We start from the raw sequence: 57,671 nt of genomic DNA, 5'->3' as shown, positions 1-57,671 counted from the left end.
GCAAAGGCCGGCATCGTGCCTCCCGACGCGGAGACCGCGCGTTATCTCGCCGGCCTCGACGTGAAGAACGGCCGGCGCGGCGAGATCGAGCGCAACATGACGCTGAAAAGCGACGAGGGGGCGACCTTCAGGAGCGATCTCCAGTTTGACCTCGACTCTTTGGAACCGCAAGTCGCCCTCCCCTCAAGCCCCGAGAACGTGAAGGCCGTGAAGGACGTCGAGACCGGCCAGGTCGACCAGGTCTTCATAGGGTCTTGCACGAACGCAAGGTTGGAGGATCTCCGCATCGTCGCGAATATCCTGCGTGGAAGCAAAGTGAAGCGCGGGACGCGCCTCGTCGTCTTCCCGGCCTCGACATCGATCTACAACCAGTGCCTTCGCGAAGGCATCATCGACATCATAGTCGATGCCGGCGGGATATTCAATGCGGCATCCTGCGGCGCTTGCTTTGGCGGGATGGGCGGGGTCCTCGCCGGCGGCGAGACATGCATCTCCACTTCTAACCGCAACTACGTGGGGCGCATGGGCCACGCGCAATCGAAGTCCTACCTCGTCTCGCCGGCGACGGCCGCGGCGAGTGCCATCGATGGAAAGCTCATCGACCCCCGCGAATACGTCACGGAAGGCGACGCGAAACGCATCCTCGCAGCGCCCATGGCGCGAAGGTGACACGTGGTCGTCGATCCAGTCTGCAATATGGACCTCGGCGAGCCGGAGCGGGCGAAGGCGTTGGGAGCGATTGTGGTAAACCATGGCGGACACGAACATTTCTTTTGTAGTCCATCCTGCCAAGCCGCGTTCGAGAGGGATCGGAAGCATATCCATTGAGATCGTCGAGAAGGTCCGCGGGGCGTGCGTGCCGGTTTCGCATCCATCACAGGAACATGCTTGATGCGTGGCGCCCGGCTTCGGACCCCTGTCATTCCAAACGATTGCTCGAACGGTACGCCTTGATTCCCAAGACCATGCCGCACGCCAGGAGTAGAATCTCGGCGAGAAGTGCCACGAAAAGCAGGTTCTGCGTGGTCCGGAACGTGCCGAGACGTAGGACGGCCAATGCGAGTGATATCGTTGCAAGTCCGAAGAGAGGAAGGGAGGTCCGTCGTCGCTTGTGGTCGTGTGCTGCTGCGGCCACGATCAATATTCCGATAAGGAGGCTGACCTTGTTCATGCTGTTTCCAATGCCCACAACGATCTCGAGTGCGCCCGCCGCAACCAAGAGAGCGGACACGTCGGGCGGCCAGTGTGGGGCCATGGGATTCCTGCCGCTCTCGGAAGGCATCCGCTCACCAATGGGCGCCGGACCTTCCGTCACGCGCGCGCCTGGATTCGCTTGATCTCCTGTGACGCCAAATCAAGCACCCGCTTCACGTCCTCGCTGCGCACCGGTTTCTGGATGTAATCGAACGCGCCTTCGCTGATGGCCTTGAGTACACTCGGGTCGTCGCGCGAAAGGCCCGTGCACATCACGACGATGGTCTTCGGGTTCGTCTTGACGATCGCCCTCAGGGTATCGAGTCCGTCCTGATCCCCTTTCATCACCATGTCGAGGAAGACCACGTCGGGTTTTTGCGCGGCGAAGAGATCCAAGGCCTCTTCTCGGCTTCCGGCCTCGATTATCCATGACGGGCGCGGGTCCGCCTGCTTCACGTACGAGACGGTCCGCAGGCGGATGGCGGGGCTGTCGTCCACGACAAGATATCGGGTCAACATCGGCCAATGGCGCGCGGCTCATTTAACGGTTACCGCGGCCTCGGAGCGTCCTCACCGAGACGGCGTATTTGGAAAAAACAGTCAACACGTCGAGGACCTCGGCGGAGGTCGCCGGCCACCAGCGGACGACCGTCCTTACCTGTCTACTCGATGGTGAAGCCTTCCCTGATCGCGAACGGCTCCCCGGCGTATCCTCGGAACCGGGCGGGATCGAAATCGCCGATGTCGACGGGCGGGGTCCGTCCGGTCGCGATGTCTGCGATCGCTTCGCCTAGGGCGGGGCCTCGCATGAACCCGAATCCGTTGGCGCCCGCCGCCACGAACAGGCCCGAAACTCCGGGGACCCCACCGACGAGCGGGTGCCTGTCGGGTGTCGCGGTGCAGGCGCCCATCCAGGCGCGCTCGAATTTCCAGCCGCTTTTCGGGAACCGGGCCGTGATCGCTTGGGCGACTTTTTCCTTGAACTCATCCGTCGGCGGCTTCGGGAAATCGTCCGGGGGCACTTCGACAAGCCCGGTCCCGTCTCCGACGAGGAGGCGGCCCGACCCTTCGCCGCGCCAGTAGACGCCGTTCAAGGTGTCATGGAACGCGGGGCACCGTTCCATTCCGGTGGTGACGAGGATCGACGCCTGCGTGGGATACGGGGCGAGGGGCATCGATACGCCCGCTTTCCCAAGGATGCGTTTCGTCCATATCCCGCCGGCCACAATGACGCGGTCGGCCGCTAGCTCCGTCCCATCGCTTAGGTGCACACCTCGCATGGATCCGTTCGCGACCGACAGGCCGACCTCCGCGTCGTTACGCAATTCAACGCCCGCTCTCCTGGCGAGGGTGGCCATCGCGTTCGTCGCGTCGGTCGTCACGGCCCAGCCGTCATCGGGGCAGTGGGAAACGAGTTCGATCCCTCGCGTGTCCATCGTCTTGAGCCCCGGCACGTTCGCCAGTTGTTCGGGGAGAATGATCTCGACGCGCGCTCCTGCCGCGCGTTGCATCGCCGTGAGTTCTTCCAGGCGTTTCGCGTCCTTGCCGGCGACGGCGGTCATCGAGCCCACGCGGTTATAGGTGAAACTCGCGGGGGTCGAGGCTGGTCGGCCCATCGCCTCGAGTTGGATGGACCGGAGCCTTCGTTCGACGGCGTCGGCGTCCACTTCCTCGGTGTCCTTGCTCCCTTCCGGCGCTTTCCGGACCTCATCGTGGAGCCATTCGTATAATCGCCTCGAACGGGCGACGAGCTTCACGTCCAAGGGATTCCAAGCGAGGCTCCCCACGATGCCGGCACCCAGGCCGGAACTTCCCGACGCAGGGTGTCTTCTTTCGACAAGCAACGGGCGCTCGACACCGAGTTTGGCCAGGTGGTAGGCGGCTGAAACGCCGATTATCCCGGCCCCGACCACGATCACGCTTCGTCGCTCCACGTTCGTTGAACGGCCACATTGGTTAAAATGCCCCACCATGCGCCTCACACGCCCGGCCGCATCCCGACGTTCGGGTCGACGCGAAAGACACGCGCGCCGCGACGCCCCCGGTAGCAACCCTCGTGCCACAACTGTTTTATATCGCACAAAGGGGCTCCCTCATAAGATAAGCATGGGAAGGGCAGGGCATGGTCGACGTTCCGTAATGCTTTTCGCCGTAGGCCTGTCGCTGCTTCTGTCCGGTTGTGTATCGCAACCCATCGGTCCGCTGGATCCCGCCGCCGCTCTCGCCCCCGTTCCACTGCTCCAAAGCATCGAGCAGTTCAAGATCCTTCCCGGGGAAGCCATGTGGCTCGAAAGCTTCGACGGCACCCGCCTGTTCATGCGCGTTTTCCGACCCGACGCGCCGGCCGATTGGCAGGCGCCGGTCATCCTCGTCTCAAGCCCCTACTTCACCCCGGACAGCCGGTCGGATCCCGACGACCCCGTGAGCCTTCCCGGGTACGAGCGCTACCAATGGCTGGTCCAGGAGTTCGTGCCACGCGGTTACGCCGTGGTCTTCCAAGACGTCCGCGGGACCGGCGAATCCGGCGGCTGCCTGGAACAGACAGGACCCAAGCAGATGAAGGACCAATACCTCGTCATAGAGCATCTCGCGACCCGGAGTTGGACGAACGGGAAGCTCGGCATGTTCGGGAAAAGCTACGATGGCGAGACCCAGCAATCGGCCGCGATCATGGCGCCGCCGCACCTCACGACGATAATCCCGTTGTCAAGCGTCGCGGGCCAGTACGATTGGAACTTCTACGCCGGAGTCCCTTATTCCATCAACGGGCTCGCCGGCATGGCCTCCTACGCGCAGATCGGCCTTACACCGGGCTCCACCGTCGAGGGGAAGATGAATTTCCCGTCCCGGGCGGATTGTCATGGGGAGAACTTCGAACAGGGTGCCGACCCCCGCGGCGACTTCAACAGGTTCTGGCAGGACCGTGAACTCCGCTCAGGCGTCAAGAACGTGAAAGCCTCCGTCTTCTACGTGCATGGCCTCGCGGATTGGAACGTGAAGCCCATCCACATCGCGGGCTGGTTCAACGAGATCGACTCCCCGAAGACCGCGTGGCTCGGTCAGTGGGCCCACGACTACCCGGAACTCAATACGAACAACAAGGAATGGAACCGGACCGATTGGCGCCCCGCCGTCGAGGCGTGGTACGATCATTGGCTGATGGGGCTCGAGAACGGCGTATCGGATCGTTTGGGCGTCGTCGAGATCCAGGACAACCTCGGGGCTTGGCGCAACGCCTCGAGCTTCCCGGACCTGGACGCGACGCCGTTCGAACTTCATTTTGCGCCCGGTGGCCGCCTTTCCTCCTCGCCGACGGCCGCGAAAAGCACGGCTTCATACTCCGAGAAGACGGCCGAATGGCCGGCAGCGGTCGCCGGGGAGGCGTACGCGTCGACGTCGTTCGTGGAATTCGAGTCGGCCCCGTTGAAGGAGGATCTCCGCTACTCGGGGCAACCGACGGCGAAGGCGTACTTGTCGTTTGACAAGCCAGACGCACACATAGTGGTGCATCTACTCGACGACGGCAAGGTCGTCAACCGTGGTTACCTCTCGGCGCAGCACCGCGACTCGGTCAAGGAGGGGAGACCGGTTCCGATGGACACGCTGCTCGATTACACGGTCAGTCTCTACCCGCAGGAGTATGTGTTCGCGAAAGGGCACAAGATCGGCGTCCGGATGATGGGCGTCGATGATTGGGTACAGCCCACCGGCGCCGGCGAATCGGCGACGCTTGCCTTCGGCGGGGACGTCCTATCGGGCCTCATCTTGCCTCTGGTCACCAATGAAGACCTCGAAGAACTAGGGAGGGAGTTGGAATGACGAAGAACCAAGGATTCGCGGTCGCGGCGGTCTTCCTGATGAGTGCACTCGGTGGTTGCGTCACGACGCCGGCGGCGGTTGACGCCCAGTCACTTCCCGCGCCTGGCGCCGGCCTCCTCCCTGTGGACCCGGCGGGACTCGTTCCCAAGTTGTTCGGTGGCTACATACACTCGTTCGTCGATTTCAAGAGCGGGATGGGCGACACGATCCACGCGGACCTTTACGTCCCGGACCACGAAAAGTTGGACAAGAAGGGAGTCGCCTCCTTCCTGGCCGCCTCGGCGGCGCTACCTATCGGCTGGACCGTGCGGGCCCAGGACGGCGCTTTGGAGGTCAAGCACCCGGTCGTAGTGTTTGCAAGTCCCTATCACGATTCAAAGAACGCCAGCGACCCCGAGCGCAAGCGCGCCTCCGCCTTCGACCTCTGGATAATGGCCCAACTGGTCCCCCGCGGTTACGCGTTCGCAACCATGGAGTTGCCTGGGACCGTCGGGTCCGGCGGCTGCTGGGACTTTATGGGACCCCACGAGCAGCAGGCGATGTACGACACCGTCGAGTACTTCGGAACGCAACCATGGTCGAACGGCAAGGTCGGAATGATCGGCGTCTCCTACGACGGGATGACACAGATCATGGCAATGGCAAAGAAGCCGCCGCACCTCGCGGCCGTCGTCCCCATAGCGGCCCTCACTAGCGCCTATATGGGGGTATACACGAACGGCGTCCCGTACACGGGATTCTGGCCGACGGTGATCGCATCCTATAACGTGCTCATTGGTCTCGCTCCGAGCCCCGTGGAGACGGGCACGAATCCAGGTTTGCAGGACGAGATCCTCGCCGGATGGGCCGAGCATGTGGCAGGAAACGTGGCCTGCCTTCCCGAAAACCTCAAGGAGGGGGCGTTGAACCTCGGCGACTACAACGCGTATTACAAGGCGCGCGATTTCCGGCCGCTGGCGAAAACGATCACGGTCCCGACGTTCCAGATCCAGGGCTTCCTCGACGCCAATGTCCGCGCCGACAACGCGTTCCCGTGGGTCGGCGACCTCGCAGGACCGAAGACGGTCTGGTTGGGCCAATGGTTCCACTCAAGCGCCAACATGTCGAACTCGGGCCGCGACGACATGTACCTTCGAGTCCACCAGTTCTGGGACCGCTACCTCTACGACGTTGAGAATGGATACGAGTCGGACAATCTGGGTTTCTTCGTGCAGGATTCGGACGGCCGCTGGAGACGCGAAGCGATTTGGCCGCCCGCGGACGCAGCGGACCTCGAATTTCACCTGTCGAAGGGGGTCCTGGGCGCCTCGTCCTGGGGTGAAGCCGAGACCATCATCGACGACGGCGCAAGGAACTACGCCTCAGCCAACCTCGCCCAACCAAACGTGCTCGTGTACAGGGGCGACCCACTGCAACAGGCCGCCCATCTTGCCGGATTGCCGCGCCTGTCGGTCGTGGCGCAGACTTCCAGGGTGGCAGCCAACCTGGTTGCGGGTCTCGTCGATTGCGGCCCTGACGCCACAGACGTGACTAAGGAGAAGTGTGTCCTCGTCTCGCGCGGCGCCGTGAACTTCCGGCACCGTGACGGGATCGAGAACCCGAAGGTCGTGTCGCCGGACAGTGCCTACAGGCTAGACTTCCACTTCATACCGCGCGACTACGTGTTCGCGGCGGGCCACGAGATCGTGCTGATCGTTTCCGGTTCAGACACATCTTGGTTCTTCTCGGCCACGGGGGGTGTGCCTCAGGGCCCTCCCGTCGCGACGGCGACGGACCCGGCGTTGGATTCCGTGTCCAGGCTGACCGTGCAACATGACGAGGCGAACCCGGCGGTACTCACTCTTCCCATGGTTGTTCGTGGCGACGCAGACGTGCTCTTCGTCGCTTGCGGGCTCCCGATGAAGGACAAGCCCTGCTACGTGAAGGACAAGAAAGACATCAAGGAGTACTGATCATGCAGTTCGGAGCGAAGATCCTAAGTCTTGCGTTATGTGGCCTCATGATATTGTCCGCTACCCCGGCGGCCGAGGCCCAGGTCCTCCAACGTGACAACCCCGGTTTCTACCACACGTGGGAGACTCTGACCAAAGACTTGCAGGACCTTTCGAAGGCCCACCCCGGCCTTACGCGCCTTTATTCGATCGGGAAGGGAAGCCTCGGGCTTGACCTTTGGATGATCGAGATAACGAACTTCAACGCGGCGAGTCCCCCGCTCGAAGACCGGACCCGCATCTACCTCGACGGCGGCACCCACGGGAACGAACAGCTCGGCACCGAAGCCGCGTTCGAAGTCGTCCTGATGCTCCTCAACGAGTTCGAGAAGAACGAGACCGTGACGTGGATGGTGACCAACCAGCACTACTTCATCGTCCCGATGGTGAACACCGACGGCAACGTCCTGAACAGCAGGACGAACGCAAAGCAGGTGAACATCAACCGCAACTTCCCCGTCGGTTGGGAGCGGGAAGGCGCCACCGACACGCCGGGATCAAACTACAGGGGACCCTACCCGGGTTCCGAATCCGAGACGCAGGCCGTGATGGCGGCGATCGACCGCGTGAAACCCGACTATTCGAACTCCTTCCACACTGGCACCGTCATGTTCCTCTACCCGTGGGGCGGTTTCACGGTGGAGAACCCCGACAACGAGACTTTCGCCAAGATGTGCGCCGGCATCAACCAGCCGGACGTGCCTTGCGGGCCGATATATTTCACGATATACCCGGCCGGCGGCACGACCTGCGACTACGCATACTGGTCCGTGGGGGCTAACTCATGGACTTTCGAGACCTCGAACGAACAGGGCGCGTACTTCACGGCGACCGGCGACGTGCGCGGGGCGATCAAGGAGACGTGGGACGCGATGATGTGGACGCTTCCAAAGGCCCACCTACTTGGTGGCCACCTGACCATCGTCGAGAAGACCATCGAAGGCGGCGTGGACGCGCCCGTCCTTAAGTTAGTCATGAGAAACGACGGGTTGGGTAAGGCCGGCAACGCCTCCATAACGGTGGAGGGGTCGGCGGCAAGCTATTCAAAGAGCATCCTCCTCGGCGACTTCGCCTCGGGCGAGACGCGTGAGGTCCGAATCCCCGTCCCAAGAGCCGACGCGGGCACCACCGACATCGCCCTCAAGGCCAGTTACGAGAAGCGCGCCTTCAGGGCGCCGATTGGGTCCTTGCACGCTGGGCTTCAGGTCGTGAGCGACGGGACCTCCCTGTCGCTTTTCTCAGTCGACCAGGCTTCCGTGGCGGGCCTGCCGCTTTCAAGCCTCTCGGCGACCCCATCCAGGGTGCCAGGCTTTGAAGCCGTGTCCCTCCTTGGGGCGATCGGGATTCTCGCAGTACTCCGGCGAAGGCCTAACTAAGGCGGCCTCCACGGGGCGGCGCCAGCCGTGCGGCCACCCCTGGCGGCCGGCCCTGAACCTTCCCCGGGGCCTCCGCGTGTGGTCGCTGGACCTCCGCGTTATCTTAATTACGGTTCAACCGATGCCAGCATGATGGAAACGAGGCTCAAGGGCAAGGCGTGGGTCTTCGGCGACTCGATCGACACGGACATGATAACGCCGGGGAAGTACCTGACAATCATCGACGAGAAGGGACTCGCCGAGCACCTTCTGGAAGGCGCCGACCCGGAGTTTCCGAAGAAAGTCGGCCGGGGCGACATCATCGTCGGCGGCGAGAACTTCGGTTGCGGTTCATCGCGCGAGCACGCGGTCATCGCCATGAAAGGGGCAGGGATACAAGTCGTTCTCGCCGAGTCGTTCGCACGGATCTTCTACCGCAACGCGATAAACGTGGGACTTCCCGCGATGGAATGCGTCGGCATTGGGAAGGAGACGAAGGTCGGCGACGTTTTGGAAATAGACCTCGCGACGGGCGATATCAAGAACACGAGGAGCGGGAAATCCTTCAAGGCAGTTCCGCTGTCAGACAAAGCCCTGGAGATATTGGAAGCGGGTGGCCTTGTTAACGTCGTACGCGAACGCCTTTCGAAGGCCGCCAACCACCGGCCCGTGACGGCGACGCCGTATGCGAAGCATGCGGATAGCAAGGAAGATTGAGCCTGCCGGTCAGCCTAAGAGGTTCGATTGAACCGGGCCAAACTTCATGGCGACGAGGCGCGCAGGAGGGCGTGTGGACGACGCAGGAGGGCCCACGGAAATAGAGGGTCACAAATTTGAAATAGCGGGCCACACCAATATTGAGTCAATGAACGCGACCGTCATAAAGAAGGTCCGATTGACGCCGGCGGAAGCCGCCGCCCTTCGACGGGCTGCCGCAAAGATGAAGATCACGGAGTCCGACGTCATTCGCGAAGGCTTGAGGAGGATCGGCATCCTCCTCGCCAGACAGGAAAACATGCAAGGACTCATCGACCTTGCCTCGGTCGGCAATCCGGACAAGGAGTCTTGGAAGGCCCGGCTTTGAGGATCCTGCTGGACACGAGTGTCTTCTTCAAACCCGCCGCGATGGCGGAGCTCCGGTCCCGTCACGAAGATGTGGTGCTCCCCGCGGTCGCGTTCGCCGAACGCGCGCGGCAACTGCGCCGGGACGGGAGGGCCCTCGACGTGTTCCTGGAAGGCCTGCAGGCAAATCACATAATGGTCGAGCCGTTCGGCCACGACGAGGCGTTACGACGCGCCCAATTCGTCACGGACGATTCCATGTGGAAGCGGCATTCCCGCGACGCCCTCATAGCCGGCCACGTGAAGGATGACGACCAGTTGTGGACAGCCAATCCGCGCGACTTCATCGAGGTCGGGGTGCCTTCGAGGCAGATAATGGACATTTCCGGCCTGGACGACCCGAAAGAATCCGCGTAGTCTCCAACCCCGCGGTTGGTGCCTCCAACGTGGCCCTGCTCCGCATGGGACGCGGCGCGTCGCGTATGGACGCGGAGGATTTCATGGAACGGCCCTCCCCGCGAACCTGATTCTGGCCACCGAGAAAGTCGCCATTGTCACGTTCCTCGTCTCCCCGGACCGGTCGACGTTTTCGGGCTCGCACGCCCCGGCCGCTTGGTCGGTCACACGACGCGCAAGAACTCATCCGGGTCCAGGTTCGCCTGCTCCAGTATCCGCCGCAGGAGTCCTCGCCCGATTTCTTCGTGCGGGTGCATTGGGACCGTCGTGGTACGGCCATCCGCATGTTGAAAGAAGACGTGGCTCCCCCGTTGGCGGGTCGGCTTAAATCCGAAGCGCACGAGCGCCCGGGCGACCTTCCGGTAGGGAAGTGGTCGAAGCCGACTCACGCCGTGACCTCTACGCGGTCGACGCCGACGAACTCGACGCCTTCCGGAGGCTCCCCCTTTGCCTCCAGGTAGAGAAGGATGGCCTCTTTGATGCGCTTCTTGAGGTCCCGCCTGGACTTCGCCTGCGTGTGGCATCCGGGTAACTCGGGGACACTTCCCACGAGCCACCCGGCTTCATCCTTCTCTATGACCAGCGTGAAGGTGCGCTTCACGGTCGACATTACGCTTTGGACTCTATATCTACGTAGCGCCATGGGCGGGACCGGCGATAGATGCGCCCCTTCAGCTACTTCAAGACATTCCCGAAACGATGGACCTACTGACACGTGCGAATGCCGCGTAACAGGCCGGGACGCGCCTTCTCGGCCGACCGAAGGAGGGGTCAAGACGGATAGGCCGGTCGCCGACGTTACCTGATGTTCGCACTTGTCAGTAACCCAGGCCGGGCTCCATTGAAATCGGCCTCCACACGCCTCACATCCTCGCCGTCAAATTGCCAAAACCCGAAGAAAGCGCACCCTCGTTTTCGAAAAACCTTATCATCCCCTACGCCCCGCCCAAAGCGATGAGGGAGGCGACGATAGGCAAGGCCACAATCGCGATAGCCGTCGCCCTGATGCTTTCGCCCGTGGGGGCGGCGATTCCGCTGGTTTCCGAGCCGGCGTGGCCGTGGACGACAGAGACGGTCGACACCGCTAGCGTCAACGGGTGGACGAGCATTGGGTTGGATTCGATCGGTCGCCCACACGTGGTCTACCAAACGAGTACGGGTATAATGTATGCGGTAAGGGGGGCGTCCTCTTGGAGTGTCGAGAACGTGGTGGTTTCGAGCTTTCCAAGCATCGCCATCAACTCCACGGATGTCCCGCACATGAGCTTCTTCAAGGGCGGCACTTTCCGAGACCTCATGTACGCCCACAGGGACCCTGGCGGTTGGATATTTGAAGCGGTGGACACGGGCGGCGATGTCGGAGGATTGAACGTCCTCCGACTCGACGCGCAAGACCAACCTCACATTCTATACGAAGACAACACCAACGGGAATCTGAAGTACGCCACCAAGGACGCGACCGGTTGGCACCTCGAAAACGTCACCGGGTCGCCCCCGAGCCCATGGAAGTCTTTTGACATCGACTCAATCGGGAAACCCCACGTCATCTGGGTCTCCGGCGAGAACCTCCACCACGCAACCAAGAACACGACGGGTGATTGGACTACCGAAGACATCGACACGGCAGCCCCATGGGAAGTAGGCCTACGCGTCGACAGCCAAAGCCATCTCCATGCAAGCTACAGTGGCACGGGGGAAGTCCTCAAATACGCCCACTACAACGGCACCACATGGACGACCGAAATCGTTGATGCGGACTCGCCCACCGGCGGCTACACCAGCATCGACGTCGACAGCCAAGACCGCCCCCACATCGCCTATTGGCAAGTCTTCAACCGCGGTAACATCGACGACCCCACACGAGGACACCTCAAGTACGCGGCGAAACTCGCAGACGGGACATGGCACACGGGCTTCGTTGATCCCGTGGGCGAAACCGGTAGATACACGAGCATCGCGTTGGATGCAAACGACAAGCCAAGGATTGCGTACCACTTTGCCAATTATCAGCCAAACATCGGGGAAGCCACCATAACCTTCGACCTGAAGTACGCTGAACCCGCGGGCGCTTCCCTCCTCTCCTCCGTCTAGTCCCCACCCTTATTACCCCTGGCCGCGCTCTTCGGGTAGATGCCTTCTGCTTCGCTTTCGACGATGTCGGACTCGGACCGCGTCTTCATCGAATCGGTCGCCCGCCGGCTGGCTGAAAACGAGGTCGTCCTCCTCGATGCGCTCCACGAACTCCAGCGCCATTATGGTCATCTTCCCCGCTCCGTCCTCGAAGAGTTCTCGTTCCAATCCAAGCTTGCGCGCGAAGTTATCTGGAGCGCGGTCACGTTCTACTCCAACTTCCGCACCGACCCGGCGCACGCCGTGAGCGTCGGCGTGTGCACGAGCGTGTCGTGCTGGCTTCGGGGTGCGAAGGACGTCGTGGCATCGTTTGAAGGCGAGGCCCGGGCCGGGCGCTGCCAGATGCGCGAGGTGTCGTGCCTCGGGACGTGCGAAGCCGCTCCCGCGATAATCGTGAACGGCCATTCGATGCCAGCGCCCACGACGGAAACGTCAAGGAAAAAGCTCCTCACCAAACCGCCCGACCACCCGACCTCGCCGCTCGGTTACGAGACGCTCGGGCAATACGAGAAGCGGGGCGGATACGCCGTACTCAAGACGTTGCGTTCAGCGAGCGGAGCGCCGGCGACCATCGCGGCCCTGAAGGCTTCGGGACTACGCGGCATGGGCGGTGCCGGTTTTGGCGCTGGCTCCAAGTGGGACTTCGTCTTGAAAGCCTCGGGCGATCACAAGTTCGTCGTCTGCAACGCCGACGAGGGCGAGCCCGGGACGTTCAAGGATCGCCTCATAATGGAGCATCGGCCGCATGAACTACTCGAGGGCATCCTCATCGCGTGCGAGACCGTTGGTGCTCGCGAGGTGCTCATCTATCTGCGCGAGGAGTACGTTCTCGCCCGCCTCGCTCTGGAGGCCGCGATCGCCGAGGCCAAGCACGGTGGACTCGTGCGGGATGGCCACCTCAAACCTTGGGAGAGGATGGACGCCGATGGCGACCCCGCTCCGGCGCTTGCGGGCGTGGGCATCCGGATCGTCATCGGCGCCGGTGCATACGTATGCGGCGAAGAGACCGCGCTTCTCGAATCCATCGAGGGAAAACGCGGGGAACCCCGTCTCAAGCCGCCGTTCCCTGCGACTCACGGACTTTGGCAGAGGCCGACGCTCATCAACAACGTGGAAACGCTAGCCGCTGTTCCCGGGATCCTTCGCGACGGGCCCGAGAAGTTCAAAAGCAAGGGGGTTCGAGGCAACGCTGGAACGAGGTTGTTCAGCATCAGCGGCCACGTCGAGAGTGCAGACGTGTACGACCTCCCGATCGGGACCACGCTCGCGGAGGCCATCCAGAAAGCCGGTGGCGTCGTCGATGGGAAACGGCTCAAGGCGTTCATGCCCGGTGGTGTGTCGAGCGGATTCCTCCCGGCGACGATGAGCGAGACGCCGCTCGATTTCGACTCGCTCGCCAAGGTCGGCTCGATGGGAGGCTCGGGGGCCATCATCGTCGTCGCCGAGGGCACTTGCATGGTCGACCTTGCAACGTCCTGCCTCCGCTTCTTCGCGAATGAATCTTGCGGGAAATGCACGCCGTGCCGCGTCGGAACGGAGAAGATGAAGAACATGGCGGAGGAGAACCGCGTCGGGAAGGCCGCTCTCGACATAGGCCTCGTCACGGAATTGGGAGAGACGATGGCGCTTGCATCGATTTGCGGCCTCGGGCAGACCGCGTACCTCCCGCTTACCTCCGCGATGAAGCATTTCCCCGGCGAGTTCACGGCCCATGCGGTGGGGAATTGCCTTGAGAAACGGTGCCGGTTCTAGGGGTATTGCGGCTCCGGCGGGTGTCGTTCTTACATCGGTGATGCCTGCGAGGCGAAGCGTCTGCATGACCTATGCTTCCAGGCGAAGCGACTGAGCAACCAACGGGCCAACTTTCTTAACCGGGCGACGCATCACCGCCCCCATGCACGAAGGACACGGGCATGAAGGCCACGCGCACGCCTCGCAGACTCAAAGCATCACGACGACGCCAGCGATGCCGGAGCAGGCGAAATTCCAACACGCCGCCGGAACCCAGTTCCGCCTCCAGGCGTTCCTCCTCATCCGCGACAGTCAACGGAGGATCCTCACCGTCCAGACGACGGATTGGCCCGGCAAGTGGGCCATCCCCGGCGAGTCGCTCCTCATGAACGAGGACCCCGCCGATGCGGCGGCGCGCGTCGCGCGCCTCTGGTTCGAAACACCCCTCAAGCCGCGCTTCCACGGGTTCTTCAACTACCCGGCGACGGGCGCGTTCGACGACCGCTGGTACCTCCTTTTCATCTTCGAGGCCGAGGCGCCCGCGAACCTCAAGGGAACGCCGGACACTGTCGAGATGAAATGGGTGAAACCGGGCGAGAGTCCGGGGACTTTCGCCATGAGCCACAAGGACGTTTGGGACAGGATCAAGGAATAAGGGAACCTGCCAATAGTCAAGGGGGGAACCCGTCCGCAGCCATGCGGCATCAAGCCGCTTTGAAGGAACGTCTCGCGACGCGGGGCGACTCATCGTTAACGATGATGGAGTGGAACCGCGCACGCGGCGATTTCCTTATTGGTCTCAGCTCGCTTTGCTGGCACCCCATACCTTCTCGGCCGCGTAGCGCGTCAACCGCACGGCCGCCGTGGGTTCCGTCTTCCGATCGAACATGAGCGCCACAAGAAGCGGCCCCTTCACGACCGTCCATGTGAGAAGGCCGTCCTCGTACTCCATGGTGAGCACACTCGGCGGGCCGCCGCTTCTCAATTGTTTCAACGTGTGCTGCGCTTGGAATTGCGTTCCCACGAGGGCGGTCCCGAGCCTCATCCCGTCGACGGAATTCGGAAGATCCGCCGCGATCGGACGACCTTCCGAGTCGAAGATGGCGGCGCCTTTCACGTCGCCCACGACGAGCGCCTTCACGAGTCTCAAGAGCTTTGATCCCGCGGCGGGTTGAGTGGACAGGGGGGAGCGGCCGGTCGCCGTAGGCTCCTTCGGGGGCGTGCGGATCGTCCCCACCATCGTCGCGTAGTCTTCCTTGCGGCCCAACACGTCCTCAACGCGCTTTGCCAATTCCTTCCCGTAGTTCTTCCCCTTGACCACGTAGTCCGCAGCCCCCCGGCTCATCGCCTGCATCGCGATGTCCTCCGACCCGTACGCCGTGAAGAACAGGACGGGAAGGCCGGGCCGTTGTGTGCGTAGTGAATCGAGGAGTTCGAGGCCGTCGCCATCCGGCAGCATGTAATCGACGATCGCCAGGTCGAATGATTTCCGGGCGGCCTGGAGCATCGCCTCCTTCACGGAGAGAGCGTGTGTCACGTCGTAGACGCCCTTGGCGGCCAGCGCTTTTTGCACGATCGCCGCGTGCAGTTTGCTATCCTCGACCAAGAGGACCTTAGACGGCAATCCGGATTCCCCCCTCGTCGGCCTTGAAGATATCAACGTTGCAAGACCTGCTCGCCGGTCCTTGCCGTTCGCGCACACGGCACGAATCGGGTCCGGGCCTTAACCATTCTTGGTCATCGACGCCCCCACGCAAACCAGCGCACAACAAGGCTTTTAATACTCCAAGGCGTCGGTCAGGCGGGGAGAGCCTCACCGTTGACGCGATCCAGGGCCCACGTGTTGGTGACGATCCTATTAGCCTCGGCCTTCGCCGGCTGCATCACGACAGGCGGCGAGGGCGCGGTTCCCATAGACCTAACAAGCGCGCCTGGGATCGAGAAACTGCTTCCCTTCCTGGACCTTGCGGAAGACCACAACCATTCCGACCCATTGCAGCACCAGGCCTCATGGAACGTCGAGATGCTCGCTTGGGAGCCGTTCACCAAGGACCACACGAAGCTCGGCCGTTACAATCACTTCGCGGTCCACGGCGACTTCGCGTTCGTGAGCGTCTACGGCGCGCCCCCGGACCTCAAGCCGGGGATGCTCGTCGCCGACATCAGGGACCCGACGCATCCGAAGCACATCGGCTCCTACGCGACGGACTGGACGACACCGATAGACGTCGCTTTGACCGAAGACGGCAAGTACGCAGCCCTCGCGGGGCACCGCTATTCCGGGGCCACGGTCCCGTCCCGGCCCGATGGTGTCGACGCCTGCACCACGGTCCCGATCCCCGGCCGCCCGCTCCAGGCGTGTAACCCTTACGTGCCCGCGGGCGTCGAGCTCATCGACGTGAGCGACCCGACCAAGCCGGCGCTTCTAGCCCGCTACGATTCCGCCCCGAGCGGCGCCCACACGGTGAAGGTCGCCACCATCGGCGGAGAACTGTACGTCTTCATCGGAAGCTACGGGACAAGTTACGTGAACCGTCAGGCGTCTGGGGTCGAGATCGCAAAGTTCGACGCGGTCGCAAAGCAGATTGTCCCCGTCACGCGCTTCCTCGCTAGCGAGCCAAGCTACGACGGCGTCTTTGTGCATGACATGTTCGTCGCAAAGCACCCGAAGACGGGCGAATGGCTCCTATACGTCGCGTATTGGGACGGTGGCGTGGTCATCGCCAACGTAGACGTCCCGGCGTCGCCGCGCCAGATCGCCGCGTGGAAGGATTTCGATGCGACGACCTACGGGAACATCCACTTCGTCCGCCCGATGAAGACGCTGGTGGACGGCAAGCACTACACGGTCGCCGCACCCGAATACGGAAGCGCCAAGCATTCCGGCGAATCGTACGTTCTAGATACCACCGACCCGACCAAGCCGAAGCTCTTGGCACGATGGCATCTTCCCGGCGACCCGCCGAGTCCATCGGGGTACATGCATTCGCCGCACAATTTCGATCTCACGAGCGATGGGCTAATGGTCATCGCGCATTACCACGGCGGCGTGTGGGTCCTCGACCTTCGTCCGGTGTTCGCGGGAAGCCCGAACCCGAAGGAGATCGGGTACGTGTTCACTGTTCCTTCCCCGACCGAGGCGATCGGCATCGCCCAGGCAAGCGGCGGCGCCGGCGCGTTCACGCCGAATGTCTGGAACGCTTTGTGGCTTGGAAACGGCAAATTGGCCGCATCGGACATAACCACGGGTCTTTACTTCATGGAATTGAAGACGCCGGAGCCGGGTGCGCCGCCCTACGCGGACCTGGTATAGGACCGTCCCTCGGTAGCCGATGGCTATCGTCTGCGTTGGAGTCACTCCGCCAGAAGGCACTCGTTATTAAGGATTCGGGGTATCTCGATCCGGATGGAACGCGACCCCGTCTGCGGCATGCTTGTGGAACCCGCGGCTTCCAAAGGGACACACGTCCACGAAGGTAAGACGTACTATTTTTGCAGCCACCATTGTCGCGTCGCATTCAGGGCCGGCCCGGCGAAGTATCTGAGCCAGGCGCGGCCGCGGATGCCTTCCCCAGCGCAAGGCGCACGGACCGAAGCGGACTCCCGCGAAGCCCCGCATCAAGTGGAGCGGGGCCCGTATTTTTGCCCGATGGACCCGGAAGTCAACGCGCACGGCACGGGCGCGTGTCCCAAATGCGGGATGGGTCTGGAACGCTCAGCCGGTGCCCCGATCCAGGCGCGTTACACCTGCCCGATGGATCCGGAGGTGGAAAGCGACCGGCCCGGTTCTTGCCCCAAGTGCGGGATGGCGCTTGAAACGCGAGAGGGTGTCTACGACGGATCGGACGATCCCGAGTTGGCGTCGATGTCGCGGCGGCTCGTGGTGTGCGCCGTCCTGTCCGCGCCGCTTCTCCTCGTGGCGATGACGGATCTTCTTCCAGCGAACGCCTTGCTGGAGGCGGTTTCGCCGTCCACGATGGCTCTCCTGATGCTCGCCCTCGCAACACCCGTATGCACGTGGGGCGCATGGCCGTTCTACGAACGCGCCGTGACGAGCATCGTGACGCGCAGTCTCAACATGTTCACGCTCATCGGGCTCGGCGTTTTCATATCGTTCGCGTTCAGCGTCGTCGCGACGTTCGCGCCGGACATCTTCCCCGCCGGCTTCCATGGCGACGGCGGCCAAGTGGACGTCTATTACGAGGCGGCCGCCGTCATCACGACGCTCGTCCTCCTCGGCCAGGTGATGGAGCTACGCGCGCGCAGTCGTACCGGGGCCGCGATCCGGGCGCTACTTGGCCTTTCGCCGAAGACCGCGCGCCGCATCCGGCCCGACGGCACGGAGGAGGACGTGCCTCTAGAAGACGTCCTGAAGGGCGACATGCTCCGAGTACGGCCCGGGGAGAAGATCCCGGCCGATGCGATCGTCACGCAAGGGCACACGAGCGTAGACGAGTCTATGGTCACCGGAGAGGCGATCCCCGTCGAGAAGAACGCGGGAGACAAGGTCATCGGAGCGACGCTCAACGGGACGGGAAGCGTCGTCATCCGCGCCGAGCGCGTCGGACGGGATTCCTTGTTGTCGCAGATCGTGGAGATGGTCGCCGAAGCGCAAAGGAGCCGCGCGCCGATCCAGCGCCTCGCGGACAAGGTGAGCGTCTACTTCGTTTCCGGGGTCGTCTGCGTCGCGATCCTCACGTTCATCATGTGGGCCGCCTGGGGGCCCGAGCCCGCACTGGCGTATGCGATCATCAACGCCGTCGCCGTCCTCATCATCGCCTGCCCATGCGCGTTGGGCCTAGCAACACCGATGAGCATCATGGTCGCCGCCGGCAAGGGTGCCCAAGCGGGTGTCCTCTTCAAGGATGCTGAAGCGATCGAGTCGATGCGAAAGGTCGACACGCTGGTCGTCGACAAGACCGGCACACTCACCGAGGGTCGGCCCAGGCTCGTAAGCGTGCTCACGTTCGCCTCCTTCGAAGAGAAGGCGGTGCTTCGCTGGGCGGCAAGCGTCGAACGGGGGAGCGAACACCCACTAGCGGCGGCCATCGTCAACGGTGCGCAGGAACGCGGTGCCGGGGCAACGGGGACCGAAGGCTTCGTTTCCGTGACCGGAAAGGGAGTCCGTGGGAAGGTCGGGACGAGCGAGGTGGCGTTAGGAAATCGCAAACTCATGGATGACCTCGCTGTCGACTTGTCGGACGCGGATCGGGATGCGGAGGCCCTTCGCCGCGACGGCCAAACGGTGATGTTCCTGGCGGCCGACGGCAGGATAGCGGGGCTTTTGGGCGTCACCGATCCGATCAAGGAGACCACGCCGGAAGCGATCCGGGCGCTCCATGCGGAGAAAATCCGGATCGTGATGCTCACCGGCGACAACGAGACCACGGCGAAGGCCGTGGCGTCAAGGCTCGGCATAGACGAGGTCGTCGCGGGCGTCCTTCCAGAGGACAAGGCCAACATCGTGAAGCGTCTCCAGAGCCAAGGCAGGTTCGTAGCCATGGCCGGCGACGGTGTCAACGACGCGCCGGCACTCGCGCAGGCCCACGTGGGCGTTGCGATGGGGACGGGCACGGACGTGGCCATGAAGTCCGCGGGTGTCACGCTCGTGAAGGGCGACCTACGTGGGATCGTCCGGAGCAGGAAGCTCAGCCGGGCGACGATGCGAAACATCGAAGAGAACCTCTTCTTCGCACTCGCCTACAACGCGCTCGGTGTGCCCATCGCCGCCGGCATCCTCTACCCGTCGTTTGGCATCCTTCTCTCGCCCATCATCGCCGCGGCGGCGATGAGTTTCAGTTCCGTGAGCGTCATCTCCAACGCGTTACGCCTGCGGACCGTGCGGTTCTAGGCGAGGGCCAGGACACGTACGGGCGCGTCCTTGTGCGCAGATGGGAATGGGGGTCCTCGTGGTGGTCCGCGGCGCTTTGTCCCGCGACCCCAGTCGCGTTGCCGAAACGACACGTTTAAGGCGCCCGGACGGTTCGCGCGAGCCGGTCGTTCCCATGACCGAACCGCGAAAACTTTTGGCAGAGATGCTTGGCACGTTCTTGCTCGTCTTCATCGGGACCACCGCTATCGTCGGGACCGGTGGGCTCGGGGGAGGCTTTCCGTTCCTCGGACAGGTCGGTATCGCCCTTGCCTTCGGATTGGCCCTTCTTGCAGGCGTCTACGCCTTCGGCGGCATATCGGGCGCCCACTTCAACCCGGCCGTGACGGTCGCCATGTGGTGGTCGAAGAAGATCGGTTCGAAAGATGCGGGCTCGTACATCGCCGCGCAACTCGTCGGAGCTTTGCTTGCCAGCGGTGCTTTGTTCCTTATCATGCGCGGAGCCGTGGGCTACACCCCCGTCGGGAACGAACTGGGCGCGAGCGGTTACGGCACGCTCCAAGTGACCTCGGCACTCCTTAGCGAAGTGGTGCTCACGTTCCTCTTCCTCACCGTGATCTTCAACGTCACGTGCAGGGAGGCGCCGCCGGGATTCGCAGGACTCGCGATCGGCATCGCACTTGTCGGGATCCACCTCGCAGGTATCCCACTGTCGGGAGCATCCGTGAATCCAGCGCGTAGCCTGGGGCCGTCGATCGTGTCCGCGGTCTTGGGTTCCACGACATCGATTGCCGTCGTCTGGGTCTACATCGTCGGCCCCGTCGTCGGTGGCCTGGTCGCGGCCGTCACGTACCGGTGGATGCATCCGGACTGCAAGTAGAGCGGCGCGACGGGCGGCCTCATCAGCGGATGGGCGCACAGCCTTTCCCGATTCGTATCAGCCGAGCTTGAAGAACATGGGCTTGTGGACGTCGCCCGAGCTCTTCGTGTCGAGCATCACGAACTTGCCCGTACCCTCGTCGTCCGTGCCCGCAGCATAGAAGACGACCTTCCCGGTGACCACGAACTGTTCACCGCGCTTCACTTTGAGCGCCTCATCGTAGGCCACTAGGCCGAAGGCCACGGTCGTGTTTGAATCGCTGGAGTCGCCGAACCCGAAGAACTTCCCGCCGGCGAAGAACGATTCGTAATCGGGCTCTCCCTTGACTTCACCGCGCGTTGCGTCCTCGTTGTAAGAGTAGCTCGTGGTGGCCGACGACCCGCCTCTCTTCTGGGAGCCGCTCGTGAACTGGTGGGCCTGGATCTCGGCCGGGGCGTGGTTGCGATGTCCGGTCATGCCGTAGTCGTAAAAGCGCGAGTAGTCCCATCCGCCCGCGAACTTCGCGTAGTCGGTGGCGGTGAAGATGACGTATCCACGCAACGTGACGACCCTGTCGAAGTCGTCGCCGTTGACGTCGCTCAAGGGTTTCGACCCTACTGCGCCATCGTAATACGCGACACCGCCTGCGCTCGCGATAAGGACGACGCTTGCGGCCACTACGGCACTGGTTCCGACCGGCATGTTCTCATATCATCCGAGGACGGGTCCTTTTAAGGGTTTTGTGGATGAGTCGTTGAAAGGTGAGCCGCCACGACCCCTTCGCCCTCTTGGAACCGGCGCCCATTCGCGTCGGCGGTAACCATAAGTAATTGGCTTTGGCTGTGGGCCACGAAGCCGCCACTGAAGAGGGTCCTCGCTCGGTCATCCAAGGAATAGGATAATTTTGACGTCTTGCAGTAACTGCGAAAAGCGCGCCGTGATCCATGTCCCGTACAGCGGGGCCCACCTATGCGGGCGGCACTTCCAGGATTTCTTCGACAGGCGAGTAAAACGCGAGGTCCGGACACAAATAGGGTTCGATGCCCCGAAGCGCATCGCTGTAGCCGTGTCGGGAGGCAAGGACAGTGTCGTGCTCCTCCATACGCTTCATCAGATCCTCGGCGATGACCGCCGCGTCGAGTTGCTGGCCATCACCGTCGACGAAGGCATCGAGGGGTACCGTCCTGCCGGCGTCGAGGCCGCGAAAAAGGCGGCGGCGCGAGTCGGGGTCGAACACCGCCTCGTCCGTTTCGAGGACCGCTTCAACGTGACACTCGACGAACTCGTCGCCGAGAATCCCCAGGAAGCACCTTGCGCCTCATGCGGAGTCTTGCGCCGACGCGCTTTGAACGACGCGGCGCGAGAAGCCGGAGCCGACGTCCTTGCTACGGGCCACAACCTCGACGACACGGCCCAATCCATCTTGATGAACTACGTGAAGGGTGACGTGGTGCGGATGGCGCGCCTCGCTCCGCACGGTGTCGCGGTCGACGGCCTCGTCCCCCGCGCGATGCCGTTACGTCTCATCCCCGAACGGGAGGTCGCACTCGTTGCGATGCTCAACGGGTACGAGGTGGACATCCACGATTGCCCCAACGCCGCACAGGCCACGCGCGGCGTCTTTCGGGACATCCTGCTCGACCTCGAAGAACGGCATCCCGGGACAAGGCATTCGCTCGTCGCCGGTCACGACCGGATAGCTCCGCTTCTTCGGGAGGCGGCGAACGGCCTCCCGGCGGCAAAAGCGTGCAAGATCTGCGGCGACGTCTCGACCGGTCCCGTGTGCCGCGCATGCCAGATGACGGACAAGGCGATGCTCGCGAAGGATGCCTGAGAAAGTGGCGAACGAGACCATCATAGTCGATGGGGGAGAGGCGACGGCGATCGCACGGGCCGCGGTCATCGTCAAGAAAGGGGGGCTTGTCGCTTTTCCGACGGAGACCGTCTACGGCCTCGGTGCCGATGCGACCAATCCTCTCGCCGTCGCCAAGGTGTTCGAGGTCAAAGCCCGCCCACGCTTCGACCCGCTCATCGTGCACGTCGCGAAGACGCAGGACGTGCGCCAGCTCGTGCAGGCCTTCGACAAGCGGGCGCAAAGCCTCGCGGCCGAATTCTGGCCGGGCCCGCTCACCCTCGTTCTCCCGAAACGCGACCTCATTCCCGATATCGTGACGGCGGGCCTCGCCGCCGTCGCAGTACGGGTGCCAGCCCACGACGTCGCCCGCTCACTCATCGAGGCCGCTGGCGTGCCCATCGCCGCCCCGAGCGCCAACCCCTTCGGTTACGTGAGTCCCACGACGGCGCGGCACGTCGCCGATCAACTCGACGGAAAGGTCCCTCTCATCCTCGACGGCGGCCCCACGATGGTCGGGATCGAATCCACCGTTCTCTCGCTCGTCGGCGAAACCCCGCTATTGCTCCGGCCCGGCGGTATCCCCATCGAGGCTCTCGAAGCCGTCATAGGGCGCGTCGATGTCGCCGAGGTCGACGCCGGCGAGTCGCTTTCTCCCGGTTCAGGAAGGACCCATTATTCGCCGCACGTGCCGTTCCGGTTGGTGACGAGTTGGCGGGACCGCCAGCCTGAGCATCCAAAGCGCGTAGGGCTCCTGGCGTTCAAGGCCGGCGCATTCGAGGGTTTTGAGGCGGTCGAGGTGCTCTCCTCCACGGGGGAACTGGATGAGGCGGCCGCGAACCTCTTCGCCGCGATGAGAAGGCTCGACGAAGCGCGCCTCGACCTCATCCTCGCCGAGGCCGTGCCGGAGCGGGGGATCGGCGTCGCGATAATGGACCGGTTGAGACGCGCCGCGGCGAAAGCGTGAACGGGCGTCCCAACGGGATTGCGACCATGGTGGCCTCCCAACGACGTGTCATGACGGCGGCACTTGTGTTCTCAAAGCCTTCGCGTAGCCGTCGAGCGGCCGACGCATAGAACGCTCGTGACCGCGAGAATGGCACCGACCTGGAGTGCCTTCGCGATGAGGGCCAAAGGAACGCCTAGGACCGCCTCGTCGGACGTGAAGTAGCCACCGGCGTCCCAGGGGGCTTTGCGTACCACCATGGCCTTCGACGCCGTCTCGATCCGTTCCTCCTTCTCGAGGGACCCGATGAGCGAATAGCGGGTATTCGCCACCGCCGTCGTCGGGTGCGCCCTCAGAATGTACGTGCCCGCGTCGAGGTCGCCTTCCAGCGTGCCGTCCACCGCGTCCGCCGTCGTTGGGCCGTAGGGGCCGCTGACGCCGGCCGGTGACTCCAAATAGACGTAGTAGTCCGCTGCGGGGTCGCTCCATGTGAAGCGCCAACTCATGCGCTTCGCGCCCTCGGGCACCACTATCGGGACCGTGATGTCGTTTCCGTCCGTGGCCACGACCTGCGCGCCGGACAATTCGAAGCCTAAGGCACTCGTGAACGCACCTTCCGCCCGGATCGGCACCTCGACGCGCCGCGTCCCGTATTCGCCGGCAAGCGACGCCGCAAACGACATTGCGGAGCCGGCGTCGATGAGGCCTGCCCCGGTCTCGGAGTCTCGCCCCGCCGCTCCAACGTCTCGAGCGCTTGCCTCGATGATCTCCGACACTTCCGACGCGCTCAAGGCCGGGTGCTTGGACATGATGATGGCCGCGACCCCTGCCACGTGCGGGGCCGCCATGCTGGTCCCGCTCATGGCGACGTAACAGGCCGATTCGCCGTCGCAGCCGGCACCGCGGCTCGTCTTCGCGGAGAAGACGGCCGTCCCGGGTGCAAGGAGGTCGGGCTTTTCCCAGGGAAGCCTGTTTCCGGCGGCGTCAAGGACGGGCCCGTGGGAACTGTACTCCTCGGGTCGCCCATCGGAGTCGGTGGCACCCACCGTGAGCACGTCCGGGTTCATCGCTTCGATGGTGAGAGCCCCGCCCGCGGCACCGCGGTTCCCGGCCGAGAAGATGACGAGGAACCCGTCACGCACGAGTGCCGAGGACGCTCTGACCACGGGATCGTTGGCGTCGAAACGATCTGGACCGCCTTCTCGGCCCCAACTGTTCGAGACTATCCTGATGCCCTCATCGTGGCCGTGCTCGTGGATCCATTGGAAGGCGCGCAACGCATTGGTGGTGGTGAAGCTCTCGGAGATATCGAGGGAGAGAAGGCGTACCCCGGGGGCCACACCGCTCATCCGCATCGAGGTCGATTCCGCTCCCGTACCGGCGATTATGCCCGCCACGTGGGTCCCATGGCCATCGGCATCCCCCTCGGCGGGCGAGACCCCGTTGGCGCCCAATCGTAGCGACTGGACGAGCGACGCCGAAAGCCCGGGGTGCTCGGCGTCCACACCAGTGTCGACGACCGCCACGGTTACGCCCGCGCCGCGTCCTGCGTCGGAGGCCAGCGTAACGTCGAGGTCGATGGTCTCCTTGGAGCGGAAGAGGTTGGCGGCGAGCCGTTCTTCAGGCGCGACGGACACCACTCCAGGAACGAGCGCGATGTCTTCGGGCGTGCCGGCACCTGAAACGAGAACGGCTTTGGCGACCGGGAAATGCTCGACGACGTGGAAACCGAGTCCTGCGAGGCGCGACTCTTCGGCGGCGCCTGGAAGCGTCTCGAAGCCGACGATGTATACCCCACCCTCGTGGGCTTCGGCCGGTTGGAAGAGTGAGAGGCTGGAAGTGAAGATGAGGAAGACCGCGAAAATCGTCCGTCGTAGGTCCACGTCACAACTTCGGCGCGGAACAGGCATAAGATGCCGGGGGCGGCGTAGAAGGGCACCCGGAACAGGGGGAACGGGGAAGAAGGGCCCAAACGGCCCATCGGTCCGGACCACCCTGGCCCTTGGCGCCTACGGAAGCCGTCATCGCCGACCGGCTTTGCGGTCGGCGATGAGGATCAAGACGAGTCCCGGAGGTTATAAGGCGGGTCTTGGAATACGTCCCACGCTTGCAGTCACGATCAGGGGCCGCCGAAACGACGGACGACCTCGTTGGCACAGTCTACCTACGCCTCCTTTCCTCGCTCTACATCGCGACGTTCCTCATACGCGCCAGTTTCGGCATAGCCCTCGTGGCCTTGAACGCGTACATCGACGTCTCCCCGCTCACCTTCGGTCTCATAGTTTCGGCGGCGCACTTCTTCGAGCTTTTCGCGATAATCGCCGTGGGCTACGCGATAGACGTCTTCGGCCGTAGACCCATCCTGCTCATGGGCCTCCTCATAGGCGGGGCGGCGCGTCTTCTCACCCCCCTCACGACCGACATCTATGCGCTGGCCGGGATAAGCGCGCTTCATGGGGTCGCCGCTGCTTGCATCCTGATCTCGTCGCTGGCGCTACTCGCCGATTACGCCCACAAAGATCACCGCGGACGCGAGATGGGGGCCTTCGATTTCATGAACGTGTTCGGGTACGTGGCCGGCCTCGTCGCCGGGTTCCTCATGCGCGATTACATCGCCGACCCACGTGTCCCGTTCATCTTTGCGGGCGCCATCGCCATCGCCGGCTTCGCGTACGCCCACTTCAACGTGCGCGATCCCCATTGGTCGGCCGCGACCAAGCGCACGCTGCCGCTGGATGAGATGGTCCGCATCGCGAGGCTGCCGCGCGCCGCAAGCGTCATCCTCCCATGGTTTCTCGTGTTCGTCCTCATCAGCGGCACGCTCACGTTCTTCCCACGGGCGACGGCGACTTTGCCTAGTCTTTCCGGGTCGATGGTCGCCGTCTACACCCTCGTCGGGGGCGGCCTTTTCCTTGCGACACAAGTATTTTTCGGGCGGTTGTCCGATTCCCACGGGCGCACCCCCGTCATGCTCCTCGGTGCGTCAGGATTCCTGGTCTTCGTCGCGGTCATCGCTTATGCTTTCATGACCGCGCCGAGCACCGACCCCGAGATCATCCTCAGGCACACGTCCGCGTTCCAGGTGCTCCTTGCACCGGCGGGCCTCGTGGCGCTCGCTTTTGGCCCGAGTGCGCTTGCAAGCCTTGCCGATTTCGCTCAAGAGCATCCGAAGGGCCTCACGATGGCCCTTTACAGTGTCGTCGTCACGAGTGGGAGCATCCTCGGTCCCCCGTTGGTCGGCTACGTGAGCGAGGCGTTCGGCACACCGGGCGTCGTCGTGGTGCTTTGCACGATCGCCGTGACGTTGTTCGCCCTCGTCTTGAGAAAGCACGTGGACGAGACGAGGAAACCGGCCCCCCTCGCGTAGTGGATGTTACGCCGAGGGGGCGAGGTCGGCTGCGCTTTGTCCTGGTAGGCGACGATTTCCAACGCGCCAAGGGGCTCGTAGCTTCAGGTCCGGCGGCGGCTTGTGATGGACGCGGCGATGGCGAAGGCGACCACGATGATCTCGGGCGTCAGGGGGATCCTCCCGCCTCCTCCTTGGGATACGAAGAGCGTCACGTTCACCGGCTCCGATACGAGGTTGCCGTCGGAGGCCCGCGCCTGTAGGACATGCACGCCTTGGGCGATGGTCGCGGTGTCCCATTTCGCTAGCCAAGTCGCGGTCCCGTTCGCCCTTCGCCATAGGCCCGAATCTATCCGCCACTCGACGAAGCGCACCTGTGTCGGTGAGTCTGGATCCGTTGCGCGGCCGATGACGTCCACCACGCCCGTGACGGTGTCGCCTTGGATGGGGAATTCCACGGTCACGTTCGGAGGGTTGTTCACGGTGGCCGTCCTCAGGGCGATGATGTCGCCCCCGGCCGTCGAGGCGTAGAGGTGCCCGTAGGCGGCGGCAGGCGAGGTCGGCGCCGTGCCCACGTTGTACTGCCACACGAGGCTTCCGTCCGAGCCGTCGAGCGCCACGAGTTTCGATTCCGACGTGCCAAACACCAGTGTCGAGCCGTCCGTGGTCATGGGGGTGACCGGCAATGGGTCCATCGTCACCTTCCACTTCTCGGTCCCGTTCTTGGCGAATACCGAGTACGCGTACCCTTCGCGCCGCACCGACGCCGTGAACGCCACGGCGTCGCCGGACACCGCGGGCGGCCCCGTGAGCGTCTCCTGGACGGGCGTCTCAAGGAACCAGGTCTCCGTGCCGTTCACGGTGTGCTGCACCGTCAAGAAACCGTTCGGTGCGACGACGTAGACCTTCTTCCCGGCGACGGCCGCGCCCGACCTTCCGACCCCTACGAGTTGCGTCTTCCAGATGAAGACGCCATCTTGCGTGCCGTAGGCGAGGGTCGTCCCGTCGAGGCGAACGACGAGAAGGAACAGGCCTTCGGCCGCGAGGCGGCCCGCGGGCTTTCCGCCGAGTTCGACCGTCCAGCGGGAGGTGCCTTTCTCGAGGTCTATCGCGTAGATCTTTTCCGTCTGCGTCGAAGCGACGTACACGGCTGCGTTATGGATGAGAGGCGACGTGGGGTCTTCGCCCGTGTCGATGGCCCAAAGTGGAGCTCCCGTGGCGGCGTGAAGCGCGTAAAGCCGACCCGTCTTCGCTGCGACGACAAGCGTGTCCTTGGCGTAACCAGGCGCGCCCGCGATCGGTTCCGGGAGGATCTTCCGCCACTTCGTCTCGCCCGTCATCGCATCGAGCGCCACGACCTCGCCTTCCGCCGACGCGCCGAAGACAGTCCGGTTGCCGACGACCAAGGGGTACGCGGCGCCGGTCACGTTCGCCTTCCACGCGGTCTCTATGAAGGTCGGGATGGGTTCGAGGGCAAGGCGATTGCCACCGACGCCGCCATGTTCGAAGGGCCAACCTTCAGCCGAGGACCCGGGTTGTGCGGCCGATGGCGGGACGAGGGACGCGCTAACAAGCACGAACGCGATGAGCGCGGTACTTGCTGAGGGAAAACGTGGCCGTCGCCGGGAAGCGGACCTCATCGTTTCGTGCCCTGGCCTGCGTTTCCAGCCTGCCCCGTGAAACGGTAGAACACCCGGCCGTCCGCGAGATTGATTATCTTGAGACGCACCTTGTCGCCGATCCTCATCTCGCCCGCTTGGACGCCGTCGATACGCGTGAGAAGACGCAGTGGGCGCCACTGCGTGTCGAGGTCGACGAGCGCGATGACGAACGGGATGTCCGCCTCCATCCCGAGCGGGGGCCCTCGTACCATCGCAGTGAACGCGTAGACGGTTCCTTCCGTGGGCAGTTCGACCCATTCCAGGTCCTCCGACAGGCACTTGCTGCAGACGGCGCGCGGTTGCCAGAGGAGTTCGCCGCACGCCTTGCACCGCGTGGTCGTGAATCGGCCCTCGCGCAGATGCTTGAAGAATGGGTGGATGCGCGTGTGCTCCTCCGATTGGAGCGGGTAGAAGTCGAGGAGGTAAGGCACGTCGATCTGGCCGCGAGGCGCGAGACTTTCCCGAAACACGGCCACCGGGCCCGTGGGCGTCGGGCTCATTTTGGGCGCCTCCCGTAGATGAGGATGCTATGCGCGTTGGCGCTTCCGGAGAGGTTGTGGGCGAGGGCGAGGTCTCCCTCGACCTGCCTTTTTGGGGGGACCTTCTTTTGGAACTGCCACAATATCTCGACCGCTTGGGAAACGCCCGTCGCGCCGAGCGGATGGCCCATGCCAAGAAGACCTCCTCGCGTGTTCACGACGGGGCGGCCTCCGATGTCCGTCTGGCCGGACGCGATATGGGCGCCTCCTTTGCCCTTTTCACAGAAGCCGAGGTCTTCGGTGACGATTATCTCGCTGATCGTGAAACAGTCATGCACCTCGGCGAAGTCGATGTCGCGCGAACGTATCCCGGCGCTTCGGTACGCTTCCTTCGCCGCCCATTTGAGAGGCGTCCACGTCGTGAGGCTTTCCATGTTGGAGAGGTTGTGGCCTTGGCTGGCCTGACCCGTCCCGTGGATGTACATCGGCGTGTCCGTGAACTCGCGCGCCCGCTCCGCGCTCGTGAGGATGAGTCCGGCCGCCCCGTCGGTTATCCCCGAGCAGTCGAGCAGCCGTAGCGGCGGCGAGATCTCGACGCTTTTCTCGACCTGCTCTTTCGTGAAGGTCTTCGCAAAATGCGCGTTCGGGTTGGTCGCAGCGAACCTTCCTGCCTTGAGCCTCACTTCCGTGAGGTGCTCTCGCGTCGTCCCGTACTCGTGCATGTGCCGCTGCGCGCATAGGGCGAAGAACGGCGGCGCCGACGCGCCGTGGACCCCGTCCCATTCGCGGTCGAGGACGCACGCCATCGACGATTGGAGTTCGGGGAGGTTCGGGATGTTCATCTTCTCCACACCGACGACCATCGCGACGTCGGATAGACCCATGGCGATGGACATCCACGCTGCCCTGATCGCGGACTGGCCGGATGCGCAGGCGAGTTCGTGGCGTTGGAGCACGCGCGTCGGGGTTATGCCGAGTTGCTCGGCGGCGAGCGGAGCGACGTGCGATTGGAACGCGAAACGCTCGGGCTCGGCGGCGCCCACGAAGAGGCTGTCCACCATGCGGGGCGTGAGGTTACGCACTGAGGCGAACGTGGCCTTTCCAGCCTCTTGGACGAGCTCCTTCCAAGTGGCCTTGCGCACACCGAACTTCGTGTGGCCTCCTCCGACTATCGCGACTTGGCGCATCTTCAGTGGGTATTGTGGGACGGAGGATAAATAGGGTGGGCAATCCGGCTGGCCCCTTTTTGGCCGCAACCTCGGCCGTCGGCTACCTGGGACTCCGAAAGACTGTAGGACACTTCTCCCGAGGGGTAGCCTTCTTCGTGCCTTCACCACGCGACGGCCACGTCGACGACCGCCGCGTTCTGCGGCCCGCCGCCGATCTTCAACGTGCCTTGTTTGCGTCCTTTTTCCCAGAGTTTCAACGTCTTGAGCACATCGTCCGCGCAATACCTCACGACGAGGCGCCTCGATTCGGGATCGCCCGACTTCCACAAGACCGGCGCCAACGCCGCATCGAGCAGTTTCGACTCAGAGAGATTGAGTTGCGAGAGAAGCTGGAGGCTCGGCCTCCACCCGAGTTTCTCGTAAAGGATGGCCATCGTATCCACGATGCGGGCCTTTCCGGGAAGATATTCGTCGACGTCGGGAATGAGCCCTCGCGACCTCCATTCGCCTGCGATGACCGTCCAGTCGAAGCGAAGGATGTTGTGTCCGATGACCGCGCATCCATTCTCCCGGCACTGTTCGAGTAGACTAAACAGTGATTCGAGGGGCTCCCCCAGCTCGGTGTCGGCGCTGAAGACCCGAAGCGAGTCCGCCCCAAGATCATAAAGGACGCATACGGCGACGCGCATCTTCGCGATGTCGTCCCAACCGCCGGGAAGGTCCGAAGACAAGTACAGGGTTTCGACATCGAGGACGTGCGTCCCCATCGCGTGGCCATCCGCGTGCGGGTGGAGAATAGAGGCCGGTGGCGCCGACACGGAAGTAGAGGCGCTTGGCCGTCCTTCTCGGGGAGACGGTCCACCGGGACCAGTGGCGGAAACGGCGGACGCCGTTGCCGTCGGGATGTCCGCGCCCGGAAGGGAAGGCTCCCTGGAATGAGCGTTCACGGGAGAGAGAAGCTACTTAACCACCATGAAACCTTTGTGCCAACGCCGTCGAACGCGGCCGTGTGTTAAGAGATGACAGCGATAGTTACGTCGTGGAACTCGGTGCCTTTCCAAAAGACGCCGGCAGGCCTCAAGGAGAAATCAGTGGAGCTCGAAGACCGCGTCATGCGCCTCGTCGAATTCCCGGCTGGCTGGAGAGAGCCCGAGATGTGCAGACGCGGCCACTTGGGGTACGTGATCACCGGGACCATGGAGCTTCGGGTGGGAGGGCACAATGTACGCCTGAAACCCGGCGATGCGATCGCCATCCCGGAGGGCACTAGTCATCTCGCGGTCACGGGCACTCAAAGCTGCCTCGCGCTGATTTATCAACGTAAGGGCGAGAATCCGCCGCCGAGCACCGCGACGAGCCTTTAGTTTCCTGGAGCGCACGGGAAACGCCCAATGGACTCCGCGCCGCCGACCGGACCTACAGGGGAAGCGTCTTCACTTGTTGGACCACGGCGCCCCCGACCTCTCCCGTCTTCGCCGAGCCGCCGAGGTCGTAGGTCAACGTCTTCCCCTCGGCCGCCACGGCGGCGACAGCTTGTTCAAGGAGGCGCGCGCCTTGTACCATCTTCGCGTCATTGTGCCGCTTCCCAAGCCATTCAAGCATCATCGACGATGCGAGGATCGTCGCCATAGGGTTCACTATTCCCTTTCCAGCGTGCTTCGGGCTCGACCCGTGGATGGGCTCGAACATCGCGTGATCGTCGCCGATGTTTCCCCCCGCTGCCATCCCCATGCCGCCTTGGAGCACGGAGGCGAGGTCCGTTGCGATGTCGCCGAACATGTTGGTCGTCACGGCCACGTCGTACGCTTCCGGATTTCGGATTATCCATTGGCAGAACGCGTCGATGTATGCGTAATCGCGCTCGATGCCCTGGTAGCCGGCCGCGATCTCGTCGAAGATCTCCCTGAAGAACTGTGAGCCCCGGAGCACGTTCGACTTGTCGATGCAGGTCACGCGTCGAAGACCGTCCTTCGGCGCTCCGTTTCGCGTCTTTGAAAGTTCGAACGCATACTTGATCACACGTTCTGCGCCTTTTCTTGTGATGATCGACGTGTCGGTAGTGAGCTCCGTCTTGCCACCGCGCGTAAGGTGGCCTCGGGCTGGAGTGTATTCGCCTTCGCTGTTCTCCCGGATGACGACGAAATCCACGTCCTTCGGTTCCCAGACCTGCTTGAACTTCTCGCCGATCTTGTGGCGGACCCCTGGAAACAATTTCGTGGGGCGGACGTTCGCGTACAGGTCGAGGCCGAATCGGAGGCCGAACACGATGCCGGCGCCCGCGATGTCGCCAGAGGGAAGACTTGCTCCCGGCCAGCCGACGGCGCCGAGGAGGATCGCGTCCGCCGCCTTGCAAGCGTCGAACGACCCGTCCGGCCACTCCTTGCCCGTTTTGAGGTAATACTCGCCGCCGCAGGGGAATTCCTCGTATTCGAGATTGAGGTTGAGACGCTTCGCGGCCGCGTCCATCGCTCTTCGCCCTTCGGCGACCACTTCAGGTCCGGTGCCGTCCCCGCCGAGCAGAACTATCTTGTATTTTCCCTTCGTCACGGCTTATCGCACCGGATAGTGCGCCCGCGTTTATGAGCCTATTTGCGTAAGGAGCGGGGGGCATCGGGTGGCCCCACCACCGAGGAGGGGCCGCCGATACCGTCGGCGCCGTTTCCCGATCGCCCGCGCGACGACGCTCACGGATCCATGCCCGCGAGAGCAGACCTTGCGTTCGTGAGTTCTGCCTCTATCTCGGCTTGCGCGTTGGCGAGCATGGTCCTGGCCTTTCCGACCTTGTTCACCAGTATTTCGTCGATCTTCTCGAAGCTACGCCTCACGCGCTCGACGCTCGCGGTCGCCCGTTGGATGCTTTCCACGTCGTGCGTGTTCTGGCTGCGAAGCACCGAGATCAGTGGAAGAAGCATGTCGTAGCTCACTACCTCCACGCCGATCTTTGAACAATCGGACTTCACCGAATGCCCTACGGAGTCGAATACGGGCCCGGGCACCGCTTCAAGGACCACGGGAAGCACCCCTGTGGCTTCTTTCGTGTACTTGCGGATCTTCTCGGCCTGCGAGTAGAGCCTGGCCCCGATGTCTCTTGCGAGGTCCCGGGCGACGAGTCTCGCTTCCTCGGCTCCGGCGCCGTTTTCCGAGTTCGAGCGTCCGATCGCCGCCACCAGGTCTCCGACAAGCTCCGACCCGCTCATCTTCGCATCGATGGGCAGCATGAGGCCGTTTGGCATCCGGACGATGAAGTCCACCGTGCCCCCGCCGAGGGGGTATTGGCGCTCCCAGAGATCGGTCGGAAGTCGCGACAGCACCGCCTCGACGGCAGCCTCGCCAATCTTGCCCTTGACCGTCGTGTCGGTGAACGTCGCGTGGATCTCGTCGACCTTTGACGCCATGGCCGGCAACGCACCGACGCCTATCTCCAGGGACTTCAAGGCGGCCTCGACGCGTGGCAGGGCGCCGGTCCGCTCCTGTAGAACGGCCGTCGACGTGTTCACTGCGTCGACTTTCTCGCGCACCGTCCGCATCTCCGCCTCCACGCGCGGATTGTCGCCTGCCGGAGCGCGTCTTGCCACAAGGAACGCCACCACGCCAAGGACGAGCAGGTTCAGCACCAAGAGCCCAAGCACCTCGATTTCGGCCATCGTGGATGGAAAACGCCCCTTGGAGGAAAGAGGTTCGCCCGGCCACCGAAACTATTTCCGGCTCACGACGGCAGCGGTGAGGGCAACGGAGCCGAGGGCGAAGGCGGAGAGGACGAGGAGCTCACCAGTGGCATCGGCGAAACCACCGCCTCGGACGGTGATGTCCTTCATGCCTTCGATGATGTAAGTGATCGGGAACGCGTTGGCGACCGGGCGAAGGTAATCGGGGAGCCGGTCGATTGGGACGAACACGCCGCCGAGGATGGCCTGCGGGGCGAGGACCACGGGCACGAATTGGACGACCTGGAACTCGTTCTCGGCAAGCGTCGAAAGGAAAAGGCCGATCCCCAAAGCCGTGAAAGCGCCCAAGAGCGTCAGGAGGTACGCGACGGGAAGCGCCTCGCCGACGTCCATATCGAGAAAACCGATCCCCGCCCCTATGAGGACGGTAGTTTGTACGGCCGCTAGGACGCCGAAGCTCACGAAGTAACCCGCTATGAGTTCCGAGCCCGAAAGCGGACTTGCATAGAGCCGCTCCAGGGTGCCCGCGCTACGCTCCCGAAGGAAGGAGACCGCGGTCAGCAGGTACGTGAGGAAGAAGACGAAGAGACCGACCATGACGGGCGCCACCGCCCGCGGTTGGATACCTGAATCCGGGGCCTTGAACACGGCCCCAAAAAGGGCGAAAATGAGGATCGGAGCGCCGATGACGATTCCAAGGGTCCTCTTGTCCGCGCGGACGCCGACGAGGACGCGCTTGGCGACCGCCGCCGCCCGTTCAAACCGCAGGTCGCGACCCCCCGGCCATCGAGAGGAACGCATCCTCGAGTCTCTTCGTCCCGGTGCGCGAAAGGAGTTCCGCGGGTGTTCCGTTCCCGATCAGCTTCCCCTCGCGGATGAAGAGGACCCGATCGCATCGTTCGGCCTCTTCCAAGTAGTGGGTCGTGAGGAGGATCGCGGCGCCGGCCGCCGTCATCTCCCGGAACGTGGCCCACATGTTCGCGCGAAGGTCCGGGTCGACGCCGACGGTGGGCTCGTCGAGGATGAGTAGCGACGGGGAGTGTTGGATCGCGCAAGCGAGCGACGCCCGCCTACGCATTCCGCCTGAAAGTTCGCCGATCTTGGAATCGGCCCTGTCGGCGAGCTTCACCACGTCCAAGGCCTTCGCCTCGGCTTCCTTGCGTTCGCTTCCTTTGATACCGAACACCCGTGCGAAGAAGTCGAGGTTCGCGGATACCGTGAGGTCGGGGTAAAGGGCCATGTCTTGCGGCATGTAGCCGACGCTTTCGAGGACCCGTTTTCGGCCTTGGGGCATGGGTCGGCCGAGGACCGACACTTCACCACGGTCGGCTTTTTCAATCCCAAGGATGCATCGGATGGCCGTGGTCTTTCCAGACCCGTTCGGGCCGACGAGGCCCATTATCGTCCCTGGCTCCAACGTGAGGTCGACGCCTGCGAGGGCGACGATGCGCTTGTAGGACTTCGCGAGGCCCTTCACGTCGATGGCAGCGCCCATCGGCGGGAGACCCGTCGTCGGCCCCTTAATCCTGCCGGAACAGGGTCCACGTGGCTGGGAAATCTCGGGAAGCGGCGGCTTTGAGGAGTCTTGCCGCGTGACTTCCGGGAAACGTCTCTTCGGGTGGCAATGGTGGTTTCCGCCTTGGTCGGACCCGTTTGCCACTTAAGGCCTCATGGAAAACCGTTTTACCGAAACGCGTCATAGGCCGGTTGGATGCGGATAATCGTAGCGGTGACCGGAGCATCCGGCGTAGTGATCGGAAAACGCCTCCTTGAGGAACTCAATGCGCGGGGCCACGAGACGCATGCGATCGTGACGGAGGGCGCCCAGGTCACGGCCAAGTACGAGCTTGGCGGCGATGCGGTGTTTCCCGCGACGAAAAGCTACGGCGAAAAGCAGATGGATGCGGGCATCTCGTCGAGTTCGTTCCCCGTCGATGCGATGGTGATAGCCCCATGCTCGCTCAAGACCCTCGCGGCCGTGGCCCACGGACTCGCCGACACGCTCGTATCCCGTTCCGCGGAGAACATGTTGAAGATGAGACGACCGCTCGTCCTCGTCCCGCGTGAGACCCCGTTGTCGCTCACGGCAGTCGAGAACCTCCGTTCGGTGCTTCTTGCGGGCGCAATGGTGGTCCCGCCGATGGTCGGTTACTACGCCGACCCGAAAAGCGTCGACGAGGTCACGGATTTCTTCGTGGGGAAGATCCTCGATTGCCTTAGGATCGAGCACGATCTGTACAGGCGATGGAAGTGAGGACCGACGGCGGATCCCCCGAAGGGCAAGCACGACCCGGAACCCGTTTGCGGGCCGTGATCTTCGACTTCGACGGGGTCTTGATCGACAGCATGACCCAACATTGGCGGGCATATCATGCCACCCTCATGCCGTTCGGCATAGACCTTCCCCGAGACGAGATCTTTCGAAGAGAAGGCGGGCGCTCGACCACTATCATCCGGGATATCCTTGAAAAGTCGGGCCAGCGGGTCTCTGACGCGCAAGTGACAATGCTCGCGGCGGAGAAGAACCGTTTGTTCCGCTCCTACGGCGCGCCACGGCTTTCGGCCGGGGCGGAGGAGTTGGTGGCTTTTGTGAAGGGGCGAGGCGTCAAGGTCGGCTTGGCCACCGGGACGACCATGGAGAACCTTCGATTCCTGATGCCGGGGACGATCCACTTTTTCGATGCGATCTACAGCGCCGACGACAAGGGGCCCGAAAAACCCGACCCGGCGCCTTACCTCGAGACCGCGAAGCGCCTCGGCGTCGCGCCCAATGAGTGTCTCGTCGTCGAGAACGCGCCGTATGGCGTCCAATCGGCCCTCGCGGCCGGTTGCAAGACGATCGCGGTGGCGACCACCGTGGAGCCCCACGCGCTCTCCGGCGCGTCGAGCGTCTATCGCAACCTTCAGGAGGTCCGGGCGGCTTTGGAGAAGTTGATTTGAACCAGAAAACCGCGGTGGCAGGGGCGAACATCGCTCTTCTCAAGTACTGGGGCCGCACCGACGCCAAGTTGAACCTCCCGGCGAACGGTTCGGTCTCCCTGACGCTTGACAACCTCCTCACGAGGACCACCGTCGAATTCGACCCGGCGTCGAAAGGTGACTCCTTGACGCTTGACGGCAAGGCTCAGACCGGTGAGGTCCTCGCCCGCGTCACTCGCTTTCTCGACCACGTGAGGAAACGGACGGGACGCAGCGATGCGGCGCGCGTCGCCTCCGTGAACGCGTTTCCGGCCGGGGCGGGCCTCGCTTCGTCGGCGAGCGCTTTCGCGGCCCTCGCAGCGGCGAGTTTCGACGCGGCGGGCACCAAGGTGTCCGCGAAGGAATTGTCGACGTTCGCAAGGCTCGGCTCGGGAAGCGCCTCGCGAAGTGTTTTCGGCGGCTACGTGGAGTGGCTTCCCGGGGCGCGTCACGAAGACTCCTACGCTCGCCAGATAGCTGCCCCCGGGCACCTAGCGCTTCACGACGTGGCTTGCATCTTCTCGGGCGAGAAGAAGAAGGTAGGAAGCCTAGAAGGGCACGAATTGGCGGATCGCAGTCCGATCCACGGGACGCGCCTAAAGTGGGTGAACGATGCCTTGCCGAGGATGAAGGAAGCGATCCTCACGAAGGACCTGGGATCGATCGGCGACCTCGCCGAGCGCGACGCGCTCTTCATGCACTCCGTGATGATGACCTCCGACCCCTCGGTCCTCTACTGGACGGGGGAGACGGTGCGCGGCATCCGTGACGTTCGAAGTTGGCGAGACGAGGGGATACCGGTCTGGTTCACCATTGACGCGGGCCCGAACCTTCACCTTCTCACGCCCGCCGAACACGCGCCGGACGTCGTGAGAAGGGCGAGGACGACATGGGGCCTTTCCAAGGAGCAAGTCATCGACAGCGCGCCGGGGGAAGGTGTTCGAGCGGTGGAAGACCACCTATTCTGAAGCGCGAGGCTTTCGTCGCCGGTCCGGCGCCTTGGCATACGTGGCTTCCTTGGCATCCACTTGGAAGGCCCAGAGGGGTGCCTGTCCGGCGGGACGCGCCGACCCGCGTTTTCCCAGGAGGTCGCGCCAGGCGAGCTCCTTCCATTCGAGTTTGAGGTCCTCAAGGAATCGTCTTGCCTTCGGCGACACCGATGCCGCGACGAGTATCCCCCGCACGTCGACGCTTCGCGCCGCTCTTTCACGTTCGACGTAACGGCGCAGTTGTTCGACCTCCTTTAGGCCCGCGGCCCCGCGCTTCACCTCCACAATGACGCGCCTACCGCGAGAGTCCTCGGCGTAGATGTCCATGGGGCCTCTCGCGCTTCGTTTCTCGCGACGGATCATCCTGAAGCCCGGCTCCACGGCGTCGGGATTCCTCGCCAGGTATTCCTGAAGGTCGTCCTCCGTGCCCGTGATCTCGAGGTCGCTTGCGTCCCGAAGGCGAAACGAGGCGATGAGGTCCACGGATTCGAACCGCAGTCGTACGAGCTCTTTGGGGCGCGTGCGCGTCGACGTGACGACCAGCGAGGATTCCTCGACGTCCGCCTGGAAACTCGCGCCCGGTGGCTGCCAGTTCACGGGCTTGAGGCCGCTTCCAGTGTGGACGATGAGCGTGCCGTCGGGCTTGAAGAACGCGAGTCTTTCGCCAAGCTCCAAAGTGGAGTTGGCGCGGCCCTCGTAATCGATGCGGCACCTCCCCACCACTTGTACGAACGAGCGGAGAAGTTCCTTCCGGAGGAATTCCACGGACGACTCCGCGGCAGGCTTGCGAAGCACCTTAACGGTCAACGGATACCACCGACGGCCCCTGTAGATCCCCTGTCTCCGTTGTCTGCAGGCATCCGGACGGGCCCCGTGCCCCCGTGATCCAGTTTTCCCGGTCCGTCATGGCTGCCTCTTCTCTATCGCTTTCATGACGGCCGCACGCACGTCATCCGGCCTTGCCCGCCCCTTCAGCCTCTTCATGACCGTGCCCACGACGAAATTCATCGCGTTCTCCTTTCCTGCGACGAAATCGGCGACGGCCTTCGGGTTCTCCGAAACGGCGGTCGTGGTAGCCGCCTCGAGTTCCGTCGATGGGACCGTGGCTGCAAGTTCGCGTGTGAGCGGTGCGTCGAGGTCGCCCTGGTCGAGCCATTCGCGTAGGACGTTGACTGCGGCCTTTCGCGTGATCGCTCCGCCTTTGAGGGCGAAGATGAGGCGAGCGAGGCCTTCCGCTTCGAGCGGTGAATCCTGGAAGCTCCTTGACCGGTAGGCGAGTTCGGATCGGATCTCGCGGATGTAGAAATCGGGGACCAACTTGCCGTCTATCTTGAGGTTGCTGCGTAGCGCCTCGGTGAGGGCCCGGTCGGATAGGACGGCGGAGACCACTTCCATGGGTTGTCCGGTCTCGCGCACCAACCTCTCGCGCATCACGAACGGGTCCTCGGGGAGAAAAGCCAGCACCTTGTCGACGTAGGCGCTGTCGAGGGTGATGCTCGGGATGTCGGGGTCGAAGATGAACCTGTAGTCGTCCTCGGACTCCTTGACGCGTAGAGGCACCGTGGTCCCGGTCGCCTCATCGAAATGGCGTGTCTCCCGGCGTATCCGTTCGCCTCTGGCGATGAGACGCGTCTGCCGCTCGATCTCGTGTTCAAGCGCGGCCTCGACGTTGTGGGGGGAGTTGATGTTCTTGACCTCGACGCGTTCCTCGCCTACGCTCACGTTGGCGTCCGCCTTCAGGGCGGCCCCGGCCCTCGCAGCGCCTAGGTAATCGAAGACGAGGCGAAGCTCCTGGATGCAGTGCCGTGCCGCCGCCGGGGACGGGATGTCGGGCTCCGTCACGATCTCGAGAAGCGGCATCCCGGAGCGGTTGAAATCCACTTCACCCGTCTTGAGGTCGTAAGCGCCGGGGTCCTCTTCCCAATGGATCTCCCGGAGAACTGACCCGTTGAGCGTCCCCCCGACGGTGAACGGGTCGGTCGTACGTTGGTAATTCGACGGAAGGTCGGGGTAGAAGTAGTGTTTCCGGTAGACGTTGATCCTACGGTCGGCGAGGATGGTGCAGCCAAGCGTCTTTGCCACTGCGAGGCCCGTCTCGATGGCTTGGCGGTTCACGCCGAGGGGTTTGGCGCCCGGAAGCCCAAGGCACGTCGGGCACAGGTTCTCGTTGGCTTCGCCGGCACCTTCGCTCGGGCAATTGCAGAACATCTTCGACTTTGTGCGGGGATAGGCGTGGACCTCGAGGCCGATCTTCATGGAAGACCACGTCCCGGGGCCTTCGAGAGGCGTCCACGAGGCGCGCTCATCGTAGCGTCTCCCACTTCCTCATGGTCTGCAACACGAGCCGGTCGTCGCCCGGCCTGCCCATCACCTGAAGACCGGTGGGGAGTCCGTTCCCGCCAAGAGGCACGGAACCGGCGGGGCTTCCTGCGAGGTTGGCTGAGACGGTGAGGACGTCGGCCGCGTACATCTTGACCGGGTCCTCGATGCGGCTTCCAAGCTTGAAAGCGGGGAAAGGCATCGTGGGGGCGAATAGGACGTCCACCTCGGCGAGGGCCTTCGCGAAGTCGCGGCGGACGAGTCGACGGGCGTTAAGGGCAGCCGTGTACCAGGAATCCCGGTGTTCCCGCATCGTGACATATGTCCCCAGGAGGATTCGTCGTTTCACCTCGCGCCCGAAGACCGAGCGCGAAGCACCTGCCGCTTCCGAAGGGCTTTTCCCGTCGCCTCGGACACCATAACGGAATCCGTCGTAGCGCTGCATGGCGGAGGCGAACTCAGAGTACGTGAGAAGATAGTAGGCCGCAAGGCTCTTTTTCGAGGCCGGGATCGATACGTCCGTCACGATAGCGCCTTTCGAGGCGAACCGGTCCGCCGCGCTCCTCACGTTCTCCACGATCTCCGGCTCGACCCCGTCGAAGAACTCAATGGGAAGCCCTATACGGAACCCGTCGAGGTCCAAGGCGTCGAGATCCGTCGTGAAATCGGAAGCGACCGCGTCAGAGGTAATGAGGTCACGCTCGTCGCGTCCCGCCATCACGGAAAGCAACAAGGCGCAACCGTAGACGTCGGGCGCCATCGGGGCTGGGCCTTCGAGGCTCATGCACATGTCGGCAAGGCCGTAGCGCGAAACGAGACCGTACGACGGTTTCATCGCGACCACGCCGCAAAACGCCGCGGGGCAGCGCACACTTCCCCCCGTGTCGCTTCCGACCGCGATGTCGACGAGTCCACCAGCTACCGCGGCGCCGCTACCGGAGGAAGACCCGCCGGGAACACGGGTCACGTCGATGGGGTTCAAAGTCGGCCCGAAATGCGACGATTCGCCGCTCGACCCGCACGCGAATTCGTCCAAGTTAGTCTTCCCCACGATCCTGCCGCCTTCGAGGACGATCCGTTCAACGACGGTCGCATCATAAGGCGCCACGTAGTCCGACAACATCGCCGAAGCGCAAGTCATGCGCATCCCGCGCACCGCGATATTGTCCTTGACCCCGATGGCGAGCCCGGCGAGCCGCCCCATGTTGTCAGCCGGTGCCTCCAAGCGGGCGGCATCCGCGGTAGTGATGAACGCGTTCAGCCGGTCGGCGCGGGATTCGGCGAGTCTTCGCATCGCGTGCGAATTTCCCCAGGCTCTTCGCAGGTCCTCGACGAGCGCCTTCGTCTTCATCATAATCCCCGAGGCACCATCAAGCGGCGGTCCTTCTTCTTCTTGAACGTCTCCACCATCTCGTTGACGGAAGGCCGGTCCGGGCCGCGGGGGACGTCATCGCGAAAAGGCGGCGCTGGCCTCGTGGATCCCTCTTCCTCTCCCGGGGGCGTGTCCTTGACGGCGTCGAAGTGGGCGAGGATGAGCTGGGCCTCGCGTTTGAGACGTTCCACCTCATCGTCGGAAAGGCGTAGGCGCGCGATCGCGGCCACGTGCCTCACGGTGTCGGCGCTGATGGCTTCCCCCGCCTCTTCGCGTCGCGGCTTCGACACGCGTGTGGCAGGGGATTCAACGTAAAAAACCACTTCCCTCGCTTCAGCTGGAGATGTAGGGCCGCGCAAGCGTTGCGGACACCAAAGTGGACCCTTGGATGACCCGCCGCGCCGCGTGGGCCGGTGTCGTACGACCAAAAAGCCCACATGGGACAAGCGACTACGGAGGAGCGTGACGACGACCAATCCTGGGGTCTTGCTCCTCGTGGCGCTGACGCTCGTCAGCGGATGCCTCGGCGAGCCTGCGTCGGACGAGGGGCTTACGCTCGGGAAGAAGGCGCCTGACTTCGCCGTGACGACGATAGACGGGGTGGGACTTGCGAGGAGCGACACGGTCTCACGCGTTTTCGTCCTGGACATCATGGGAGTCAACTGCCCGCCGTGCCGGGAAGAGATGCCTCACCTTGTGGCGCTTCACGACGAGTTCAACGGATCCCGGGAATTCCTGCTGGTCAGCGTTGACACGGGGACGCGCTTTCCCGGCCTCGGCGCGAACAGCATCGACGAGATCCGGCAGTTCAAGTCGGAATTCGGGGCGAATTGGACGTTCGCCTACGACAACCCTAACACGGGCGTCGGCCCACGTTACCAACCGCTCGCCTTGCCGACACTCTTCATTGTCGACGCGACGGGGAAGATAATCTACAGGAACACCGGCATCACGACGCAGGAGAAGCTCTCGGAGATCGTTTCCGGGGCCCTCGGGAGGAGCCTTGGCTGACGAACTGTTCTTCTTCTGGGCCTTCGTCGCCGGTGCCCTGAGCTTCTTCTCGCCTTGTTGCATCGCGATGCTCCCGGCGTACGTCTCTTACTACCTCTCCGCCGACACGGGGCAATCGAAGCCGGCCGCCTCGAACCTCGGGGTCGCCGCATTCGTGGCGGGCGCCATCCTTTTCGCCCTTGGCATCGCCTCCTCGTTCCAGGTCCTCACCGGCGAGTCTGAACTTGGTGTCCTCCAAGTGGCGTTGCTCGGCGTCGGCGCGGTGACACTCGCGCTCGGATTACGCGGACTCGACCCGCAGGGACTTCGCCGTTCCATCGCGTTCGCGGGTGCCAACGTGCTAGGGATATTGACGATCTTCACGCTCATCGGCATCCCACTCGTCTTCCTCACGACCGGGCTTCTCACGCTCACGAACATCGGACTCGCAGTCCAAGCGGTCGGCGTGACCCTGATCCTCGCTGGGGTGGTCTCCCTCGCCGGGAGGTTCCCGTCATTCATGGCCTCGGTCGGCGCGCCTAGGGGGAAGACCCCGAAGAGCTTCTACGTATTCGGCCTCGGTTATGGTGTCGTCGCGTTGGGGTGCAACCTCCCGCTCCTCCTCGTACCCCTAGGTTCCGCGATTGCAAGCGGCGGAGCGCTCACAGGCGTCGCGACGTTCGTCTCCTACGGCTTGGGGATGGGCGCTCTCATGCTCGCGACAACCGTCTCCCTCTCGTTCGGCAAGGGCATCACGAGGGAACGGATCCGCGCTCTCCAACCGTTCTTGAGTAAGGTGACGGGTGTCGTGTTGATCGTCGTCGGGACGTACATCGTCTACTATTGGCAGACGGTGTTGGCCGGGCCCTAGGACCTCATGGTATGTATACGTACGTACACGCGGCTTTTCGCCAGAGGATGATGGTCTGCTTGGGCCAAGCCTCGGGCTTCGATGACTGCGCAGACGTTTCGTCACGTCGCCGTCGTTTGAGCTCGCGAGCGCTCCACGCGCTCGCGGGCTGCGCGGACTCCGCTCACGCTCCGTCCGCTTGCCGTCATTCGCGTCCGCTCGTGACGGCCCCGCGTGGACTCGAACCAGCGTCCATGAAGTAAACGAGAGGGGTGAATCGACAAAAGGTGGCTTCACCCCTTTTCAGTCCCAACCCGAGGCCCCCGGAAACGGGGGCCGTCTCCTCTTTTCCTGAAAGAATCGGCCCGAATTTCCAACAGTAATCGGCCTGCCAACGACACTCGATGTTTGCGCCATTTCCTTCTTCGAAATCTAGGGGGGCCCGAAAAATAATATGTTGGTTGAGCGGCCAATCATCGCGTGGCCCTCGCGGGCCAACAGGTGAACAGACATGATGGAAATAGGAATAAGTAGCATGGTCGGCACGGCAACGCCGATGAAGCTTGAGGTGGAACCGCACTACACGATGATGAAGGTGCGCGAGATGGTCGGTCAAGGGCAAGCAATCGACCCCAACGCGATCAGCCTCGTGCGCCATGGGAAGGAAATCCCCCTCAACAAGACCGTGCAGGAACTCGGCATCTCAGCGGGCGAAGTGCTCAAGTGCATGCCCGCCAACCCGATTGGGGGCGCGTCCCCCAATTTTTTTCTCACCAGCATGACAAGGAATCGCATCGCCAATGAAGCGAGGCGCATCCAACAGGCCGGAATCCCCCTCCGCCCCATAACACCGCTGCTCTGGCGCGGCACGATGCGCGGCAAGGGCAAGTGGCGCCAACAAACGTTCGACTTGATGATCGAACTCCCGCCGAGCTACCCCGCAACACCCCCCATCCCCCGTTTCTTCACCAAGCCAAAACCGCGCCACCCCAACATCTCGGAGAGCGGTTACGTCTGCCTCAACCATCTCCTCACCGCCTGGACCCCCATGAACAACATCCCGAGCGTCTGGGACGAAATCGAATGGCTCCTGGAGTTCCCCGACTACAAGTCCGGGTACGTTCCCAACGAGTACGTCGAGGGTTACATCCGCCGGAACCGCGCCGTCGAACCGCTCGCCTCCGAAGTCGTCGAGATGCCCACACTCGACCCGCTCACTCTCGCCCGCAAACTCCTCTACGGAGAGGGGGCATGATGCGGGCGAAAGCGCCCCAGACCTCCACGGTCGTCATCCACCCTCGCGTACTGGCCACACTCACCTACTGGCAAGCCGTCGCGACGGGCAGAGAAACGGGAGGACTGCTAATCGGAAGAGCCACCGGCTCAAAACTCTACGTGGAACACGCGACCCGATCTCGCAGAAACGGTGAAGCTACGACGATCCAACTGGACGCGAACGACTACGAGAGAGCGAGGCGACTCTGCCGCAAGAAGCAGTCAACCGTCGGATGGTGGCACGGACACCCGACCTTCGGCGTCTTCCTCAGCGGACTGGATGTCCGCCACACGCACCAAGGACAGCAGCTCTTCGCGGATTTTGTGGCCGTGGTGGTCGACCCGTTCACGAAGGACGGCGTCGGACTCGGATGCTTCCGCGTGGAACACGGAAAGGGCATGATCCTGCCGCACCGGATAGGAGCGAGAAAGTAATGCGCCACGAACGACAAACGCTAATCGAAGGATGGAACCAGTACGCGGTCCGCGCCCTTCGAGTGGCGATAATCGGATGCGGCGCCCTCGGTTCCCAACTTGCCGCGGCGCTCGCGCGTCTCGGGGTTGGTGAGCTCACCCTCATCGACCCCGACACGCTCGAAGAACACAACCTTGAAAACCAACTCTACGACCATTCCGACATCGGAAAACCCAAGGTAATTGCGCTCGCCGAACGCCTCCGGAAAATCGACCCGTCAATCAACATCAAGACCTTTATCGGCAGGCTTGAGAACGTCACGGCCGACCTGAAAGGAACCATACTCTGCAGCGGTGTCGACAACATAGCCACCCGCCACTATGCCAACTTCCTCGGCGTAACGACGGGAAACATCCTCGTGGACGCCGGCATCAACCGGTTCCAGGGGACGGTAACGACGGTGCGACCGGGAAACGGCGCATGCCTCGCGTGCCACCCCATCCTTCCCGTAGCGCCAAAAAAGGCCTCTTGCTCGCAAGACCCGATTCCCTCCACCTACGTGACGGCGGCCGTCGTCGCCAACGTACAGGCCATCCAAATCGTCAAGGTCGCCCATGGAAGCGGCGTCAAAGGGCATGTCTTCATTGACCTCCAGAGGGGCCAGTTCTACACCAACAACCTTGAGAAGAATCCCGAGTGTGAAATATGCAGCGGGGCGCCATAGTCGCCGCAGTCGTGTATATCGCCAAGACGATCATCAACCTCCTTACTGTCGTCCTTCTGGTTCTTGGAGCTACGGTAGTACGGGCCCGGCACACATGGCTCTACACTGCCCTTCTCCTCGCCTCGCTGGTCCTTCCCTTCGTGGGCGTACTACTCCTCAGCTCGCTCCTAGTCTGGATCCTCAACAGGGAACACCTGCAGCCGACGGGGGCGACGCCTTGACGGACGTGGACGACCCCACGAAAATCGTCATCTTCGTTCTCGTGGCACTGATCGTGCTCTTCATCGCCGCCTTCATGCTCAAGATGGAGGACCTCTGGATGTCTACCGGAGGGGCCATCCTTGTCGTAATCGTGGTAATCAAATTGCTCGTAGGCGTCGTCCTCGCCTATCACGCGGAGTATGCGTGGCGGACGGAGTGGAGGCGACCACGTGGCTGACTACTCGAAGCACGTACAACTCCTCACAATCTTCCTCATCCTCATCTTGACCTACTTCATCTTCGCCTTCACCTTCAACATTGAGAACCTCTGGCGAAGCCTCATCATAGTCATCGCAGTCATCATCCTCGTCATCACTGTCCTTGCGAGGTTTGGTGGAAACCTTGGCGGAACAGATTAACCTCCTCGCGTACGCGCCGAGGGATGGACGCCACCGGGTACCATGGATACCCGCCGACTGGCTACTCACCATTGACCTCGACGGCGTCCCACGCGTCTACCTCGACGCGTGGCGCCAAGGACTATTCGGACGGGAACGAAACGGACGCATCCTTCAACGCGCGCGCGAGGTCCTCTCGGCCGACTATGTTGTGCATTCAAAGCCCGGCTCCCCGCCTCCGGCCCGACTTCGCTACGCGTATTCGTGCGTCTACGCGAACGATCGCCTACCCGAGGCGTGTATGACCCTACTTCAATTGGGAGTGCGGGCGAGAATGCGCTTGCTCGTCCAAGACCGGGGCCGAGTGACGAGCTTCGCCGTGGCCACCGAGCGACCCGCAATCCACGTCGTCCGGCAGTTCTTTCGAGAAACAGAAGAGATAGGCGTCGAGGCTTTCGAAGGGTTGGCCAGTGGCCGGGCGCTTCGGCCACGGATCCTGACGCGGTTCTCGCTTCCACTATTTCCCGACCTGCCGGTCGCCGACAGCGCGTCTTCAATTGGGGAAGTGTCGGGGCCACCGCTGGATGCGGCGATCCGCCTCGGCGATATCCTGAGCCCGATCAATGGAAAACCACTTGGACCAGCATTCGTCACGCTTCAAGCGCTAAATCAGCACGCGCTTGTGGCTGGAACGACGGGCGCTGGAAAAACGAACACCGTCTTCCGACTAATTCAGGAGGCCCAGCCCCACGTCAAGGGCGTCCTCGTCTTCGACGTGAAGAAAGAATACCGCTCGTTACACGCGACGAGTGGGGCAAGAGTCCTGGGATTCTCGGGTCGGAACCTTTTGACGCACAACTTGTTGAAACCCGTGGGCGCGCCCGCCCAGTGGGTGAAGGAGTTCAGCAGCATCTTCAGCGAAGTCATCAACAGGTACGTCCCAGCCGTGGGGAGCAAAGACATCGTCGCCGAGACGTTGGACAAACTCTATCAGGAACGCGGCATCTACGATGGCAGCGTCAACTACCCACACATGGGCGACTTGATTGAAGCATTGGAGAAGCGGCCCACGATGGGTCGCGAGGCTGGGTGGAGCTCGTCGGCCCTGCGCGTTCTCCGGTCACTCATGATTGGGTCGACGCGGCAAGCGTTCTGCGTACGAGAGGGAATCGCACTCGAAACGCTAATCGAAGGCGTAACCATCGTCGAACTCGACGGCCTTGGGGACCATGCCGGCGCTGCCCTACTCGTGAGCGTCCTACTCCAAAAGATTCGACACAAACTCGAACGGGGACCGACCGACGCGCTCCGGCACTTGATCGTCTTCGAAGAAGCCCAACATCTCCTCGCCATGGGTCAAGAATCCACGTCCGTCCTCACGACGACATGTCGAGAGATACGCTACCTCGGCGTCGGGCTCGTCTTCGTGACCCAGTTGCCGAGCGAGTTGAGCAAGCACGCCCTCGCCAACGTCAACACCTTCATCATCCACCGCCTGGTCCGACCCCAGGACGTGAATCTGGCCAACACCCTCCTCCGGCAAAATGACGGGGCGGAGGGATTGGTGACAGGCCTTCGGACCGGGCAAGCCCTCGTCCGAACCGATGGCCTGAACCTCGCCCAAATCCCCGAGGTCGCGCGGTCAGTGGTTAGGGACGACGCCCTGTCCCAAGGGGTCCCAAACCCATCCCAACGACACCTGAACTACGCGGAACGGGCAGAACTGGAGAAACGCCTATCACGCCTCACGGGGCGCGATTGGGCCGTATTCAACGCGATAGCCGAATCCAAGGCAATCAACCCTAGGGCCATCCGGATGCTTCTCAAGCGAAGCCAGAACGCCGCAGGAGCGAGCCTTACGAGACTCATCGGACTCGGACTCGTAGCCTACGCGAAAGCCCATACGGGCCAAGGAAGGCCGCCAAGCATCTATTACCTGCGACCGTGGGGCGTGGAAGCCTACACGATGCGAAACGGGCGAGCGCCGGATCGAATACACCGCGCCAAAGGAGACCACAAGGCGATGGTGGATGAAGTAACGAGGCTGCTCGGGATCGAGAGGGTGCCAGATCCAAGGTTTGACATTCTGTACTTGGAAGACGGACGCGAAAAGGCCATAGAAGTGGAAACTGGAAGCAACCGCGACGAACAAGTCCTAGAGAATCTCCGCAAGTCCCTCGAACTCCAGGCCGAGGCGAGGTTCGTGGTCGCCGACGACGTGACGATGAACAGGGTCCTTCAAGCCGGAGCCAGCCACTTCGCACAGTCCGGAGAGCCCACGACGATACAGGTGGCCATATTCGTCGAGACGCGCGCGGGAGCGTGGCTCGCCTACCGGTTTGAGACAGGGAAACCCGACACTACGTGAGAAGGCAAAGAGGTCTCAAAGCCAAGTCCATGAGAACATTGGGGGTGATGGGGAAAGCCATAATGCTACGCATTGCCTTCGGCCAGCAGTGACCGAACAGCTCACCAGGCCGTTGCCACATGAACTCACCTGGGAGGGATTGGCGGACCACGCTAGCACCATGACGGGTTTGACGAAGTACCAACGGGAAGCCGCACGACGCGCATTTGATGACTTTGACAAACTTTTCGGAAACGACATCTGGAAGATCCGTCATCCCCTGCGTGACTTCGTCACGAACCTCGCACCGTGGACACGAATCGTTCTCGCCCAACTCGCAGAAGACCTCCGCGTCATCCAGGATGCGCCGCGGTTCCACACGGTCACAAAACGTCTTCGAACCCCCGAAAAGTGGCAGGAGGGATGGGATGTAAGCCAGATTGCCGCGCGCCTCGTTGCCAAGGGCTTCAAAATCGAATTTGACCCACCGGTCGTCATCAACGGAGGACCAAGAGTACCGGATCTCGTCATAACCAACCAAGAAACCAACGACCAAATCCACGTAGAACTCGCGGCATTGGGAGCAAGCATAGCGGAGAAGCGCGCATATGCCGCCTTCGACGAATTGATCCGCCTCGTTGGGGGAAAACCCGGAATTGAATTCGCCGGACGCATGCTTCGAACGCCATCCAAACCTTTGCTCCAAGAATTGGTTCGACGAACACAAAAGGCGGTTGCGACTGCGACAAAAACCGGTAGAACCGAAATCGTGAACGTTCCCGATGTTCTCCAACTTGGTGTCGCGCCACGCAGTGACTCCCAATTCCTTCAGGATTGGAAGGAGGACAATAAGCTCCAGGGGTTTTCAGGCCCTCCGACCACGCCGGACACGACAAGACGAGTTAAGACGAAAATTCGAAACGAACAAGGACAGCTCCCGACGAACACGCCCGGAGCAATCGTCATAAGCGTCCCATTCAACTTCTTCCCGTGGGACGACGAAATGGGAGAACGGGCCACAAACCTTCGAGAACTCGGCGAAGCGGTGGCCGAATACCCCCACGTCCTATCCGTGATCCTCCGAAACGAAATCCTAGATTTCTCCCCCGAGAACAAGTTCCTCCACGTCGAAGGCCAAAACTACGCCCGACGCGCAACCAGGCCCCCATACTCGGAAGAGATCATGGTACTCACGAACCAATACTGCAAATTACCATTGGCCCCCGCGACGATGACAGCTTGGTCCAGAACGTTCCTAGGATGAGACGCGGCGCCTTGCCCTTTGCTGCACCCTAGATTACCATGCCCATACAACCCTTGTAGGACCGCGGAATCGCAAACCACCTGACATGGAAGGAGGCTAGTTTCCGCCCATCCGGTCATCCCGGTAACCAACCCAGACGCTCGTGATCGACGATCATGGTTTTGAGGGGCGTTATTGGAACTTGGCGTCGTTGTCCACGCGGCTTCCCGTAACACCGCGAAACCTGGGTGCCTTGACAGCAACGATGTCTTTTGCGATGCCCGATCCGTAGACATCCCCTCGACTCTACATGAAGCATCGCCTTCATGAGGTGGATTCGGACAATCCAGGTACGGCGACCCTCGCCCTTAAATCCTTAGGACGTTAGTAGGGACCCATGAAGGAGCTAACGACTGCGCCGATTGATGAGGGCTCCAGTCTTACCCCACCCAGTAGGTTCCCTGACACCTTCTGGATAATCCCCATCGTCACGTCTCTCAAGGACGTTTCGACGTTCAAGAAGTTTCTGGCCCATCACAACCGAAGGCCTGACGAATGCTTCGTCGGATACCGCGACGTCGCCCGCCGTATGATGGGCCGCTATCTCTCGAGTTTTACGCATGACGATTTCTTGGGCTTGCAACAAGACTGGAAAACCCACCGCGCATTCTTTGTGGGCCTCGACCCCGAAAAGATGCCGCCCACGTGTGAAAAAGCTATTGCATACAAGAATCTGCATCGAATCTTCACGCGCATCGCGTCAAGCAAGAACTATGCCGACCTTGAGGAGGCCCTTGGAGAGATTGAGAAGATTTTCACCGGGCCGTTGCGAAAAGTCCTCTACGCGTGCGGCGCAATCGACCGGACGAAGGCCCCAAACGTGACCCTCGAAGATCTGACCAACTATTCGGCACGGTTCTGGGTGTGGGACATCGGACACGACCTCCACAGGTTCGAGGCAGCAATGACGGACTCCCCCACACGCCTGAGACAACACCCGAAGACCGAAAAAACGATCCTTATTGGATATGCGGCCGGATGCGGGTACCTTTGGTCAACGCTACTGGGCGATACGAACGCGCCAATCGTCAAGGCCACGCTTGACGCGACCTCTTGGGAAAAGTTCGACTCACTCAACGCTCGGGTTCGCTCAGAATGCGTCGACCGGATGGACCGAGAAGTCGGTTGGGATCCTATTCTGTCTGATGTCTTTCTCGTGCAAGCAGCGGCGGCCAAAGCCTTGTTTCCGGATCTGCTGAGACCCAGCGGCTCGCCTCAATTAACCTTACACGACAAGATTCGGGAGGCCATGATTTGGCATCAATTCGAAGTGATTGACTCTGGACATCACAAGATCTTCTCGGGTGCGTCCTCCGTCGTATCGCTCCTCATAGGTGAGATCGTTGTCAAGCGTGGGAACGACAACCCGGACAAAGTCGAGATACTTCGGTTCCATCATGCAGACGACGGTTGGTACAGCTTCGGCGTACTCCTCGAACGCCGAACCTCGATCAGCGACTACTCTGGCTGGCTCATATTCACTAAGGTGGGAAGTCCGGCCAGTGGCTTCGCCAACTCCGAACTCCAGGAAGTGGAACACGCCTTGACTCGGTATGCCCACGACGTGAACGTCACAACAAGCAACGTGACGCTCGAAGACCTAACGGGTTTCTTCAAGGCCGAATGGACGAGGAAATACGGAAACCGCGGCCGGATGCGAGAAGAATTGGCCCCCACGGATTATGTTCGCGTTCGCGTTCGAGAACTCGAATCGCAGGCCTCAGAACTTCTCGGCGTCTTCCTCGAACTTGCGGCAAAGTTGTATTTCGAACAGATTGGGTTTGGCGAGGTCCACGTTTCCTATGATGAGGCGACTGTTCTAGGGACTCCAATGGAGATCGATATCGTTGCCATCAACGAATCGACAAAGGAGGCGCTAGTCGCCGAATGCACGCTCTCGCCCACCGCACACGGCGACAAATCTGTCGCCGAAGAGGTTGCGCGCAAAGCGACGGCCATGCGGGAACCCCTCTCAGCACGAGGGGTAGAACGGATCCGCATGGCCGTCGTCACGACCCGTCACGGGCTGGCGAAACTCCGCGATCGAGACAGATTCCTTGCCGAACTGCGTACGAAAAAGATTGATCTCCTGACACTGGAACAGGACATCCTCCCCCGCCTCCCATCAAGATTCGGCCGCCTAGCTGCTGTGCGCGAACTACGACGCGCCGGCGAAATCGTCGAAGACGGAAGGCGTTCGACGCAACTCGTCCTCATTGGCAAAGGTGACGACCCTCTCATGTGACAGGCGCCTGGCTCCGCACCCAAGATTTTGGAACAATCTCAATGGAATGTGAAGGCTTCTAGGAGCGCGGCGATGCCCCTAGCCGCGCCAAAAAGGCCATGTCTGTGAAGGACTTTGTGGAATCATGGTTACGACTGGTACGGAGGACGACGAATTCGCCATCTCGTATCCCTGGCGCGAACTGACTCATCTCAAGACACGCGATGGTCGCAAACTTGGCCTCATTTCCGACCAGGAGATGAAGCGCCTCTTTGCCGAGATGCATGAACAAGCCGACGCAGTCGCGCTCTTCAACCGCCTCCGCACTGATTCAAGGGCAAGACGATTGTTATGGGTCCCGCGCGGCCTCTTCCTGCCCATCCAAGGGATGCCACTTGGTGCGATCTATTTCGAAACCGACCCGACCGTCAGCGCCCAACCGCTGAAGACCGAGATGGAACGAGCCCAGGCCAGGCTGGAAGCAAACACGAGAACCGTTCTGAAACGGTCTATTCCAAGCCTAACCGAGCTCTTTAGCGGACTGACGAGACGTCTCAAAGCCCACGCCGACAGCCAACGCGGCAAGATAGACGCCGTGAACGAGGAGGAATTCCAAGCAAAGGCCGCCAGGCGTTTCATCACCGAACAAGCCTCGGAGATGCTTGAAAAGAACAAGCTCGCCGGATTCATTCACACTGCCCTGAAGCATTCCAACGACCTGGCCCTTCCCATGGCCCTGGACTCCGTAAGCCAGGCCAAAGGCGGAATAGTGGAGGCGGGACGCCTGCAGCAAGAGGCCCTGGAGAAGCAGGCAGGTCTCCCCCGGGCGGAATTCACATCCACATTCGAAAGCCTCGCGACATCGCTGCGGGTCTTCAGGCCAGCGCTCACCGTAGCATGGTGTTCGCGATGTGTCCACCAACCCCACTCGCAATTGATTGTGGGGAGCCACGAGACGCCCACGATCGCGTGTCCGGCCTGTCGGCAGACCATGCACGTCGGTACGTATTACCACGTTTCGGCACCGCTCTCGAACACAATCTTCGCCAAGGACGGCGCCATTGGTACTACAGTCGCTGCCACACTTGCCCGGAGCGAGCACGAATGGGCGACAGGCTGCTACGTGAAAGGCGAACGAAATGACTCGGAAAAAGACCTGCTCTTCCACGACGAAGACGTGCCGGGCTATTCGATCGTGGAAGCGAAAATGTACCAACTCGACACGCCCACCCGGACACAGATATCGAACTTTGAAAAGGACTTGAACGCCCTTTGGGACGCCATCGGCAGGTACGAGAAACTGGACGTCCCGGTTGCTTGCGGCTATCTCATAACGAACCTCCCCACGCCGGTAATAGAAGACGAGACCGAAGCGATACTCGCCGACCTCGACACGAAAGGCGAGGAGAAGTTATCCGTATACAATGCCGACAATTACAGTGACTTTGACCGATTTGTTTGCGGTACCAACGGCGGTTCCTAGGCGCGATTCGGGATCTAAACACAAACGAAGTAGAGAAAATGGCCTCGCCGAGCGCAGGGGCCAGGAGTGGTTCCACCTCGTTACCACATCAAAATAGATCGGATCGCTTGGGACTCGGCATGAACGTCTCCGGCGGGATCATCACCAATCTCGCCACCGGCGCACATTTCGGTCCGAGACAGGGAACCGCAGACTATGTGAGAAGACAAAGAAGTCCCAATCTCCAAGGTTGGGCTCCCGAAGAGACTTCCGCTGCCTTGATGACCGGCTGAACCTATATGGCACGAGCAGCCATGGCCCACAACGTAAAGGTCATTTCGAAGTTTGATTGTCCTCATTGTCACAATAGGACGCGCTATGAGGTTCTGAAGCAACACTCTTTCATCGACACATGGTATGACCATGCCAGCCGACCAGTGGACTTGCCCATTACGCTAATCCTGGTGGCATGCGCGGGCTGCGAAAGGGGATCTCTTTTCTCCGCTATCGGAGACAACTGGGAGGACATGAATCAATTATTTCCCGGACCGAACCAGCTCGCAGAGGATGTTCCGGCAAAGATTCGGGACGCCTACGCGCAAGCAACACGCGTCTCCTCCGTTTCGCAGGCGGCCTACGTGGTGCTCGTTGGACGCGCCTTGGAATTCATGATGCATGACCAAGAAGCTGAGGGCGAAAAGCTCTACCATCAGATCGAGAACCTTGCCAAGCGAGGCACGCTCCCCCCAAGATTCGTCGAGATCGCGCACGCCATCAGAGACATGCGAAACTCCGGTGCCCATGCGGACGACAAGACAATCTCAATGCACGACGCCTGGATACTTGGCGACTTGTTCCGCGCTATGGCAGATTACATCTACGTGGCTCCTAGAAAACTCAAGCGCCTTGAGGCCGCACTCAAGAAACATCGGCATAGGAGGACGGACTCTAGGCGTATTACCAAAACGTAACCGAATCCTCGCGTTCAACCAGACCTTTCGTGCGACCAGAACGCGCGTTTCGAAGAAAGTTCGGGACCAACGACAGGACATCTTCCCCACGACGCCATCCAGAACTCGCCTTCCAAACAGCTAACATATGGATGCCAAGCTTCTCCACCACTTTCGGCTACCCCAAGAGCAAGGAATTGTATCGAACCGCGCGTCCCCTCGTACACGATAGCGTACGCTTCGGCTCGGCTTTTATTCTATTTCGAGAATTTTATGAAACGGATAAGTAGTCGGTGATTTCTCCCTGGCAAGGTGACGGATGACAGAATACAAAACTGGAGAAAAGGCACCCTATTCGGGGATTTACGGTTATGTCAGACACATGAACGGACCTTACGGTTGCAAGCCAACGCCAGACGAGATGCAGATCCCCCTCAGCGTGGGCGAACGCTTCCCACCGCACAAGTCATGCAGCATGGGCGTTATCTGGAGCCTGCTCAGAAGAACATGATGAAAACCTTCAGGCGAACGTTGCGGGAGCTTTTCCCGCCGTCAAAGTTCACACGGAGGGGCTGAAGCAATGGAGGGTTCCGGGGGCGGACGTGATGTGCTTGGAGGCAATTTCGCACCACTGCTTCTATCAGTCATTACGGTAATTGCAACCGCCGCAATGGCAATCTATACTGCCCAACTTACTGACATCAGTCGCGATCTGGCCCATCTGGAAGCAGAAAGGACCACCGTAGACCTTCAAGTTCTCGATGTCCGTATTGTATCACTCGATCCGCCAAAACTGGGCGCGGCTGTCGCCAATAAGGGCCTTCAGGACGTCTCCATCCAATGGACGAGGTTTTCGTTCTTCCTTGACCCTCCCCCAAACGTGACCGTGATGACGTTTCCCCTGCACGAAGCGGCCGACGGCTACACAAGTCGCGTGGTGCCTGGCGCCCAATGGATTTGGGTCGAGCAGGACGTCACGGTTGGAAATCTTAACGTCCTGACAAACAACACGACTCGAGACAAGATCATCGCCATCTCCGTGGAGGTAGCGGCGGTAAGGGGGCAACCCGCGAGCCTACTACTAGAGGGTGAAGACCTCGCATTAGAATTGAGCCGAGCGATTCGCAGTGCGTGACCAGAACTTGGCCAGGCTTTACCCTGACAAGGTCGCCACGACTGAAACCCGGGCGGAGATGCACGAGGTGATCAATCAATCCTAGACAACCGCGAAACCGCCACCTTGATCTGGCTGGGCGTCGGCCTCGTTTTGGTTTTTCGCGACAAGACTCTACGCTCAAGTCTTGGCGACATCATGCGAGCGGTAGCCGCCCCCAAGATGCTGATTCCGCTGCTGATCATGGCCGGCTATGTGACACTTGAGGTCTGGGTCGGTGAACAGTCCCATCTCTGGCAAGGCGATCTCGCCAAGGACACATTCATCTGGTTTTTCACGATGGCTCTGGTGCTCTTTCTCGACTCTCCCACATTTTCGCGAAAACCGCGCCAGATCCGCGACCGAGTAAAGCACCTCATTGGAGTCGCGGTGGTTCTTGAACTTATCATGAACATCTACGTGCTAAGCCTTCTGGAGGAGTTGATCCTCCAACCACTCATCTTCATCCTGGCCCTCGTTTCGATCGTGGGCCAACGTGATCCAAAAACTACAGGGGCAAGAAAGCTTGCTGACATCCTACTCACCCTCATCGTCGTCGGTCTCGTACTTCACACCGGCAACCAGCTATACTCCCATTGGAGGGAACTCGACAGCGAATTCTTGTTCCGACAAGCTGCACTACCAATCTGGCTCACACTCGGGCTGCTACCAGCACTCTACAATATGAACCTCTACGCCGGCTACGACGAAGCATTTATCAAGGTAGATGCTGGAACCGACGACAAGACCGCACGCATCCGAGCAAAGGTCGCCGTAATGGCAGGACTACACATCCGGCCCCGGCGAATCAATGCCTTCTCATGGTATTGGGCAACGCAGCTCGCGAAAGCAGAGTCTTATTCGGCGGCCCGCGAGATTGTGGACCGTTTTCTCGAAAGCGAACAGACGAAGGAAAAAGCACGGCGCGATGAAGAGAATAATCTCCGAAAGTACGCGGGATCCACCGCGGTCGATACGGAAGGCAGACGCCTGGATCGTCGGGAATTCAAGGAAACGCGAAACGCCTTGGAGTGGATTGCAACCTGCCAAGCCGGGTGGTATCGCAATCGCGGCGGCCGGTACCGACCCGAGATCCTTGGTCTCCTGGGGGAGGACTTCGAGCGTTACGGTTTACCAAAAGACCATGGAGTCGCGACGACTGTATCAGAGGACGGCCAGGCATGGTACGCCTGGCGACGGACGATGACAGGATGGTGTTTCGCGGTCGGCGAAACTGGTCCACCTACCTTCGGATGGAGATTCGACGGCCCGGATCCTCCCCGGGGCTTCCCGGGCCAAGACTCCGCCTGGGGATCAGAACCCTTCGCTACCGAGGCCAGTCTCAATTGGTAAGCGTAGCGCGTCGGAAGGCATGCGGAGGACCACCCCCGTCTATTTATTCTAGCTTGCCAAACGACCCTGTGGCGCCTTGCGTCGTGGCCAATGAATTGTCCCCCGTCGCGGTCTTTTTAAAGTCGAGGCGGTCGTGGGGGCGGGTATTGGTTCGAGTTTAAGGAGTAAATCTCCCAAGACTAGGCTGGAGCGTCGGAGGAGATTGGTATGGAGGCAGAATGGTTGAATACTCGTCGAGAGCAGGAGCTCAAGCGCGAATGGGAATCCCCAGATTTCACGAAGGGCCAGAGGGAGACGTTGTTGGGGTTGGATCAGGATTGGCACTTGGCAGGTCAATCAATCGTAACGCGCACGTTCAAAGCCAAGCATGCGCGCCTCTGGGGACGCCACCTGAAGAAACCCTACAAGAAGGCCACCAGGAACGACATCAAGGCCTACCTGAGCGAAATGTCCAACCGTTGCGCGCCCGAAACCGTGGCAGGCGCCAAACGATTCCTGAAGAGTTTCTACAAGGACCTCCTGGCACCCGACGCGCAAACACATCCCCCACTCGTCGCATGGATCAAGACGGGCAACCCCTTGCAATCACACAAACTTCCCAAGGACCTCCTATCGCCCGGCGAGATCAAGAGCCTGGCTGACGCCACGAACCACCCGCGCGACCGCGCCCTAATCATGCTCCTATACGAGAGCGCAGGACGCGTGTAAGCGCCGGCCCAAAAGTGCCCAGAATCGCCATTTGAAAAGTGCCCAGTCCCATATTACGTTTTCCTGTCACCCGGCGCGCCGGGAATCATGATTCCGGCCCGCCTCTTCTGCTTCAATCGGTAGCTGTCTCCCTTG

General features: G+C 62.0%; 57 protein-coding genes (1 of these 57 running past the window's edge). 37 read left to right on the top strand and 20 right to left on the bottom strand.

Annotated elements, in window-relative coordinates; genetic code table 11:
• Positions 1-669, top strand: the 3' end of a protein-coding gene (locus HY556_03785; protein MBI4392907.1) for a 3-isopropylmalate dehydratase large subunit. 672 nt of this gene lie to the left of the window's left edge; 669 of the gene's 1,341 nt are visible here — the last part of the coding sequence; its start codon lies off the left edge, out of view; it ends in the stop codon at positions 667-669.
• A 250-nt stretch (positions 670-919) separates the two neighbouring features.
• On the opposite strand, the gene HY556_03780 is transcribed toward HY556_03785, so the two are convergent.
• The 3 genes from HY556_03780 to HY556_03770 form a co-directional block, all read right to left on the bottom strand.
• The gene (locus HY556_03780; protein MBI4392906.1) at positions 920-1,255 is read right to left on the bottom strand and encodes a hypothetical protein; all 336 of its coding nucleotides are present in this window, start codon (positions 1,253-1,255) and stop codon (positions 920-922) included.
• 56 nt (positions 1,256-1,311) lie between these two features.
• Positions 1,312-1,713, bottom strand: coding sequence for a response regulator (locus HY556_03775; GenBank protein ID MBI4392905.1), 402 nt, complete (start codon positions 1,711-1,713; stop codon positions 1,312-1,314).
• Between the two features lie 143 nt (positions 1,714-1,856).
• On the bottom strand, positions 1,857-3,128 hold the full coding sequence (locus tag HY556_03770) for an FAD-binding oxidoreductase (protein MBI4392904.1): 1,272 nt from the start codon (positions 3,126-3,128) through the stop codon (positions 1,857-1,859).
• A 205-nt stretch (positions 3,129-3,333) separates the two neighbouring features.
• On the opposite strand from HY556_03770, the gene HY556_03765 reads away from it, so the two are divergent.
• The 6 genes from HY556_03765 (at position 3,334) to HY556_03740 (ending at position 9,838) form a co-directional block, all read left to right on the top strand.
• Positions 3,334-5,013 (top strand): CocE/NonD family hydrolase, encoded by a 1,680-nt coding sequence (locus HY556_03765; GenBank protein ID MBI4392903.1) that lies wholly within the window; start codon positions 3,334-3,336, stop codon positions 5,011-5,013.
• A complete protein-coding gene (locus HY556_03760) occupies positions 5,010-6,965 on the top strand; it encodes a CocE/NonD family hydrolase (protein ID MBI4392902.1) in 1,956 nt (651 codons plus the stop codon). Before HY556_03765 ends, HY556_03760 begins: the two co-directional genes overlap by 4 nt.
• Positions 6,966-6,967: 2 nt before the next feature.
• Positions 6,968-8,380 carry a hypothetical protein gene (locus tag HY556_03755; GenBank protein ID MBI4392901.1) on the top strand — a complete coding sequence of 471 codons (1,413 nt, stop codon included), beginning with the start codon at positions 6,968-6,970 and terminating at the stop codon, positions 8,378-8,380.
• Positions 8,381-8,512: 132 nt separating this feature from the next.
• On the top strand, positions 8,513-9,076 hold the full coding sequence (locus HY556_03750; GenBank protein ID MBI4392900.1) for a 3-isopropylmalate dehydratase small subunit: 564 nt from the start codon (positions 8,513-8,515) through the stop codon (positions 9,074-9,076).
• A 73-nt stretch (positions 9,077-9,149) separates the two neighbouring features.
• Positions 9,150-9,443, top strand: a complete 294-nt coding sequence (locus HY556_03745) for a hypothetical protein (GenBank protein MBI4392899.1) — start codon at positions 9,150-9,152, stop codon at positions 9,441-9,443.
• Positions 9,440-9,838 (top strand): hypothetical protein, encoded by a 399-nt coding sequence (locus HY556_03740; protein ID MBI4392898.1) that lies wholly within the window; start codon positions 9,440-9,442, stop codon positions 9,836-9,838. Before HY556_03745 ends, HY556_03740 begins: the two co-directional genes overlap by 4 nt.
• A gap of 203 nt (positions 9,839-10,041) precedes the next feature.
• Here the strand turns inward: HY556_03740 and HY556_03735 are convergent, their stop codons facing one another.
• Together HY556_03735 and HY556_03730 are read right to left on the bottom strand one after the other, a co-directional pair.
• Positions 10,042-10,266, bottom strand: a complete 225-nt coding sequence (locus HY556_03735; GenBank protein MBI4392897.1) for a type II toxin-antitoxin system HicA family toxin — start codon at positions 10,264-10,266, stop codon at positions 10,042-10,044.
• Positions 10,263-10,487, bottom strand: a complete 225-nt coding sequence (locus HY556_03730; protein MBI4392896.1) for a type II toxin-antitoxin system HicB family antitoxin — start codon at positions 10,485-10,487, stop codon at positions 10,263-10,265. Before HY556_03730 ends, HY556_03735 begins: the two co-directional genes overlap by 4 nt.
• A gap of 344 nt (positions 10,488-10,831) precedes the next feature.
• Here HY556_03730 and HY556_03725 point away from each other — a divergent pair, with 344 nt between their 5' ends.
• The 3 genes from HY556_03725 to HY556_03715 all read left to right on the top strand — a co-directional run bounded on the left by HY556_03725 (position 10,832) and on the right by HY556_03715 (position 14,393).
• On the top strand, positions 10,832-11,968 hold the full coding sequence (locus HY556_03725) for a hypothetical protein (GenBank protein ID MBI4392895.1): 1,137 nt from the start codon (positions 10,832-10,834) through the stop codon (positions 11,966-11,968).
• Positions 11,969-12,007: 39 nt separating this feature from the next.
• Positions 12,008-13,759: an NAD(P)H-dependent oxidoreductase subunit E gene (locus HY556_03720; GenBank protein MBI4392894.1), complete on the top strand. Its 1,752-nt coding sequence runs from the start codon at positions 12,008-12,010 to the stop codon at positions 13,757-13,759.
• 142 nt (positions 13,760-13,901) lie between these two features.
• Positions 13,902-14,393, top strand: a complete 492-nt coding sequence (locus HY556_03715) for an NUDIX hydrolase (GenBank protein ID MBI4392893.1) — start codon at positions 13,902-13,904, stop codon at positions 14,391-14,393.
• Between the two features lie 144 nt (positions 14,394-14,537).
• Here HY556_03715 and HY556_03710 read toward each other — a convergent pair whose 3' ends face one another.
• Positions 14,538-15,362 (bottom strand): response regulator, encoded by an 825-nt coding sequence (locus tag HY556_03710; protein MBI4392892.1) that lies wholly within the window; start codon positions 15,360-15,362, stop codon positions 14,538-14,540.
• 195 nt (positions 15,363-15,557) lie between these two features.
• Between HY556_03710 and HY556_03705 the strand changes: the two genes are divergently transcribed.
• The 3 genes from HY556_03705 (at position 15,558) to HY556_03695 (ending at position 20,448) form a co-directional block, all read left to right on the top strand.
• Complete coding sequence (locus HY556_03705) at positions 15,558-17,051, top strand: hypothetical protein (protein MBI4392891.1); 1,494 nt, start codon at positions 15,558-15,560, stop codon at positions 17,049-17,051.
• Between the two features lie 93 nt (positions 17,052-17,144).
• On the top strand, positions 17,145-19,589 hold the full coding sequence (locus HY556_03700; GenBank protein ID MBI4392890.1) for a heavy metal translocating P-type ATPase: 2,445 nt from the start codon (positions 17,145-17,147) through the stop codon (positions 19,587-19,589).
• A 154-nt stretch (positions 19,590-19,743) separates the two neighbouring features.
• Complete coding sequence (locus tag HY556_03695; protein MBI4392889.1) at positions 19,744-20,448, top strand: MIP family channel protein; 705 nt, start codon at positions 19,744-19,746, stop codon at positions 20,446-20,448.
• A gap of 57 nt (positions 20,449-20,505) precedes the next feature.
• Here the strand turns inward: HY556_03695 and HY556_03690 are convergent, their stop codons facing one another.
• Entirely contained in the window at positions 20,506-21,129 is a 624-nt protein-coding gene (locus HY556_03690; GenBank protein ID MBI4392888.1) for a hypothetical protein, read from the bottom strand.
• Positions 21,130-21,364: 235 nt separating this feature from the next.
• Between HY556_03690 and HY556_03685 the strand changes: the two genes are divergently transcribed.
• A complete protein-coding gene (locus tag HY556_03685; GenBank protein ID MBI4392887.1) occupies positions 21,365-22,261 on the top strand; it encodes a TIGR00269 family protein in 897 nt (298 codons plus the stop codon).
• Positions 22,254-23,246 carry a threonylcarbamoyl-AMP synthase gene (locus HY556_03680; GenBank protein MBI4392886.1) on the top strand — a complete coding sequence of 331 codons (993 nt, stop codon included), beginning with the start codon at positions 22,254-22,256 and terminating at the stop codon, positions 23,244-23,246. The genes HY556_03685 and HY556_03680 overlap by 8 nt, the downstream gene beginning before the upstream one ends.
• Positions 23,247-23,317: 71 nt before the next feature.
• Here the strand turns inward: HY556_03680 and HY556_03675 are convergent, their stop codons facing one another.
• Positions 23,318-25,108, bottom strand: coding sequence for a S8 family serine peptidase (locus HY556_03675; protein MBI4392885.1), 1,791 nt, complete (start codon positions 25,106-25,108; stop codon positions 23,318-23,320).
• A gap of 224 nt (positions 25,109-25,332) precedes the next feature.
• Between HY556_03675 and HY556_03670 the strand changes: the two genes are divergently transcribed.
• A complete protein-coding gene (locus HY556_03670) occupies positions 25,333-26,592 on the top strand; it encodes an MFS transporter (protein ID MBI4392884.1) in 1,260 nt (419 codons plus the stop codon).
• 83 nt (positions 26,593-26,675) lie between these two features.
• Here the strand turns inward: HY556_03670 and HY556_03665 are convergent, their stop codons facing one another.
• From HY556_03665 to HY556_03650, 4 genes are all read right to left on the bottom strand, one after another.
• On the bottom strand, positions 26,676-28,148 hold the full coding sequence (locus tag HY556_03665; protein ID MBI4392883.1) for a PQQ-binding-like beta-propeller repeat protein: 1,473 nt from the start codon (positions 28,146-28,148) through the stop codon (positions 26,676-26,678).
• 59 nt (positions 28,149-28,207) lie between these two features.
• A complete protein-coding gene (locus tag HY556_03660; protein MBI4392882.1) occupies positions 28,208-28,732 on the bottom strand; it encodes a Zn-ribbon domain-containing OB-fold protein in 525 nt (174 codons plus the stop codon).
• The gene (locus tag HY556_03655) at positions 28,729-29,898 is read right to left on the bottom strand and encodes a 3-ketoacyl-CoA thiolase (protein ID MBI4392881.1); all 1,170 of its coding nucleotides are present in this window, start codon (positions 29,896-29,898) and stop codon (positions 28,729-28,731) included. The genes HY556_03660 and HY556_03655 overlap by 4 nt, the downstream gene beginning before the upstream one ends.
• Before the next feature lie 143 nt (positions 29,899-30,041).
• A complete protein-coding gene (locus HY556_03650; GenBank protein ID MBI4392880.1) occupies positions 30,042-30,647 on the bottom strand; it encodes a hypothetical protein in 606 nt (201 codons plus the stop codon).
• Between the two features lie 252 nt (positions 30,648-30,899).
• On the opposite strand from HY556_03650, the gene HY556_03645 reads away from it, so the two are divergent.
• Positions 30,900-31,244 carry a cupin domain-containing protein gene (locus HY556_03645; protein ID MBI4392879.1) on the top strand — a complete coding sequence of 115 codons (345 nt, stop codon included), beginning with the start codon at positions 30,900-30,902 and terminating at the stop codon, positions 31,242-31,244.
• A 52-nt stretch (positions 31,245-31,296) separates the two neighbouring features.
• On the opposite strand, the gene HY556_03640 is transcribed toward HY556_03645, so the two are convergent.
• From HY556_03640 to HY556_03625, 4 genes are all read right to left on the bottom strand, one after another.
• Positions 31,297-32,427, bottom strand: coding sequence for an isocitrate/isopropylmalate dehydrogenase family protein (locus HY556_03640; GenBank protein ID MBI4392878.1), 1,131 nt, complete (start codon positions 32,425-32,427; stop codon positions 31,297-31,299).
• 137 nt (positions 32,428-32,564) lie between these two features.
• Positions 32,565-33,524, bottom strand: coding sequence for a DNA recombination protein RmuC (gene rmuC / locus HY556_03635; protein ID MBI4392877.1), 960 nt, complete (start codon positions 33,522-33,524; stop codon positions 32,565-32,567).
• Positions 33,525-33,575: 51 nt separating this feature from the next.
• Positions 33,576-34,346: an ABC transporter permease gene (locus HY556_03630; protein ID MBI4392876.1), complete on the bottom strand. Its 771-nt coding sequence runs from the start codon at positions 34,344-34,346 to the stop codon at positions 33,576-33,578.
• The gene (locus HY556_03625; protein ID MBI4392875.1) at positions 34,303-35,040 is read right to left on the bottom strand and encodes an ABC transporter ATP-binding protein; all 738 of its coding nucleotides are present in this window, start codon (positions 35,038-35,040) and stop codon (positions 34,303-34,305) included. The genes HY556_03630 and HY556_03625 overlap by 44 nt, the downstream gene beginning before the upstream one ends.
• A 216-nt stretch (positions 35,041-35,256) precedes the next feature.
• On the opposite strand from HY556_03625, the gene HY556_03620 reads away from it, so the two are divergent.
• Genes HY556_03620 through mvaD form a run of 3 tightly spaced genes read left to right on the top strand, consistent with a single transcriptional unit; the run spans position 35,257 to position 37,471 of the window.
• Positions 35,257-35,799, top strand: coding sequence for a UbiX family flavin prenyltransferase (locus HY556_03620; protein ID MBI4392874.1), 543 nt, complete (start codon positions 35,257-35,259; stop codon positions 35,797-35,799).
• Positions 35,790-36,485, top strand: coding sequence for an HAD family phosphatase (locus tag HY556_03615; protein ID MBI4392873.1), 696 nt, complete (start codon positions 35,790-35,792; stop codon positions 36,483-36,485). Before HY556_03620 ends, HY556_03615 begins: the two co-directional genes overlap by 10 nt.
• The gene (gene mvaD / locus HY556_03610) at positions 36,482-37,471 is read left to right on the top strand and encodes a diphosphomevalonate decarboxylase (protein MBI4392872.1); all 990 of its coding nucleotides are present in this window, start codon (positions 36,482-36,484) and stop codon (positions 37,469-37,471) included. The genes HY556_03615 and mvaD overlap by 4 nt, the downstream gene beginning before the upstream one ends.
• On the opposite strand, the gene nucS is transcribed toward mvaD, so the two are convergent.
• The 4 genes from nucS to HY556_03590 form a co-directional block, all read right to left on the bottom strand.
• On the bottom strand, positions 37,463-38,257 hold the full coding sequence (gene nucS, locus HY556_03605; protein ID MBI4392871.1) for an endonuclease NucS: 795 nt from the start codon (positions 38,255-38,257) through the stop codon (positions 37,463-37,465). The two genes, mvaD and nucS, sit on opposite strands and share 9 nt — an antisense overlap.
• Positions 38,258-38,395: 138 nt before the next feature.
• Positions 38,396-39,748 carry an Asp-tRNA(Asn)/Glu-tRNA(Gln) amidotransferase subunit GatB gene (gene gatB / locus HY556_03600; GenBank protein MBI4392870.1) on the bottom strand — a complete coding sequence of 451 codons (1,353 nt, stop codon included), beginning with the start codon at positions 39,746-39,748 and terminating at the stop codon, positions 38,396-38,398.
• A gap of 46 nt (positions 39,749-39,794) precedes the next feature.
• Positions 39,795-41,105, bottom strand: a complete 1,311-nt coding sequence (gatA, locus tag HY556_03595; protein ID MBI4392869.1) for an Asp-tRNA(Asn)/Glu-tRNA(Gln) amidotransferase subunit GatA — start codon at positions 41,103-41,105, stop codon at positions 39,795-39,797.
• A 56-nt stretch (positions 41,106-41,161) separates the two neighbouring features.
• Positions 41,162-41,473, bottom strand: coding sequence for a hypothetical protein (locus HY556_03590; protein MBI4392868.1), 312 nt, complete (start codon positions 41,471-41,473; stop codon positions 41,162-41,164).
• A gap of 172 nt (positions 41,474-41,645) precedes the next feature.
• Between HY556_03590 and HY556_03585 the strand changes: the two genes are divergently transcribed.
• The 17 genes from HY556_03585 (at position 41,646) to HY556_03505 (ending at position 57,536) form a co-directional block, all read left to right on the top strand.
• The gene (locus tag HY556_03585) at positions 41,646-42,194 is read left to right on the top strand and encodes a TlpA family protein disulfide reductase (protein MBI4392867.1); all 549 of its coding nucleotides are present in this window, start codon (positions 41,646-41,648) and stop codon (positions 42,192-42,194) included.
• Positions 42,187-43,044 carry a hypothetical protein gene (locus HY556_03580; protein MBI4392866.1) on the top strand — a complete coding sequence of 286 codons (858 nt, stop codon included), beginning with the start codon at positions 42,187-42,189 and terminating at the stop codon, positions 43,042-43,044. The genes HY556_03585 and HY556_03580 overlap by 8 nt, the downstream gene beginning before the upstream one ends.
• 535 nt (positions 43,045-43,579) lie before the next feature.
• Positions 43,580-44,278, top strand: a complete 699-nt coding sequence (locus HY556_03575) for a hypothetical protein (protein ID MBI4392865.1) — start codon at positions 43,580-43,582, stop codon at positions 44,276-44,278.
• Positions 44,275-44,733 (top strand): Mov34/MPN/PAD-1 family protein, encoded by a 459-nt coding sequence (locus tag HY556_03570; protein MBI4392864.1) that lies wholly within the window; start codon positions 44,275-44,277, stop codon positions 44,731-44,733. The genes HY556_03575 and HY556_03570 overlap by 4 nt, the downstream gene beginning before the upstream one ends.
• A complete protein-coding gene (locus HY556_03565; GenBank protein ID MBI4392863.1) occupies positions 44,733-45,437 on the top strand; it encodes a ThiF family adenylyltransferase in 705 nt (234 codons plus the stop codon). Before HY556_03570 ends, HY556_03565 begins: the two co-directional genes overlap by 1 nt.
• A complete protein-coding gene (locus HY556_03560) occupies positions 45,419-45,658 on the top strand; it encodes a hypothetical protein (protein MBI4392862.1) in 240 nt (79 codons plus the stop codon). Before HY556_03565 ends, HY556_03560 begins: the two co-directional genes overlap by 19 nt.
• On the top strand, positions 45,655-45,876 hold the full coding sequence (locus tag HY556_03555) for a hypothetical protein (protein MBI4392861.1): 222 nt from the start codon (positions 45,655-45,657) through the stop codon (positions 45,874-45,876). Before HY556_03560 ends, HY556_03555 begins: the two co-directional genes overlap by 4 nt.
• Positions 45,869-46,057: a hypothetical protein gene (locus tag HY556_03550; protein ID MBI4392860.1), complete on the top strand. Its 189-nt coding sequence runs from the start codon at positions 45,869-45,871 to the stop codon at positions 46,055-46,057. Before HY556_03555 ends, HY556_03550 begins: the two co-directional genes overlap by 8 nt.
• On the top strand, positions 46,041-48,404 hold the full coding sequence (locus HY556_03545; protein MBI4392859.1) for an ATP-binding protein: 2,364 nt from the start codon (positions 46,041-46,043) through the stop codon (positions 48,402-48,404). The genes HY556_03550 and HY556_03545 overlap by 17 nt, the downstream gene beginning before the upstream one ends.
• Before the next feature lie 88 nt (positions 48,405-48,492).
• Positions 48,493-49,647 carry a hypothetical protein gene (locus HY556_03540; GenBank protein MBI4392858.1) on the top strand — a complete coding sequence of 385 codons (1,155 nt, stop codon included), beginning with the start codon at positions 48,493-48,495 and terminating at the stop codon, positions 49,645-49,647.
• Between the two features lie 376 nt (positions 49,648-50,023).
• Entirely contained in the window at positions 50,024-51,931 is a 1,908-nt protein-coding gene (locus tag HY556_03535) for a hypothetical protein (protein ID MBI4392857.1), read from the top strand.
• A 124-nt stretch (positions 51,932-52,055) separates the two neighbouring features.
• Positions 52,056-53,393, top strand: coding sequence for a hypothetical protein (locus HY556_03530; GenBank protein ID MBI4392856.1), 1,338 nt, complete (start codon positions 52,056-52,058; stop codon positions 53,391-53,393).
• Between the two features lie 416 nt (positions 53,394-53,809).
• Positions 53,810-54,343 carry a DUF4145 domain-containing protein gene (locus HY556_03525; GenBank protein MBI4392855.1) on the top strand — a complete coding sequence of 178 codons (534 nt, stop codon included), beginning with the start codon at positions 53,810-53,812 and terminating at the stop codon, positions 54,341-54,343.
• A 298-nt stretch (positions 54,344-54,641) separates the two neighbouring features.
• A complete protein-coding gene (locus HY556_03520; GenBank protein ID MBI4392854.1) occupies positions 54,642-54,833 on the top strand; it encodes a YjzC family protein in 192 nt (63 codons plus the stop codon).
• 69 nt (positions 54,834-54,902) lie between these two features.
• Entirely contained in the window at positions 54,903-55,457 is a 555-nt protein-coding gene (locus HY556_03515; protein ID MBI4392853.1) for a hypothetical protein, read from the top strand.
• A gap of 105 nt (positions 55,458-55,562) precedes the next feature.
• The gene (locus HY556_03510) at positions 55,563-56,828 is read left to right on the top strand and encodes a hypothetical protein (GenBank protein MBI4392852.1); all 1,266 of its coding nucleotides are present in this window, start codon (positions 55,563-55,565) and stop codon (positions 56,826-56,828) included.
• Between the two features lie 222 nt (positions 56,829-57,050).
• Positions 57,051-57,536 carry a phage integrase N-terminal SAM-like domain-containing protein gene (locus HY556_03505; GenBank protein MBI4392851.1) on the top strand — a complete coding sequence of 162 codons (486 nt, stop codon included), beginning with the start codon at positions 57,051-57,053 and terminating at the stop codon, positions 57,534-57,536.
• The last annotated feature ends 135 nt before the right edge of the window (positions 57,537-57,671 follow it).

This window comes from Euryarchaeota archaeon (assembly GCA_016207515.1).
GTDB lineage: Archaea > Thermoplasmatota > SW-10-69-26 > JACQPN01 > JACQPN01 > JACQPN01.
The sequence above is the reverse complement of the archived record's forward strand: the minus strand, read 5'-3'. Positions and strand labels throughout refer to the sequence as shown.

Bases quoted from the DNA above. Each gene is read 5' to 3' on its own strand.
- HY556_03780 (MBI4392906.1), bottom strand. From the start codon at position 1,255: ATGGCCCCACACTGGCCGCCCGACGTGTCCGCTCTCTTGGTTGCGGCG.
- HY556_03775 (MBI4392905.1), bottom strand. From the start codon at position 1,713: ATGTTGACCCGATATCTTGTCGTGGACGACAGCCCCGCCATCCGCCTG.
- HY556_03765 (MBI4392903.1), top strand. From the start codon at position 3,334: ATGCTTTTCGCCGTAGGCCTGTCGCTGCTTCTGTCCGGTTGTGTATCG.
- HY556_03760 (MBI4392902.1), top strand. From the start codon at position 5,010: ATGACGAAGAACCAAGGATTCGCGGTCGCGGCGGTCTTCCTGATGAGT.
- HY556_03755 (MBI4392901.1), top strand. From the start codon at position 6,968: ATGCAGTTCGGAGCGAAGATCCTAAGTCTTGCGTTATGTGGCCTCATG.
- HY556_03750 (MBI4392900.1), top strand. From the start codon at position 8,513: ATGGAAACGAGGCTCAAGGGCAAGGCGTGGGTCTTCGGCGACTCGATC.
- HY556_03730 (MBI4392896.1), bottom strand. From the start codon at position 10,487: ATGTCGACCGTGAAGCGCACCTTCACGCTGGTCATAGAGAAGGATGAA.
- HY556_03725 (MBI4392895.1), top strand. From the start codon at position 10,832: ATGAGGGAGGCGACGATAGGCAAGGCCACAATCGCGATAGCCGTCGCC.
- HY556_03720 (MBI4392894.1), top strand. From the start codon at position 12,008: ATGCCTTCTGCTTCGCTTTCGACGATGTCGGACTCGGACCGCGTCTTC.
- HY556_03715 (MBI4392893.1), top strand. From the start codon at position 13,902: ATGCACGAAGGACACGGGCATGAAGGCCACGCGCACGCCTCGCAGACT.
- HY556_03700 (MBI4392890.1), top strand. From the start codon at position 17,145: ATGGAACGCGACCCCGTCTGCGGCATGCTTGTGGAACCCGCGGCTTCC.
- HY556_03695 (MBI4392889.1), top strand. From the start codon at position 19,744: ATGACCGAACCGCGAAAACTTTTGGCAGAGATGCTTGGCACGTTCTTG.
- HY556_03690 (MBI4392888.1), bottom strand. From the start codon at position 21,129: ATGCCGGTCGGAACCAGTGCCGTAGTGGCCGCAAGCGTCGTCCTTATC.
- HY556_03680 (MBI4392886.1), top strand. From the start codon at position 22,254: ATGCCTGAGAAAGTGGCGAACGAGACCATCATAGTCGATGGGGGAGAG.
- HY556_03660 (MBI4392882.1), bottom strand. From the start codon at position 28,732: ATGAGCCCGACGCCCACGGGCCCGGTGGCCGTGTTTCGGGAAAGTCTC.
- HY556_03655 (MBI4392881.1), bottom strand. From the start codon at position 29,898: ATGCGCCAAGTCGCGATAGTCGGAGGAGGCCACACGAAGTTCGGTGTG.
- HY556_03650 (MBI4392880.1), bottom strand. From the start codon at position 30,647: ATGGGGACGCACGTCCTCGATGTCGAAACCCTGTACTTGTCTTCGGAC.
- HY556_03645 (MBI4392879.1), top strand. From the start codon at position 30,900: ATGACAGCGATAGTTACGTCGTGGAACTCGGTGCCTTTCCAAAAGACG.
- rmuC (MBI4392877.1), bottom strand. From the start codon at position 33,524: ATGGCCGAAATCGAGGTGCTTGGGCTCTTGGTGCTGAACCTGCTCGTC.
- HY556_03630 (MBI4392876.1), bottom strand. From the start codon at position 34,346: ATGCGTTCCTCTCGATGGCCGGGGGGTCGCGACCTGCGGTTTGAACGG.
- HY556_03625 (MBI4392875.1), bottom strand. From the start codon at position 35,040: ATGGGCGCTGCCATCGACGTGAAGGGCCTCGCGAAGTCCTACAAGCGC.
- HY556_03620 (MBI4392874.1), top strand. From the start codon at position 35,257: ATGCGGATAATCGTAGCGGTGACCGGAGCATCCGGCGTAGTGATCGGA.
- HY556_03615 (MBI4392873.1), top strand. From the start codon at position 35,790: ATGGAAGTGAGGACCGACGGCGGATCCCCCGAAGGGCAAGCACGACCC.
- gatB (MBI4392870.1), bottom strand. From the start codon at position 39,748: ATGAAGATCGGCCTCGAGGTCCACGCCTATCCCCGCACAAAGTCGAAG.
- gatA (MBI4392869.1), bottom strand. From the start codon at position 41,105: ATGCGAAGACTCGCCGAATCCCGCGCCGACCGGCTGAACGCGTTCATC.
- HY556_03575 (MBI4392865.1), top strand. From the start codon at position 43,580: ATGAAGCTTGAGGTGGAACCGCACTACACGATGATGAAGGTGCGCGAG.
- HY556_03570 (MBI4392864.1), top strand. From the start codon at position 44,275: ATGATGCGGGCGAAAGCGCCCCAGACCTCCACGGTCGTCATCCACCCT.
- HY556_03565 (MBI4392863.1), top strand. From the start codon at position 44,733: ATGCGCCACGAACGACAAACGCTAATCGAAGGATGGAACCAGTACGCG.
- HY556_03560 (MBI4392862.1), top strand. From the start codon at position 45,419: ATGCAGCGGGGCGCCATAGTCGCCGCAGTCGTGTATATCGCCAAGACG.
- HY556_03535 (MBI4392857.1), top strand. From the start codon at position 50,024: ATGAAGGAGCTAACGACTGCGCCGATTGATGAGGGCTCCAGTCTTACC.
- HY556_03530 (MBI4392856.1), top strand. From the start codon at position 52,056: ATGGTTACGACTGGTACGGAGGACGACGAATTCGCCATCTCGTATCCC.
- HY556_03520 (MBI4392854.1), top strand. From the start codon at position 54,642: ATGACAGAATACAAAACTGGAGAAAAGGCACCCTATTCGGGGATTTAC.
- HY556_03515 (MBI4392853.1), top strand. From the start codon at position 54,903: ATGGAGGGTTCCGGGGGCGGACGTGATGTGCTTGGAGGCAATTTCGCA.